Annotated in this window: 45 protein-coding genes (2 of these 45 only partly in view); 16 read left to right on the forward strand and 29 right to left on the reverse strand. The window is 70.7% G+C overall.

Going from position 1 to position 57671, the window contains the following annotated elements; all coding sequences use genetic code 11:
• The 7 genes from ACZ4N5_RS19700 to ACZ4N5_RS19730 all read right to left on the reverse strand — a co-directional run.
• Window positions 1-2286, reverse strand: partial view of a pullulanase X25 domain-containing protein gene (locus tag ACZ4N5_RS19700; protein WP_467758336.1) — the 5' portion only. Its footprint begins 273 nt before the window's first position; only the first 2286 of its 2559 coding nucleotides appear in the window; its start codon is at window positions 2284-2286; its stop codon lies beyond the left edge, outside the window.
• Between the two features lie 172 nt (window positions 2287-2458).
• Window positions 2459-2992 (reverse strand): alpha-amylase family protein, encoded by a 534-nt coding sequence (locus tag ACZ4N5_RS19705; protein WP_467758337.1) that lies wholly within the window; start codon window positions 2990-2992, stop codon window positions 2459-2461.
• 701 nt (window positions 2993-3693) lie between these two features.
• Window positions 3694-4902 (reverse strand): DUF2235 domain-containing protein, encoded by a 1209-nt coding sequence (locus ACZ4N5_RS19710; RefSeq protein WP_467758338.1) that lies wholly within the window; start codon window positions 4900-4902, stop codon window positions 3694-3696.
• A gap of 149 nt (window positions 4903-5051) precedes the next feature.
• Window positions 5052-5576 (reverse strand): peptidoglycan DD-metalloendopeptidase family protein, encoded by a 525-nt coding sequence (locus tag ACZ4N5_RS19715; protein ID WP_467758339.1) that lies wholly within the window; start codon window positions 5574-5576, stop codon window positions 5052-5054.
• Between the two features lie 48 nt (window positions 5577-5624).
• Complete coding sequence (locus tag ACZ4N5_RS19720; RefSeq protein WP_467758340.1) at window positions 5625-6509, reverse strand: peptidoglycan-binding domain-containing protein; 885 nt, start codon at window positions 6507-6509, stop codon at window positions 5625-5627.
• A 305-nt stretch (window positions 6510-6814) separates the two neighbouring features.
• Window positions 6815-11521, reverse strand: coding sequence for a hypothetical protein (locus ACZ4N5_RS19725; protein WP_467758341.1), 4707 nt, complete (start codon window positions 11519-11521; stop codon window positions 6815-6817).
• Between the two features lie 17 nt (window positions 11522-11538).
• Window positions 11539-14445 (reverse strand): hypothetical protein, encoded by a 2907-nt coding sequence (locus ACZ4N5_RS19730; protein WP_467758342.1) that lies wholly within the window; start codon window positions 14443-14445, stop codon window positions 11539-11541.
• A gap of 117 nt (window positions 14446-14562) precedes the next feature.
• Between ACZ4N5_RS19730 and ACZ4N5_RS19735 the strand changes: the two genes are divergently transcribed.
• The 3 genes from ACZ4N5_RS19735 (at window position 14563) to ACZ4N5_RS19745 (ending at window position 16684) form a co-directional block, all read left to right on the forward strand.
• Window positions 14563-14718: a hypothetical protein gene (locus ACZ4N5_RS19735; RefSeq protein WP_467758343.1), complete on the forward strand. Its 156-nt coding sequence runs from the start codon at window positions 14563-14565 to the stop codon at window positions 14716-14718.
• 286 nt (window positions 14719-15004) lie between these two features.
• On the forward strand, window positions 15005-15868 hold the full coding sequence (locus ACZ4N5_RS19740; RefSeq protein ID WP_467758344.1) for a nuclease: 864 nt from the start codon (window positions 15005-15007) through the stop codon (window positions 15866-15868).
• 96 nt (window positions 15869-15964) lie between these two features.
• Entirely contained in the window at window positions 15965-16684 is a 720-nt protein-coding gene (locus tag ACZ4N5_RS19745; RefSeq protein WP_467758345.1) for a peptidoglycan-binding protein, read from the forward strand.
• Between the two features lie 208 nt (window positions 16685-16892).
• Here ACZ4N5_RS19745 and ACZ4N5_RS19750 read toward each other — a convergent pair whose 3' ends face one another.
• The 8 genes from ACZ4N5_RS19750 to ACZ4N5_RS19785 form a co-directional block, all read right to left on the reverse strand.
• Window positions 16893-18581: a hypothetical protein gene (locus ACZ4N5_RS19750; protein WP_467758346.1), complete on the reverse strand. Its 1689-nt coding sequence runs from the start codon at window positions 18579-18581 to the stop codon at window positions 16893-16895.
• Window positions 18578-23119: a hypothetical protein gene (locus tag ACZ4N5_RS19755; protein ID WP_467758347.1), complete on the reverse strand. Its 4542-nt coding sequence runs from the start codon at window positions 23117-23119 to the stop codon at window positions 18578-18580. The genes ACZ4N5_RS19750 and ACZ4N5_RS19755 overlap by 4 nt, the downstream gene beginning before the upstream one ends.
• Entirely contained in the window at window positions 23116-25923 is a 2808-nt protein-coding gene (locus tag ACZ4N5_RS19760; protein ID WP_467758348.1) for a hypothetical protein, read from the reverse strand. Before ACZ4N5_RS19760 ends, ACZ4N5_RS19755 begins: the two co-directional genes overlap by 4 nt.
• Window positions 25923-27875, reverse strand: a complete 1953-nt coding sequence (locus ACZ4N5_RS19765) for a DUF6603 domain-containing protein (protein WP_467758349.1) — start codon at window positions 27873-27875, stop codon at window positions 25923-25925. The genes ACZ4N5_RS19760 and ACZ4N5_RS19765 overlap by 1 nt, the downstream gene beginning before the upstream one ends.
• Before the next feature lie 214 nt (window positions 27876-28089).
• Window positions 28090-28761: a peptidoglycan DD-metalloendopeptidase family protein gene (locus ACZ4N5_RS19770; protein WP_467758350.1), complete on the reverse strand. Its 672-nt coding sequence runs from the start codon at window positions 28759-28761 to the stop codon at window positions 28090-28092.
• Between the two features lie 258 nt (window positions 28762-29019).
• A complete protein-coding gene (locus ACZ4N5_RS19775; protein WP_467758351.1) occupies window positions 29020-29688 on the reverse strand; it encodes an SH3 domain-containing protein in 669 nt (222 codons plus the stop codon).
• Between the two features lie 36 nt (window positions 29689-29724).
• The gene (locus ACZ4N5_RS19780; protein WP_467758352.1) at window positions 29725-30210 is read right to left on the reverse strand and encodes a hypothetical protein; all 486 of its coding nucleotides are present in this window, start codon (window positions 30208-30210) and stop codon (window positions 29725-29727) included.
• Window positions 30211-30296: 86 nt separating this feature from the next.
• Window positions 30297-31034 (reverse strand): AfsR/SARP family transcriptional regulator, encoded by a 738-nt coding sequence (locus tag ACZ4N5_RS19785; RefSeq protein ID WP_467758353.1) that lies wholly within the window; start codon window positions 31032-31034, stop codon window positions 30297-30299.
• A gap of 503 nt (window positions 31035-31537) precedes the next feature.
• Between ACZ4N5_RS19785 and ACZ4N5_RS19790 the strand changes: the two genes are divergently transcribed.
• From ACZ4N5_RS19790 to ACZ4N5_RS19800, 3 genes are all read left to right on the forward strand, one after another.
• A complete protein-coding gene (locus ACZ4N5_RS19790) occupies window positions 31538-32065 on the forward strand; it encodes an LGFP repeat-containing protein (RefSeq protein WP_467758354.1) in 528 nt (175 codons plus the stop codon).
• Window positions 32066-32377: 312 nt separating this feature from the next.
• The gene (locus ACZ4N5_RS19795; protein ID WP_467758355.1) at window positions 32378-33211 is read left to right on the forward strand and encodes a hypothetical protein; all 834 of its coding nucleotides are present in this window, start codon (window positions 32378-32380) and stop codon (window positions 33209-33211) included.
• Window positions 33208-33726 carry a tetratricopeptide repeat protein gene (locus ACZ4N5_RS19800; protein WP_467758356.1) on the forward strand — a complete coding sequence of 173 codons (519 nt, stop codon included), beginning with the start codon at window positions 33208-33210 and terminating at the stop codon, window positions 33724-33726. Before ACZ4N5_RS19795 ends, ACZ4N5_RS19800 begins: the two co-directional genes overlap by 4 nt.
• A 148-nt stretch (window positions 33727-33874) precedes the next feature.
• Here ACZ4N5_RS19800 and ACZ4N5_RS19805 read toward each other — a convergent pair whose 3' ends face one another.
• A complete protein-coding gene (locus ACZ4N5_RS19805; RefSeq protein WP_467758357.1) occupies window positions 33875-34342 on the reverse strand; it encodes a hypothetical protein in 468 nt (155 codons plus the stop codon).
• 424 nt (window positions 34343-34766) lie between these two features.
• Here ACZ4N5_RS19805 and ACZ4N5_RS19810 point away from each other — a divergent pair, with 424 nt between their 5' ends.
• The 3 genes from ACZ4N5_RS19810 to tpg are packed head-to-tail and all read left to right on the forward strand — an operon-like array spanning window position 34767 to window position 37964.
• The gene (locus ACZ4N5_RS19810) at window positions 34767-35153 is read left to right on the forward strand and encodes a hypothetical protein (protein WP_467758358.1); all 387 of its coding nucleotides are present in this window, start codon (window positions 34767-34769) and stop codon (window positions 35151-35153) included.
• An 18-nt stretch (window positions 35154-35171) separates the two neighbouring features.
• Window positions 35172-37400: a telomere-associated protein Tap gene (tap, locus tag ACZ4N5_RS19815; protein WP_467758359.1), complete on the forward strand. Its 2229-nt coding sequence runs from the start codon at window positions 35172-35174 to the stop codon at window positions 37398-37400.
• A 6-nt stretch (window positions 37401-37406) separates the two neighbouring features.
• A complete protein-coding gene (tpg, locus tag ACZ4N5_RS19820; protein ID WP_467758360.1) occupies window positions 37407-37964 on the forward strand; it encodes a telomere-protecting terminal protein Tpg in 558 nt (185 codons plus the stop codon).
• Window positions 37965-38191: 227 nt separating this feature from the next.
• Here the strand turns inward: tpg and ACZ4N5_RS19825 are convergent, their stop codons facing one another.
• Window positions 38192-38959 (reverse strand): ferredoxin reductase, encoded by a 768-nt coding sequence (locus tag ACZ4N5_RS19825; protein WP_467758361.1) that lies wholly within the window; start codon window positions 38957-38959, stop codon window positions 38192-38194.
• Window positions 38952-39557: a sulfite oxidase-like oxidoreductase gene (locus tag ACZ4N5_RS19830; RefSeq protein WP_356785096.1), complete on the reverse strand. Its 606-nt coding sequence runs from the start codon at window positions 39555-39557 to the stop codon at window positions 38952-38954. The genes ACZ4N5_RS19825 and ACZ4N5_RS19830 overlap by 8 nt, the downstream gene beginning before the upstream one ends.
• A 308-nt stretch (window positions 39558-39865) precedes the next feature.
• On the opposite strand from ACZ4N5_RS19830, the gene ACZ4N5_RS19835 reads away from it, so the two are divergent.
• Window positions 39866-40636, forward strand: coding sequence for a GNAT family N-acetyltransferase (locus ACZ4N5_RS19835; protein ID WP_467758362.1), 771 nt, complete (start codon window positions 39866-39868; stop codon window positions 40634-40636).
• Between the two features lie 84 nt (window positions 40637-40720).
• Here ACZ4N5_RS19835 and ACZ4N5_RS19840 read toward each other — a convergent pair whose 3' ends face one another.
• Window positions 40721-41146, reverse strand: coding sequence for a MarR family winged helix-turn-helix transcriptional regulator (locus ACZ4N5_RS19840; protein WP_467758539.1), 426 nt, complete (start codon window positions 41144-41146; stop codon window positions 40721-40723).
• 387 nt (window positions 41147-41533) lie between these two features.
• Here ACZ4N5_RS19840 and ACZ4N5_RS19845 point away from each other — a divergent pair, with 387 nt between their 5' ends.
• The 4 genes from ACZ4N5_RS19845 (at window position 41534) to ACZ4N5_RS19860 (ending at window position 46127) form a co-directional block, all read left to right on the forward strand.
• Complete coding sequence (locus ACZ4N5_RS19845; RefSeq protein WP_467758363.1) at window positions 41534-42328, forward strand: putative protein N(5)-glutamine methyltransferase; 795 nt, start codon at window positions 41534-41536, stop codon at window positions 42326-42328.
• Window positions 42329-42437: 109 nt separating this feature from the next.
• A complete protein-coding gene (locus ACZ4N5_RS19850; protein ID WP_467758364.1) occupies window positions 42438-43241 on the forward strand; it encodes an alpha/beta fold hydrolase in 804 nt (267 codons plus the stop codon).
• Between the two features lie 222 nt (window positions 43242-43463).
• Window positions 43464-45479, forward strand: coding sequence for an FAD-dependent oxidoreductase (locus ACZ4N5_RS19855; protein ID WP_467758365.1), 2016 nt, complete (start codon window positions 43464-43466; stop codon window positions 45477-45479).
• A gap of 102 nt (window positions 45480-45581) precedes the next feature.
• On the forward strand, window positions 45582-46127 hold the full coding sequence (locus ACZ4N5_RS19860; RefSeq protein WP_467758366.1) for a PadR family transcriptional regulator: 546 nt from the start codon (window positions 45582-45584) through the stop codon (window positions 46125-46127).
• 23 nt (window positions 46128-46150) lie between these two features.
• On the opposite strand, the gene ACZ4N5_RS19865 is transcribed toward ACZ4N5_RS19860, so the two are convergent.
• The 3 genes from ACZ4N5_RS19865 to ACZ4N5_RS19875 all read right to left on the reverse strand — a co-directional run bounded on the left by ACZ4N5_RS19865 (window position 46151) and on the right by ACZ4N5_RS19875 (window position 49346).
• Complete coding sequence (locus ACZ4N5_RS19865; RefSeq protein WP_467758367.1) at window positions 46151-47266, reverse strand: MerR family transcriptional regulator; 1116 nt, start codon at window positions 47264-47266, stop codon at window positions 46151-46153.
• A gap of 348 nt (window positions 47267-47614) precedes the next feature.
• Window positions 47615-48169, reverse strand: a complete 555-nt coding sequence (locus ACZ4N5_RS19870) for a hypothetical protein (RefSeq protein ID WP_467758368.1) — start codon at window positions 48167-48169, stop codon at window positions 47615-47617.
• A gap of 190 nt (window positions 48170-48359) precedes the next feature.
• Complete coding sequence (locus tag ACZ4N5_RS19875) at window positions 48360-49346, reverse strand: fibronectin type III domain-containing protein (RefSeq protein ID WP_467758369.1); 987 nt, start codon at window positions 49344-49346, stop codon at window positions 48360-48362.
• A 366-nt stretch (window positions 49347-49712) separates the two neighbouring features.
• On the opposite strand from ACZ4N5_RS19875, the gene ACZ4N5_RS19880 reads away from it, so the two are divergent.
• On the forward strand, window positions 49713-50423 hold the full coding sequence (locus tag ACZ4N5_RS19880) for a glycoside hydrolase family 75 protein (protein WP_467758370.1): 711 nt from the start codon (window positions 49713-49715) through the stop codon (window positions 50421-50423).
• An 89-nt stretch (window positions 50424-50512) separates the two neighbouring features.
• On the opposite strand, the gene ACZ4N5_RS19885 is transcribed toward ACZ4N5_RS19880, so the two are convergent.
• Entirely contained in the window at window positions 50513-51277 is a 765-nt protein-coding gene (locus ACZ4N5_RS19885) for an SDR family NAD(P)-dependent oxidoreductase (RefSeq protein WP_467758371.1), read from the reverse strand.
• 162 nt (window positions 51278-51439) lie between these two features.
• Between ACZ4N5_RS19885 and ACZ4N5_RS19890 the strand changes: the two genes are divergently transcribed.
• Window positions 51440-52105 (forward strand): TetR/AcrR family transcriptional regulator, encoded by a 666-nt coding sequence (locus ACZ4N5_RS19890; RefSeq protein WP_467758372.1) that lies wholly within the window; start codon window positions 51440-51442, stop codon window positions 52103-52105.
• 73 nt (window positions 52106-52178) lie between these two features.
• Here ACZ4N5_RS19890 and ACZ4N5_RS19895 read toward each other — a convergent pair whose 3' ends face one another.
• The 6 genes from ACZ4N5_RS19895 to ACZ4N5_RS19920 form a co-directional block, all read right to left on the reverse strand.
• A complete protein-coding gene (locus tag ACZ4N5_RS19895) occupies window positions 52179-52595 on the reverse strand; it encodes a PTS sugar transporter subunit IIA domain-containing protein (protein WP_467758373.1) in 417 nt (138 codons plus the stop codon).
• Window positions 52588-53187: a dihydroxyacetone kinase subunit DhaL gene (dhaL, locus tag ACZ4N5_RS19900; RefSeq protein WP_467758374.1), complete on the reverse strand. Its 600-nt coding sequence runs from the start codon at window positions 53185-53187 to the stop codon at window positions 52588-52590. Before dhaL ends, ACZ4N5_RS19895 begins: the two co-directional genes overlap by 8 nt.
• Window positions 53188-53349: 162 nt before the next feature.
• Window positions 53350-54342, reverse strand: a complete 993-nt coding sequence (dhaK, locus tag ACZ4N5_RS19905; RefSeq protein ID WP_355854033.1) for a dihydroxyacetone kinase subunit DhaK — start codon at window positions 54340-54342, stop codon at window positions 53350-53352.
• 299 nt (window positions 54343-54641) lie between these two features.
• Window positions 54642-55823, reverse strand: a complete 1182-nt coding sequence (locus ACZ4N5_RS19910; protein ID WP_467758375.1) for an acyl-CoA dehydrogenase family protein — start codon at window positions 55821-55823, stop codon at window positions 54642-54644.
• Window positions 55824-56286: 463 nt separating this feature from the next.
• A complete protein-coding gene (locus tag ACZ4N5_RS19915; RefSeq protein ID WP_355854024.1) occupies window positions 56287-56859 on the reverse strand; it encodes a TetR/AcrR family transcriptional regulator in 573 nt (190 codons plus the stop codon).
• A 360-nt stretch (window positions 56860-57219) separates the two neighbouring features.
• Window positions 57220-57671: the end of a Gfo/Idh/MocA family protein gene (locus tag ACZ4N5_RS19920; protein WP_467758376.1), read on the reverse strand. The gene runs 568 nt beyond the window's last position; the window shows 452 of its 1020 coding nt (coding positions 569-1020); the start codon falls outside the window, past its right edge; its stop codon occupies window positions 57220-57222.

The raw sequence follows: 57671 nt of genomic DNA on the forward strand, positions 1-57671 counted from the left end.
CTTGCGGAGCGCGATGGCGTCCTTGTAGTAGCTGAAGATGTTGGCGTTGGCGGTCTTGTCGCCCCAGTGGATCGCGTTGACGGCGTCGGAGGCGGCGTAGGAGTTCATCGCGGTCGGGTAGTCGCCGCTCACGACCTTGGAGCGGAGGAACTCGTCGCCCTCGGCGATGACCGGGACGCCCTCGGAGGTGAGGATCATGCCGACGGCGAACCGGTCGATGCGGCCGGCTGTTCCGGTGGCTCCGCCGGTCGCGCCGGAGTACGTGATCTTGTCGTAGAGGTTCAGGTTGTCGTGGATCGAGGCGTAGTTCATGGTCTGCTCGGGGTCCTCGGCGAAGGCCGGGGTCCACAGGTTGGAGACCGGGGCGGTGCTGTTGGCGTCCGTGGGTGATCCGCGCATGCCGAAGGCGATGGCAGAGGCGTTGCCGGCGCCGCCCATGTAGCCCATGGTGTTGGTGTCCGTGCCGCCGCGGATCGCGTCGCGGTAGACGCCGTTGAAGACGCCGAAGTGTGCGGGCGCGAGGGTGGGGAGGTTGCCGTAGCGGACCTTCTGCGGTTCCTGCGGGTCGCTCGCGCCGCCGTTCCAGGGCTCCCCGTACATCATCAGCGTGCGACCGGCGTAGGCGGTGTTGAGGTAGTTGGCCCAGGTGTTGACGTTGTTGGTGTAGTGGACGCCGACCAGGTCGAAGCGGAAGCCGTCGACGTTGTAGTCACGGACCCAGTGCTCCAGGGAGTCCTGGATCATGTGGCCGACCATCGGGTTGCCGTCGTCGATCGAGTTGCCTGTGCCGGACAGGTCGGTCGAGGTGTAGTACTTGCCGGTGATGTTGCCGAAGACGCTCTTGCTGAAGGTGTGGTTGTAGACGACGTCCATGACGACGCGGATGCCGTTCTTGTGGAACACGTTGACCATGTCCTTGAACTCGCGGATCCGGTCCTCCGGTGCAGTGAACTGCGAGAACTGCTCCTCGGGAACGTTGTAGTCCACCGGGTCGTAGCCCCAGTTGGGCACGGTGCTGCCGAAGTCGAACGAGGGCATGATCTGGACGGCGGTGACGCCCAGCTCCTTCAGGTGGTCGATGCCCGTCTTCGCGCCGTTGTCCGTCGTCCCGGTCTGCACCAGGCCGAGGAACTTGCCACGCTTGGCCGCGTCGACGCCGGAGCTCGCGTCGATGGTGAAGTCGTGGACGCTCAGCTCGTAGACGACCGCGTCCTCACGGTTCGTCAGGGCCGGGCGCGCCGCCCAGCTGCCGCCGGTGGGCGTCACGGCGGCGGTGTCGACGACCACGCCCTGGGTGGTGCCGGGGGTGGTCATCTGGGCGTAGGGGTCGGGGACGGCCACACCGCCGACGTAGAACTGGTACGTCTGATCCTTCAGGTCCCCGCTGACGACGGTCTGGTAGACGTTCGTGTAGCCGCTGAGGGTCGTCGGGCTGAGCGGGTGGCTGCTGCCGCCGATGCTGACGCTGACGTTGGAGCTGTCCGGCGACCAGAGCCGGAAGGTGGTGCCGGTCGGGGTGTACAGCGCGCCGAGGGTGTTCAACGAGGACGTGCCGCCGCCGTTGCTCACGACGGTGACCCAGTGGGTCGCCGAGTTGTAGGAGAAGGTGGTGGTCGCCCCGGCCGAGGGCACGTCGAAGGCGATGTCGGCGCCGTTGGCCGTGCCGCCCGCGCCGTAGTTCACGGTCCAGGACTGGCCCAGGGTCACCTTGGTGTTCCAGCTGCCGGCCGGGATCGCGGTGGTGCTGTAGGTGTAGACGCCGTCGCCGTCGGGGTCGGTCATCTGTGTCGTGGCGCAGGTGGCGGACCAGTCCGCGCTGCAGCCGAGCTCGGACTGGTAGTCACCGGCCGCCGTGACGGCGGGTCGGGCGGAGTCGTCGGTGACCAGGTGGGTGTTGGGGTCGTAGACGAAGTCGACGACCTCGCCGCCTGCGGGGACGGTCATCGAGATGTTCGAGCCGCCCGCCACGCCGCCCGCGCCGTAGTTCTCGGTCCAGCTGTCGTTGATCGCGATCTTGTAGTTGTAGCTGCCGCCCGGGATGTTGAACGAGGCGGTCCAGGTGCCGTCGGCCCGCGGGGACATCTGGGCCTGCGGGCAGTCCGGCTGCCAGTCGGCGGCGCAGCCGATCTCGCTGTCGAAGGTTCCGGCCAGGGTGACCGCGCTCGGCGCGGCGGCGCTGGCGGGGAAGGAGGAGAGGGAGACGGTGCCGGCGCCCAGCAGGGCGGCGGACACGCCGAGGATGGCGGCTCTGCGCATTCCGGCGCGGGGGTGTGGTCTGCGGCTCATGAAGGGGAGTGCCTCCGGGCATGCCGAGGTCCGACAGGTACACGCAGCGGCCTGCGACTGCCCGTACCTGCCGTTCTCGGGCGGGGTGGGGTGGAGTGGGAGCGCGGGGGTGGGGACGCGAGCGACGGGGGGAGCCGACGGGTCCCCGGGGGCCGGGAGTGGTCGGCCGGTGTCAGCGCCAGGAGGCGTTGAGGATGACGGTTCCGGGAGCGGGGGTGGTGCAGGAGCGGTTGGGGTACTCGTCGAAGCCGACTGATACCTGCCCGGCCTGGCCGCAACTGCTGTGGGTGCAGGGGCTGTTGGCGTCGGCTGGCGGCGAGCCGTCGCTGTTGTTCCAGTCGAAGCCGGAGTGGACCTGCGGGGTGCCGTAGCCCCGGGCGAGTTCGAACTCGGTGGCCAGGGTACTGGTGGAGCCGTACTGGTAGTTGAGGGTGGAGCCGTTGCGCTCGGTGTCGTGGTTGGCGACGACGAGGGCCGGCTTGTTGCTCGGTTTCATCCCCCAGGACCGCCCAAAGGTCTTCAAGTTGGCGGTGTTGCGGGTGAACCGGCTCTTGATGCTGGTCCCGTAGTCGAACTCCAGCAGGTCACCGGTCGGCTCGAAGGCGGAGGGCACGAGCGAGCCGGGGCTCCCGGGCATGACCTCCAAGTCCTCGGGCGGCGCGACCTGGACGGCGCCGTAGCCGTAGGGCCGAGCACGTTGGTGCACTCGGACGCGACGGAGTTCCGGTTCCACCGGAACGGGTTGGCGATGACGTCGTTGCCCGTGCCGGGCGGCGAGGCCGCTGCGGGCGTGCTGCCGCCGACGAGGCCGAGCGGCAGGACGGCCGCGAGGAGGACGGTGAAGGCGAGGGCGGCCTGCAGTCTCCGGGATCTGGGATCCGGGAGCTGTGGGCGCGTGGAGGGTGAGGTGCATGTGCGGCTCCGGGGCATTGCTGTGGGTGGATCGTCCGCGGCGACGGTTGCCGCGACACCGGGACCCGACCCGGGAGCGCCGCACCGCGCGGGCACGACAGTGCCACCGCGCGGAGGAGTCGACAAGACTCATGGAAGAATTTGCTGCAAGTTTCTACCAAGTGTTTCAAGTTGCTGTCGTTGCACCGGACTCCGAGCTGGTGGCGGAGAAGACCGCCTCCTCAGATTCGCCGGCGGTCGGCGTGCCGCCGCGCCGGCCACCAGGGTGTGAATCTCGCCGGTGCCTTCGTGGGGGAGCACCGATTCCAGGTGGTCGGCGTGGCACAGGCCCCCTGTCGGCCACGACGAGACCCTCTTCGGCACGGTGGGCCCGGAACGGAACCCCCAACCGGAGCTCAGCGAGGCCGCGCCCGGTCAGGCACGGTCGAGCCCCGCGCGTTCGACGTGCGCGACGAGACGCCGCTCCTTCACCGGCGGCAACCCGTGAGCGTGTTGTCACTTGGTACGGCGAGACCCACGCAGCGCGTCGGTCGCCGCTCCCGTTTCGGATGCCGCGGCGGACATGGGCGGCAGACCCGCGGCAAGTCCCGGCAGCAGCACGGGCTCCAGCCGGATCCGGTCCTGGCGGGCGAGACACCGCTCCAGCTCCGGCGGCCGGTAGTGCGGGTCCGTGTCGTAGCGCTCCTTGGCCGGTACCGCCAGGAATTCGTTCCCGTCGAGCACACCCTCGCCGTTCGCGGCCCTGCCCAGAGGCCGGTGCAGAGGCCTGGCCAGTCGGTACAGCCCTGTCCGTGAGGCGTGCAGGTCCCCCGAACTGTCGGGCCGTACGCGGAAGTCGATGCTCTCTCGTGTCGTCGTCCCGCTCTGTCCGGCCTCGGTGAGCACGTCGGAGTCGAACCGCAGACCGAACCTACGGGCCTGATCCACGATCCACAGCAGCGGGATGTCGGACAGCCCGGCTTCTTTGTAGCCGCCACCGACATCGCAGTGCACCCCGGCGAACCAGACCTGCTTCAGTTCCTGGCCCTGCTCTGCGGCGTAGGGCTGTTGGTGCCAGAGCGTCGGCTGGAAGGACGAGCGCTGCTCGTCGATGGCCAGCGCGTGGAAGGCACCCTTGACGGAGCGGCTCAGGTCGGTGTCGTGGAACGCCCAGCGGTGGTTGAACCAGTTCACCGCCGGCCGGAGCCACGCGGCGTCCGGGACCGGGATGCCCAGGGCGCCGACCGTGTCCCACACCCCGATGAAGCGGATCTCCGTCTCGCGCGCGTAGGTGCGACGGAACAACGTGGAGGCCGCGCCGCTCGGCCGCTCGATCCGGTCGCGGTACAGGGCCCAGGCCTGCCGGATCCGGTCGGCCTTGTCGCGGCGCAGGATGCCGCAGTTGTGTACCAGCCCCGCCAGACTGCGTGCGGTGAACGCGCCACGGCTGAAACCGAAGAAGAACAGTTCGTCATCGGGCTCGTACGTGTCGACGAGGAACCGGTAGGCGTCGAGGACGTTCCGGGACAGGCCGACGCCGAACGCGCCGCCGCTGAGGCGCTCCCATCTGTGGGTGCCGACACCGCTGTGGTAGTAGACGCGCTGTTCCTTCCCGGCCACGGATCCGGGGAGCACGGACAGGGCTACCTTGGTGAGATTGGTTCTGCTCGGCTGATCGGCGAAGTTCCATGTGCCGTCGCAGCAGATGACCAGGCGCTTGGCCATACGATCCCTCCTCGCGAGAGCTCGGAGCGGAAGCGGTGCGTATCACCGCATCCAGACTGTGCAGTGCGGGCGCCGTGCGCGTGTGAGTGCTTCGGGAACCGGCCGCAGCCGTGCGTCGTCGTCCTGCTCCGGCCCCGCCCGCTCGCTCCTCAGTTGACGGTCGGCGGAGAGCCGTCCTGCATGAAGGTCACGGTGTTGACGGCGTCCGTGTTGGCCGAGTCCAGGAAGAGCTTGTACAGGTCGACACCCTGGTAGGTACCGTCAGGGGCGCCGCCGATGATCTCGACCAACGCCAGATGGAGATGGGTCGCCGTCGGGTCGAACCGGAGCACCGTGCCCAGCAGGTCGCCCCTGCTGACGAACGAGTCGACGCCCAGTTCGTCCGGAACATCGGTGAGATGGGTGTAGAAGCCGCCCATCATGTCGTTCGGGGCCCGCATGAACAGTTGGGCGCCGTAGACCTTCTGGGTGTCCGCGGCAGGGTCGTGCGGCGCGTATTTGGTGACGTGGGCATCGAAGGCGGCGAGGATCTCTGTGCCTTCGTCAGCGCCCAGATCCATTCCGAACTGGATGTACCACTGGGGCGGTTGATGGCCGCCTTGGTTGGGCCCGCCGAGACCGCCGGTGAACCCTGACGGGAACGGATTGGAAAGATCGATGTCGAAGGAAGCCATGACGTGCGTCCTCTCGTGTTCACATGGTCGCTGAACGTCTCGCGGCGCCTACGCTGAAAGCACGTTGAAACCCGCGTCGGTGAGCTGAGAGCTCAGGGCGCTCAAGGTGGCGGCGTCGTCGAACTGCCCGTTCGGCGGGTCGATGTCGTTGGCGTTCTGGAACGCGCGGACGCCGGCCTGCGTGCTGGGGCCGTCCGCGCCGTCCTGGCGGCCGGGTTTGAAGCCGAGAGCCAGGAGCGCGCCCTGTACGTCGAACACGCTGGAGAGCGTCATCGCGATCTGTTCCACGGGCTGGCCCTGATCCGCCACGATCTGGGCCAGCAGGAAGTGCTCCCGGTCGAGATTGTTCCGGATCCGGATGGTGCCTTCGTCCGGTGTGAAGTGACACTGATCGGCGGCCGTGTTCCAGTCGTGGTCGGCGACGGCTCCGCGGAACTTGGGGAAATCGTTGAGTGTCGGTCCCAGCGCCCAGCACATGCTCAGGGTCGCCAGTTGCGCGTTGGCCGGCCAGTCCGCGAAGTCGCTGAACTCCGCGCGGGAAAGCAGGACCGACTCCATCTGGTCGAGTTTGGCGAAGACGCCGCGATCGATCTCGTCGTTGTCCAGATGCAGCGAGGTCAGCGGCGGCTTGAAGGCGTTGTGCCCTTGGGGTGCCAGTTCGAGGTGCCCTTTGACGGTGTCCCAGTCGGTGGCGACCTGGTCGGCAGTCGCTTCCGAGCCGTCGTCGTTGACCAGCCAGCGGAGCTCCCCGGCCTCGGCCAGCGAGCGTTCTCGTTCCGCATCCGTCGGCGCCGAGTTGGCCTGCACCGTCTCGTCCAGTTTGTTGCCGATGCCCGTGCTCACCCAGCCCTTCTGGTCCAAGTACATGAAGGGCACGCGGCCTTCGAGCGGATCGTTGAAGTCGATCCAGTAATTGCGGACGCTGTCGAACATGGTGAGGTCTCCGTCCACCACGACACATTGCCTACGGACTCGTCCGGCCCGTTTCCGTGTCCCGGGACTCCGGGTCCCGCGACCTCTCTGCCTCCTCTCCTGCCTCCGGGCTCACGTCCGTCCGGTTGACGCGCCAGGATCGGACATATGCCCCTGGTATTGAGCTTGGCTCCTGCGTGATTCTCGTGCAACTCGGGTTCGTCATCCGGTGAGTTGTGTGGTCGTGGGGCTGGTGAGGGCGGACCGGGTCGAGCGCGGACGTTGGACTTCGCCGTGCCCGTAGACCCCGCGGCGTCTGCGTGAGGTCAGTGATGAGGGAATCCGCCATGTCCGCCTCGGCCTTCGTGTCCGCCGTCGCCCTCGCCGTCGCCGTGCCGCCTGTCATGCCGTTCGTGCCCGTCGTTGTTGTCGTCGTCCTGGCCGCCGGGCGCCGGGGGAAGATCGACGGTGTCGCAGTACAGCACCGGCCCGGGAGGCGTGGGGGGCGTGGGGGCATCGGCGGGGATGCCTTCGGTCTCGATGACCGTCAGGCGCAGCGGCACCCCTGGCCTGACGGGCGGTACGGGGACCTGGCCCGTGTAGAAGGGCCGGTGCGAGGAGTCCGCGTCGATCGAGGTGAGGAGGGTTGATGTGTCCTCGAGGGTCACCCAGCCGAGGTCGTCGTCGGTGACGGTGTCATGTCGGCGTTGCACCATGGCGGTGAGCTGCGGCGGCGGGGAGTCTGTGGGGTCCCAGGACGGGCCCGTGACGCTGACCGAGAGCACCGGGCCGGGCCTGACCGTCAACTCGCGGTCGGGCAGGGTGCGCACCAGGTCGGCGAGGACGACCGAGGAGATCTCCTGACCCGGGACCGACTCCGGCTGGAACCGGACCAGAGCGAGCCGGACGAACGGCAGACAGGCGTCCCCGGTGTCCACCTCCAGGTCGAAGAACCAGCGGCCGTCCTTCTCGTCGGCGTCGAACTGCGGGCTGAAGCCCACCACCGTGACGGGAAGCGGGCCGGAGGGCGTGGGCACCGACAACGGCCCGGACCGCTGGACCGCGTTGGTGAACATGTCCGCGGTCGGGGCGACGACCCGGGCGGAACGGTGAATGGGGTCGCGGCCCATCAGAGTGACCCAGGAGTCCCGTACCGAAGCGGGGTCGCCTCCCGGTGGCTCGCCGAGGACCACACCGAGCAGTTCGCCGTCCCCGGAGGAGTACCAGGGACGATCCACGTACACCCGGATACCGCCACCGAGCCGACGCTGGACGAGGGCACCGGACGGGCCGGCGTCCCGCTCCAGCGCGAGGGTGGGCATGCAGTACAGCAGGCGTGGGGCCGTGGGCGCCGCGCTGCTGGGTACCGAGTGCTCCTGCGGCGCTCCCGTCACGGTCAGCGCGCTCTCGCCGGGATCGGCGAACTCTGCGGGGAAACAATCGGCGAACTTGCTTCCGGCCACGGGGCGGTAGCGCACCGTGCGGTGTCGGGTGTCGCCGAACTCGTGTTTCTGGAGGACGGGCGGAGCGATGGCGGCCTTGGCCGCCTCCTCGACGCCGAGAGCTCTCGACCGCGCCGCGTCTTTACTGTGCCTGTCCGCCTCCTCCGGATCGCCCGCGGCCTTCGCCGCGTCGGCGGCACCGGCGGCGCTCGCGGCCGCTGCCCGGGCAGCCTTCGCACTGTCGTCGGCCGCCTTGGCCACATCCGCGGCCGCCTTGGCCCGGTCCTCGGACGCCTGTGTGCTGAAGGTCAGGACGCCGTCGTGGAGGACGGCGACCTGGGGACCGGGGGTGCCGGGCGGGTCCGCCTGCTCGGTCAGGATTCCGAACACCGGGGCGGTCATCGGCCGGGTGTCGCGGCCTGCGGGTCCGCCGTCCGTCACCTCGGTCCATTCGGCGACGAGTTCGATCCGGCCCGTACTGGCCTCGTCCAGCGCGATGGTGCCCGCGAGGTGTTCGGCCGTCGCGCCGGCGGCTCGCGGGGGCGCCGAGTGTGAGAGGTTCAGCACCGGTGTCCTCAGCGGCTGTTGCACCGCGTGCACGAGAATCAGTTCGTGCCAGGGGGTGAACATCCAGTGCCGGCCGGCCGCGGCCAGTTCCAGGACCCCGTCGGTCTGCGGCACCTCAGCTGTCGCGCCTGCCGCGTGGTCCGTCTCTGTCCCGGTCGCAGGTCCGGGTGTCCGGTCCGGGTCCTCCTGACACCACGTGGCCAGGCCCATGAGGCCCGCGTCGAAGTCGATGCCGGAACACACCCGGACGGTCGCCACGGCGCCCTTGGGCAGTGACACGGTCAGCACCCGGGAGGCGTCGTCGAAGCGGGGCGGCGCCGTCCCCTCGGCCAGCCGCACCCGGAAGGACCTGGGGCGGTGCCAGACGCTGCCTCCCCAGGGGACGACGAAAGGCTGACCGGCGGGCAGTCCCGGAAGGTCCAGCAGGACGGCTCCTGTGGACAACGGGTCGGGAAGATAGGGCAGTTCGATCTGCTCGCCCGCGTGCACGGCGATCGTCGCCGGGTGGTCGGGGTCCGCCGCGGGGGAGTCGACGGGCTTCAGCTGCACACCCGGATGCGGGTCGCTCAGGGAGCCGTTCTCCCTGCTCGCCAGGGCGTAGACCGTGTCCTGGGCGTTGTGGTCGGTGGAGCCGATCGCCGTGTCCAGCAGCCCGTGCCATTCCACGCACTGAAGTGACGCTTTCGGTGCCACCAGATGACGTTCGTCGACCCCTTGGTACGCGGCGTGCCCTTGGGAGGAGACCAGTGCCGACTGGTTGAAGTCCGCGGCGAACTGCTCCGCGGTGCTGCCGTTCGCGGGCGCGGGGCCGGTGCCGCAGTCGACAGTGAAGCCGCACTTGCGGCCCAGCTCGGTCAGGGACTGGCAGCCGGGGTTCCCGTCGGCGTCCGCCCCCGAGAATCCCTGCACTTGCTGCTCTGCGGCATAGGCGTTCCTCGTCTGATCGCCGAAGACGCCGTCCGCGCCGCCCAGCAGGGGGTGGCCGGCGGCGATGAGAGCGTTCTGGACGGTGCGGACTTCGTCATTGGTCCGGCCGAACTGGACGTCGGCCAGGGCCACCGACGTCGTATGCCCCTCGGGACCGGGAGGACCGGCCGGGGGTGGCTCGGCACCCGGGCTGCTCCGGATCACCATCCGCACGGCGGAGGCGCCTTCGCCGAACGGGAGCCTGGGCACCACGGCCGGCGCCGGGACTGCCTCGAACCGCTGGAAAGGCTGTGGCCCGACATCGGGGAGCGTCGTACCGGGCGGGGCCTTCAGCGCGGTGGCCTCCGTGACATCGAGGCCGTTGCCCGCCAGGTCGACGGTGCGCAGCCGTACACGGTACCGATGGCCGAAGCGCAGTCTGGGCAGTGAACCGGGCCGAGCCTTGACCGTGATCTCCAGCGGCACCCCCGGCGGCGCGTCGTTCTTGGGCGGCACCGGCTTGTTGGGAGGCAGGTGATCGACGGGCGAGCCCAGGTCGGTGTCCAGCACCAGGCCCGGACGGGGTGCCGACAGCGACCAGCCGTGCCAGGAGACCAACTGCTCGGGTACGTAGAGGGGCGGATCCGTCGTCGGTGGGACGACATCGTGCGGCGGTGAGGCGAGGTGCGCCTGGAAGAAGCCTTCGTCGGATGCGGTGAGCAGGAGTGGCCCGGCACCGGGCTTCCGGTATTCCACGTCGCGCTCGTGCAGCGAGAACCATGCCTTCCGTGTCTCGTCCCAGACGTCCAGCCGGTGGCCACGGACCAGGTCCTGAGCCAGGAGCTCGGGGGCGTTCGCGCTGTCCTGAGCGTGCGGTGGGGAGGCATCCGCGTTCTGCGGAGTGCCTGGGCCGGCTCCCGGCGTCTCCCCGGCGGACGCGCCGTCCGTGGCTCGTTGCACCGAGACCACCTCGGAGAAGGCACTTTCGTGATCGGCCGCCCGTTGGAACTCCGTCTGCAAGCTGACCGCGCGCTCATGCCTGATCAGGGAGAACCCGTGGGTTCGCACGGGAGACAGCCCCTTGGCGTCCTCGGGGACCGACAGCAACTTGAACGCGGCGCCGTCGATGTCGGCCTGTTCGAGACGGAAATCCTTCGCCAGCACCACCAGGCCGCGGGACGGTGATGCCAACGGGTCGCCGTCGGCAGAGGCCTGCGCCGCGGGAACGAAGACACGGCGGGCGGGGTCGAGGGGGTCGGTGGAAAAGACGTAACGCGTCCGGCAGGACACGTCGAACGCGCCCTGCTTCAGTGTGGACGTCCAGTGGGGGATGACCGTCAGCAACCGTTCGCCCGAGGAGGCGGGGAGCCGGTCGGCCGGCAGGAGGAAGTCCAGGACCAGTCCGAGGCGGCGCAGCAGGACCGGGTGGTCGCCGAGCGAGGTGAGCATCGTATGAAAGTCGGCAGGGGGCAGCGAAGGCGGAGGCGGTGGCGGCGGGTCCGGCTGGTTGTCGGCGGCCAGTCGTTCGCCGACGGTAGTACTCCGCTGAGGGACGCTGTGGAACGCGTTCAGGTCGGCCAGGTCCTGGGGCACCCCACCGTCCTGCGTGACAGGGGCGCTGAGCTCCTCCCTACCGGTGTGCGGGTCGGCGCTTCGAGGGTTCAGCGCAGCCCTCGTCGAGGGCGGTGCCTCGGGGGAGCCCATGGCCGCTCCGACGTAGACTCGCTTGGTATAGGCGCTGACCTGGGCGGTCGAGTAGGTGGGCAGCTCCCGCCCGTTCGACGGCGCGAAGGAGTAGGGCTCCAGCGGAGTGTCCTCGTGGAAGAGGCTCTTCCACAAGTCCGCGTCGGGGGCCGGGCCCTGCGGCCTGAGGGGGCCGGTGAAGGGTTCGCGCTCCACGGGCTGCGTCCCGGTGCCGTCCTCCTCGGTGGCGAACTCGAAGGTGGCGTCCTTGAGCTTGTCGGGCCAGCTGACGAAATCGCCGAAGCCGGACAGCGTGCTGCCCTCGTGCTCGGGCTGCAACCGGGGGGCGAAGAACACCGATACCCGGGCCTGGGTGCCGTCGTCCGACAGCCCGGCGGGGAGAACGGTCAAGTTGATGTGCTGTTCGAGCGGCATGGTCGTCTCCCACGCGATCAAGGAGCGTACGCCTCGCAGTACTCCCGCCAGTGCGGTTCCAGCACGCAGTCGGCGAAGGACGGGTCACCCGGCGCGCCCGAGAAGCTGCGTTCGAGGCTGAGCTTGACGGACTTGCTGAAGAACGCGATCCGTACGCTGACCGTGAGGGTGCCCCTGCCGGTGATCACCGACTGGTGGATGTCCTTCCTTTTGTCGTAGCTGAGTTGCAGATAGAACTCGACGGACACCGTGACGATGCCCAGCACGGACAGAAAGCCGTTGCACCGCAGGTAGCCGGCCAGCGAGGCGCCGGTGTCCGAGAGTGAGAAGCGGATGCCCGCCATCACCGAGACCCCGCCGCTCGCGACACCGAGATCGAGCGCCGCGGCGCCGCCGAACTCCAGGGCTCCCTCGAGTTGCTGCACCCCTCTGGCGGCGTCGACCAGCAGGGAGAAGTAGCCACCGCCGCCGAACAGGGACACGGTGACGATGAAGGGGTGCTCTCGCTCGGAGACCGAGAAGCGGAACGTGACGCCGGTCCCGTCGTCGAACGGGATCTTCAGCTCGGCCGCGAGCGCGAGGTTCGACAGGGTGAAGACGCCGATTCCGATGGCCGGGAGTGTGAACTTGTAGCCCGCGGTGACGGCGCTTGGCTGGACGTCGACATACGCGCCCGCCCCGAAGACATCGGCGGGCAGGGCACTGCGGAGGGTGTTGATGAACTCCAGAGCACCTTCGAACTTCAGCTCCACACCGCTTGCCGTCACCTCGGGCTTTCTTCCCGAGCCGGTCCTGAACCTCAGCTCGGCGATCTCCACGCGGGCGCAATCGGCGAATTCCAGCGCGAAGTTGCTCAGCCTGCCGTCCACGGTGACCTGGTCGGCGGCGTCCTTCGAGCGGACGGTGTGGGCGTCCAGGGTCAGCGTGGCACCCTTTGCGTCGATGACATCCGGCAGTTCGCCCTTCTCCGGCGGGGCATCCGGGTTCGCCAGCCGGGTCTTCCACACATAACGCAGTTCCTTGCCCTGTCCGTCCGCCAGGTCGCGGATACGCATCACGGGCACCGGCAGTATGCCGTCCGCGGCGTTCAGGACCGCCCGGATCTGGTCGTCGGTGTAGTTCGTGACAGCGGTGACGTCGTCCTTGACCAGTGTTTTGAGGATCCGGCCGAGGTCGATGAGGCCGAGCAGCTTGGCTCCGTCGAACGCCTTCACCATGTCGACCGACGGAAGTGCGTCGACGATGGCACCTGTGGCGTCGGCCTTGAAGACGTCGGGGACGACGCCGGCCTGGGCCGTGATCAGTTTGAGGGCGGTCTTGGGACTCGCGACCCCGCCGGCCTTCTCCGCCCCGAGCGCGAGGCCGATCGGCGATTGAAGGTCCAGGTAGGCGCCCGCCGGATGCTTCTCCATGGTCTGCTTGAGATAGGTGGCGTTGAACTTGACCTCGAGATCCCCGGTGTCGGGGGTGAACTGCTCGACGGCGGGGACACGAACGGTAGCGGCGGTCATGTGGGGGAGGCCGACCACGAGCCGGTCCTCTTCCGGCTTGCTGCCGATGGTCCCGAGCCCGAAGGTCAGGGTGCCGACCGCATGGCAGGTACTGCCGGGTGCATCGGCGGGTGGCTGTGCCAGGGCCATCAACTGACCGCCCATCGACCGTTTCACGCGATCCTTGGCCGGGTCCGAGCTCTGCGGCTTCTCCGCGTACCGGGCTTCCAGCATCGGATCCACTCCGTCGGGCACGAACACCAACGGCATGGTGAAGCTGACTTTCCGGCCTTCGCAGTCCGTGCCGATGACGGTGAATTCGTGGTCGTCGCCGGAGCTTTCGAGCTTCACCCAGAAGGAGGAGGAATCGGCGGGCGGTTGAATCAACGGGGTGGCACGGTCGGTGATGCGCAGCGTGCGGAAGGGCATTTCGCGCCCCCCGAAGGTGAACCCGGCCGCGCCGTACTGCATCTCCGGCTGCTTGGGGATGACGTGATCCTCCCGCTGGAGATAGGCGACGATGCCGTCGTTCGGGCGCGCCACAAAGACGCGCTTGAACTCCGTCATGTGCAAGGCTTCATGGCCCGTGCTGAGATGGCCGTGATGGACGACACGGACGTACTGATCACGTCCCAGACCCGTGATGTGGTCGTACACCCTCAGGGTCGGAAATGGCCGGCCTGCCAGTTCGTACGCGGACTTGTCGGAATCCGGGGCCACTTCCCAGGCGCCGTGCAGGTGGGCCGAGGTGCCCAACGGGGTGACGATGAACTGTTCCGAGCGCAACGGCGCGCTCGGGACGTCGATGGGAACGCCACTGCCGGGGACGATGAGTTCGGCCCGGCTGGTGAGGGTGACGAGGTCCTGAAGACTCCCGGCGTCGAGCGGACTGTCCGCAGGTGGCGTGCCCCCGTCGCCGGCCGTCGCGAAGGCCCGGAGCAGCACCTCGCCGTCCTGCCCGCCGTGCAGCCGCGCATGCCACAACGCAAGGCGTCCGTCCGCCTGTTGGGGTTCGGGCGTCGCCAGCCAGTTCACTGGTTCGTCGTACGTGATCAGCAGCCGGGCCGGGAATTCGATGACGCTCCTGGGGACGCCCTGAAAGACCGCCGACCCTGGCGTGTCCGGACTGTGCATGCCCACCGGCACCGTCAGCGGCACGAGCCGCGACCAGTCGAGCAGCGCGGACAGGGAAAGGTCCAGGCCGTCCACATCGCCCGGGACCGAGAAGGCCAGTTGGGTCGAGCCGGCGGTGACCGCCTTCACCGATCCGGATACGGTGCTCAGCGACGCCGGAGCCGCTTCCAGCACATGTTGCGGCGGCAGCCCGGCGAGAACGAACGCCGGAGCGCCCGGATCCCGCCGCACCAGACGGTGGCCGTCGAATCGCAGATTGACCAGGCCGATGTCGACGACGAGCATGTCTGCCGGCCGCACGACCCGGAACGGACCCTCGGAGACATCCTCGCTCTGCGGACCGTCGTGCGGTGGTCTGTCGGGGCAGTCATGCCGGTCGGGGTCCGGGCCGTTCCGGTGCCATCCGCCGAACTGGGGATGTCCACCGAAGCCGCCACCGTGTCCACCCAAGTCGCCACCGTGACCACCGAAGCCGCCACCGTCGTCGTCGCCGTGACCACCGTGGTCGCCGCCGGGATGATTCCGCAGCTCTTCCCAGAGGTTCAGGGCTTCAGGACGACCGGTGTGGAATGACATGAGAACGCCTCATCCGAGGTCGTGGGGGTCGTGACGTGCGGCGAAGCCGCTCACACCTCTTTCATGTTCACTCCGCCGGCGGAATCCCGCCACCTGAGTCGGCCGGCGGCGGGTGACACCAGAGCGCCATCCGCGAGTTGTCGGACGCACCATCAGTTCGGAGACGCTTCAACCATATTGACGGGATATCTCCCGCAATTGCATGCCACCCGGCCAGGGAATAGCGTGGAGATATCCGATATTCCGCCTCTCCTGTCATCCGTTCACGTCGTCGGGAGCTGTCATGACGATGCTGCTCGTCAACGGGTCATTCCAGATCAAGGGAACCCAGCCGGATGGGGACACCATCCACTTCACGCCCGCCGACCCGAACGACTGGGGTCTCGTGGGCAGCGGGGGCCGCACGGTCAAGCACGATGCGCTGGGACGCGCGACGCTGCGACTGGACGCGATCGACGCGCTGGAGACCCATTACGGTGCGAATCGCGTTCACCAGCCTCTGCAGTTCGCCCATGCCGCACGAGACGAACTGCTGAGTTGGCTGGGGTTCACGAACGTGCAGCAAGGGTCGGACGAGGCCGTGACCGCCGCGACACCCGACACCGTCCCTGGCTTCATTTTGACCAGCGGCGCCGACATCCATGGCAGGTGTGTCGCCCTCGCGGGGCGTGGTGCCTCCGGCGGTACCAGCGGTACGGACGTCGACGTCGACGTCACCATGCTCAGGACGACGGCGAACCATCACCTGCTCACCGCAGGCCTGGTCTATCCCACCTTCTACCGCGGCCTGTTCCCCAGCCTGCGTGCGGAGTTGACTGCCGTCACCCAGCAGGCGCGGACGGCGCCGGGCCAAGGTCTGTGGCCGAGCGACACGACGACAACCGGGGCAAAGATCATGGCGCTGTCCTCGATCACCGACGATGTCGTCATCCTTCCCAAGCTGTTCCGGCGTCTCGTCGACTACTTCCAGCTCGACAACCCCTCCATGGCGTGCTTCCCCGCCTATCTGGCCGGGGTGCAGGACCACTTCACCGTCTTGTCCACCGGCAAGCGCTACGCGGGCCTGCACCACGTCGTCGAGATCACCAACGGCCAGACCGTACGGATGACGCAGCCGCCCGAGGACCTCGTCTTCGACGAGTCGTGAAGCACGGCGAACCGCGCGCCCCCGGTCCCCCGGGGGCGCGCGGATCCGGCTCACCGTGACCCTTGGGCCTGACGCCTCGAAAGGAAGTGAGTCGTCATGGTCGCTCTGTCCGACATTCGCTTCGGCGCGAGCAACGAAGCCGTACGCACCGTGCAGAAGGCTCTCATCGCCCAGGGGCACGACATCCCGGGTGGCCCCACGGGATTCTTCGGGGAACAGACCAAGGCCGCCTACCGTGCCGAACAACTGGCCCAGGGGTTCACGGGCACGGACGCGGACGGCATCCCGGGCTGTACCTCTCTCACCGCGCTCGGCCGGCACGCCGGGTTCACTGTCGACTGCACCGGCGCCGCGCCCGCCACGGACGGCGGACGGCTCGGCCTCGGTCAGGTCACCTACCGCGACCCCGACGACCGGTCCGGAGAGGCCGCCATGCGGGGCTACGCGCATGAGGCGTGCGAACTGACCGGAATGGACGAGCAGTTCGGTGTTCCGGCACTGGTCACCATTGCCCAGCGCGAGTCCGCCTGCAACCACCCGAAGTTCCGGGTCAATCTGACGGACGTCAACGCGCGAGGCCCGAAGGCGGCCGACGGCCACCCGCAGGGCTGCTCCCGCGGCGCCACCCAGTGCGTTCCCTCGACTTTCGCCGCGTACCACCAGTCGGGCACCGCGACCACGCCGTACGACGTGGTCGCGGACATGTGCGCCACGATCAACTACGTCCGCGACCGGTATCACGTGAATCGTTCCGGTTCCAGCTTCGCGGCGCGGGTCCAACAGGCCGATCCGCACCGGGCACCTCACGGGTATTAGTACCGGGCATCTCACGGGTATCAGTCCGGCGGGTATCAGTCCGGCCACGGGGCTCGCTGCGACCCGTGAGGCCCGGCCGGGAACACCACCGTGACGCACGATATGACGCACGATCAGGTCAGCCTTCCTCCGGTACATCTCGGTCCGGTACATCTCGAGGTACATCTCGGCCGGTACATCTCGGCCCTCCTCCCATACGCCATACGTCTCAGCCCTCCTCCAGCACGTCGAAGCGCAGCCCGCTCGATCCGCCGCCCGTGCCACTGCCCCTCCTGCGGGCGGTCCAGGCGTGCGGCATGCCGTCCTGCCACCGGGTGTACTGGCGGGCGCGCTCGACCCGGATGCCGGAACGGGGCACTTCCTCCTCGTACAGCCAGTCCGTCTCGCCGAGCAGCCGCCCCAGGGCGGGCTGCGCGCCGCCCTCGCCGCGGGCCAGGCCGACCAGGCGGAAGCGGATCGACTCCTGGTCGGCGAGGACCTGCGGCACCAGCGGATACCAGTGGGAGGGGACCTCGGTGACCACCCGGTACCGGGGGTTGCCGTCGGCCGGGGGCGGCGTCGGGGGAGGTGCGGCGGCCACCCAACGGTCATAGCGGTCGACCCGTTCGTCGGCACGGTCGGCCACGGACTCCTCCACGGCCCAGGCCAGGTTCGCCTGTTCGTCACGGAGGAGCAGCACCGATTCGACCGGGGGGCTCTCCATTCCGCCGGGCAATGCGGCCGGCCGGTAGAACCACGGCGAGGGCGGCTGGCTCATTCCGGCGGCGGGCGGGATGCCGGCACTGCCGCCGGGGCCGCCCAGACCGTAGAGGCTCCAGACGATGAAGTCGTCGGCCGTGGCGTGGCGCAGGGTGGTCTCGCCGCCGAAGACGTCGGCGACGGTGCAGTCGACGATCCGGCTCAGGGAACCGACGGGCAGGGGCAGCGGTACGCAGAACCAGTCGCTGTTGTAGACCGTGGCGAAGGCGACGAGCATCAACCGGCCCAGGTCGGCCGGAGTGGCGTCGACCGCCCCGAAGTCGATGCGGGCGTCCTCCATCTCCCAGAACCGGGAGACGGGCATACCGCCGTACACCGCGGGCGTCGGGACGATCCTGCGCTGGTCCCGGGTCACCGCGGCTTCCGAGACCGGCAGTGCCGCGACCGGGGCGTCGAGGGCCCACCAGTCGAGGCGGCCGCCGCGGTATTCCTCGGCGTGCAGCTCCAGCCCCGGGAGGCTGGACGCGCGGACCTCGAAGGCGTACTCCATGCGGCGGGTGTTCCACGCCTGCGGTGGCCCCGGTGGCCCGGCCGGTGCGTCGGCCGGTACGCGGGCGTGCCACCAGGCGAGCCAGGTCGCCGCGGCGCCGGCCAGGGCCTCACGGGCGGTGTCCGGGGCGTCGAACTCCTTCGCGGCCGTTTCGTCCCGCTCGGCGAGCCGGATCAGCCAGGGGGCGAGGGCGACCGGGTCGGGCAGCCGGTCGCGCACCGCGGCGGACAGACCGGCCGGAGCCAGCGGCCCGTCGGCGGCGAACGGGCAGACCCGGGCGAACGCCGGCAGCAGGACGGTGAGCCCGGCGGCCGTCAGCGCGCGCTGCCACTGCACGGCCCCGGACAGCGTCAGCCGGGCGTCCGGCCCGTTTCCCGGCTCACCCTCGACCAATTCCTCGAGCACCATCGTCGCCGGGTCGTACGGCAGCCATGCGGCGCCGTCGGCGTCCGTGCCGCTACGCCAGCCGTCCAGCCGGTGGGTCTCCCGGGCGAGCGAGACCGAGACCGGTGATGCGGCGTCGTCGCCCCGGAACTCCCCGAGCGCGTACTGTCTGGCCAGGAACCACAGGGCATCGGCGGTACGGGCCGCGAGCGCCTCCTCCATGCCGGTGTCACGCGGCACGGGCTCGTAACGGAACATGGTCATAGCAACCCCGATCCGTGTGGTGGCATCGTCCACTGCACCGGCAGCAGCCCGCGCAGTTCGGTGAAGTCGGTCAGGTCCATGCCTCTGATCCGGGTCAGGGCGAAGGTCTCCTCGACCACGGCATGGATGTCCTCCATACGCCAGCCGCGTCCGCGATCCGGCGGCAGCGCCAGCAACAGCGCCTGCGGGGCCCTGGCGTCCGGCTGGTCGTAATGGAAGGCGAGCCCGCCCAGTTCCTCCCGCGCCTCCTGGCCGCGCTGCGCGCCGTCGCCTCCCACCCTGGGGGGCTCGGGCACGTTCTCGGCCCAGGCGTCCACCACCAGGCCGACGGCCCGCTCCGGATCGACGGCGCCGTCGGTGCGCAGCACCGCGCAGTGGTGCGGTGCGGGGCGCGTGCGGGACGGTACGGGGGCAGGACCGCGGGCGATCCACGGCTGCCCGGTGGGCAGTTGCGCCACAGTCGTGCCACAGGGCGCGGTGCCCGCCAGCACTTCGGCGGCCGTCAGCGCGTCACCGAAGGTCCGGGTATCGGGTCGGACCCGTTCCATCTCCAGCAGCCAGTCGGCCACCGTCTCCTCGTCGGCTCCCTGCGGCGGTGGTCCGCCGAGGGCCGCGGCGGCGGAGGTGCCGGCCAGCCGTAGCGTCGGCAGCACGGGCAGGGATCGGCCCAGCACCGAGGAGACCACCGTACGGAGCGCGGTCACCCACTCCAGCACGGCGGACGGATCCGTCGGCGGGGGTCCAGGCGGATCGGGCAACGGTTTGCCCTCGAAGCGGTCGAGAAGCGCGCCGGAGTGGGCGCGCAGCACCTCGGTGAGCTCGTCGTCGGACGCCGAGGCCGAAGGCAACGCGTTGGGCAGCCCGTGGTCGGCAAGTGTCTCCAGGACCCTCACGACCTCGTTCACCGTGGCCGGCAGGGACGTGACGTCCTCGCGCAGTTCGGCGAGGGCGGACGCGACTGCCCCATGCCAGGCGGTGACCCTCGTTGCCAGCTCGGGCAGGTCGGCGGTGGCCCAGTCGTCACCCGCCTCGGCATCCAGATCGGTGACGAGCAGCGGACGTCCGGTGCTCAGCGCGCCGGCCACTCCCCGGCACAGCAGCCGCAGTTCGGTGAGGCGGGCCGCGCCCGAGTCGGAGAGGGACGCGCCGGCCGGAGCCTTCCGCAGCAGCCGTCGCGTCAGAGGTCCGTCGGTCCCGGCATGAGTGGCGCCGGCACCGCCGGTGCGGTCGTCGACGGGTCCGGCGCCGAGGATCACGTCCAAGGCACACAGCCCCAGGTCGGAGAGGCCGACCACGGTCGGGGCGGCCGGGCCGTCGAAGCCGAAGCTCCAGCCGGAGGCGTCGCCCAGGCGGTGTTCACACCAGCGTTCAAGAGCCGGTTCGAGCGCGGCCAGCGGCCGGTCCGTGTGCCAGCCGCCCGTCCCGGTGGCGGGCGCGAGCAGCCCCAGCCGGACGGTGAGGGCCACGACGGACTGCGGGGTGCGGACGACCTCGAAGTCCTGCGGAAGGTTGTCGCCGCGCGCGATGCCGTCGGCGGCAGCACCGGCCCGCGTGGGGTTGCCCGCGACGAGATGGTGGACGCTCTCGGCGAGGAGCAGGTCGCCGACCGCGTCCACGGCGTTCTCCAGATCGGCCACCAGTGGATTCGCCTGCTCCAGCAAGGAACTCTGTCCGCCGGCCAGTTGGGCGGTGAGGGAGTCCAGGTCCTGCAGTTGTCCGCCGTGGGCGGTCCAGTCCGCGAGCAGTGCCTGGCCGTCGACGACGTCGCGGGCGGCCATCGCGGTACGGGCCTCCTCGCTGTGCGGCGCCCCGGGATCCACGACGTGCGCGTTGGGGTAGCCGGTACGGAAGACGGAGATCAGCTGGTCCAGCCGGGCGTCGTGGAGGCCGCGTTCGAGGCGGTAGCCGAGCAGCGCGCCGAGGGACTGACCGGACCGGATTCCCTCCACCAGGGAGAGGGCGCGGCGCACCCGGCTCGCGCGCAGGTCGACGTCGAAGGCCTGCTGGTCGGTGTGGCTGAGCCAGCCGGAGCGCAGGACGGCGGCGGTCGTGGCGTGGTGCATGGAGGGCGCCAGCAGATAGCCGTCGTTGTGCTTTCCGGGCTGCCCGTCACGCTGCGGCCGACCGTCCTCCGGGGACGCGTTGTCGTCGTGTGCTTCCTCGCCGCCCGGGGGCTGGTCGCCCGGCGGCTGTTCATCGCCCGGCGGATCCGCGTTCTGTCCGGCTTCCGCGTCCTGAACGGCGTCCTCGGGATCGGTCGGTACGGACTCCTGCCCCCAGTTCCGCGGTTGCAGGTCGGTGACCCAGCCATAGGCGCCCAGGTGGGTGCCGTCGGGACGGTCGGCGCGCAGCCGGGCCAGCCGGGCGGTGGCCACGGACGTCATCCACGCGTCAAGGCGATGTGCCTGGGTGTCCAGCACCTCGCACAGCAGCCGCTCCAGGCGCGGCAGGTCCGGTCCGGCCAGGTCTTCCGCCGCGGCGAGCTGCCTGAAGGCCAGGGTCGCCCAGTCGAGGAACTGCGGGACCGTGTCCGGCTGGGCCGTGACCTTGCCGTCCGTCAGGGCGACTACGGCGTCCACCGCGCCGCCGTCCTGGAGGCGCACGCGCAGCCGCTCGATGTAGTTGCGGATGACGATCACGGCGAGGTGGTACCAGAGGCCGACCCGGCCGGTGCCCACGCCTTCGAAGGCGGGCGCCAGGTCCTGTATCCGCTGGATGACGTCCGCGGGGACCTCTTGCTGCAGCGATGAGGCGTGGGCATAGTCCTGGAACGCGTCGCAGAGCGTGCGCAGCGGTCGGGCGTCCAGCACCTTCTGGAGTTCCGGCGTGGTCTCTGTGGTGACGGCGAACTCCAGGGGCAGCGGAAGCGCCTCCGGGTCGGGCGGCTGCTGCCAGGCGAAGCCGCTCTTGTAGGGAATGCTGCCGGTCGGGGTGTCGGGGGCCGGCTGGAACGGCGGGTCGACCGGCTCCTGCTGGACGAACCGCAGTCGGCGCGACGCGGGAAGCCGGTGCAGTATGTCGTTGATGACCTCGTCGGCGTCGCCGCCGTTGCCGACGCTCGGGCAGCGCCATCCCTGGGACTCGGCGAAGGTGCGGAAGCCCTGGATGTGGTCGAGGATCCGCAGGTCGACCTCAGTGCCGTGCCACAGGTCGAGCGAGGTGACGGGCAGGATGCCGTACGGCTGCCGGCCGACGCGCAGCGTGGGCAGCGGACCCCGGGCGCGCACGTGCGCGGCGAAGTGCGAGATGAGGAAGGTCAGATCGGCCTGGGAGTCGGCGTCGTAGTTGCTCCAGTTGGTGGACGAGGCGGCCATGGCGCCGATGGCCGCGTGGAGTTGGAGCAGCAGGTCGTGGTCGTCGTCGGCGAGGCCTTCGGTGGTCTCGGCGAGCACCCGTCCGGCGGCAGGGCCGAGGGCCACGGCGGCGCGGGCGGCGGCCTGCGCGCTGCCCGCGACGAAGGCGGCGCGCTGCGCGTCGGCCTCCTCCGGGCTCGGAGGCGGCATGCGGGTGCGCCAGGCCGACCTGGTCGCCTCGGTGTTGTTGGTCGGCGTGCCGTTGGGCAGCACGGCCAGGCCGCTGGTGCAGCGGTGCACGTTCAGCAGGGAACCGATCAGCCCCGCGGTCTCCTCAGAGGTCCCGCCGCGCACCCCGGTGACGGTGACCAGGCAGAAGTCGCGGCGCATGCCGCCTTCGACGGGGACCTTGACGCCCATCCCCACCCGAACCGCCTCCTCGAAGTCGGAGAGCCAGGACGGCGGAACCGGGTTGTCCGGGCCGGGGCCCACGTCCAGTACCTCGGGGATCGGCGCGCCCTCCTGACGCCAGACCAGGCCGATCTGCCCGTCGCCGACGGTCTCGTAGCCGGAGAACACCAGTCTGTCGGGGAGGACCGTGCTGTGTGACGGCCGGGTCCAGGCGCTGTCACGTTGCGACGGCTGCACCGACCAGGGCTCCGGAGACGGCGCGGCGGCGCCGGGCGGGGTCTCCGTGGCCGGCGGTTGCTGCGCTCCGGGCCGGAGCACCTGCACTGCCCACGCCGCGCGTCCGGGTCCGATCGTGGTGACGAGCTGGGTCCAGGCGGCCTTGCGGCGTTGCTGGTGGGGGCCCGCGGCCCAGACCTCGCGCCAGTAGGCCTCGGCCGCGACGCGTTCCGCGGGGGTGAGAGCCGGTTCGTGGGAGTCGACGTGGATCTCGTCGGGGTAGGCGCGGATCCACAGTTCCAGTGCGTCCTCCCCGGCGTTGCGGTAGACCGTCTCCAGGCGCAGGGGAAGGAGGAGCAGCGGGTCGGAGGCGCTCTCGTGCGGCCAGAGTTCCGGCTCCTCCTGGGCCTGTTCGCTGTACGCCTCGCGGGCCGACTGGTAGGCGGTCTCGTCGGCGGTCGTCTGCTGGCCTTGGGAGAGGTGTTCGGCGTCCAGTCCGGTCTCGCCGGACTGGATCCGCTTGTCGTAGGCGGCGAGTCCGGCGCGCGACCAGTCCAGAGCGACCCGGGCGTCGCTGACCGCTCGGTGGGCCTTGGCCAGTTCCCTGTTGACGCTCACTGCGGGTCTCCGATCAGTTTGCGGGCGGACGTGACGACCCGGAAAGGCCGTTGCAGCGACACCATGGCGATCGTCGCCGCGTTCCACACCTGCGGCGGATGGTCGCGTTCCTCGTCCGGCACGGCCGGCATCGATCCGAGGTCGGCGAAGTCCCCCTCACCGACCCGCCAGGTGAGGTCCGACCAGTGCTCGTACTGCCGGGCGGTGGTGTCGAAACCGAAGCGCATCCGATAGCTGTTCTCGGCGAGGACGAACCACCAGTCGTGGATGTCGCCGGGCAGGACGAAGGCGTACGCGCAGGTCCGTTCGTCGAGAGAGAGGACCATCTTCGGGTGCACCCAGGTGTTCTCCGCGAGATCACCGTTCTCTGTCACGGACCGGGCGGGCACGGCCGCGACGATCATGTTGGGGTATCGGCGTACCAGCAGGCCCCGGATGAGCAGGACATCGACCGCAGCCGCATCCGAGGTGAGCTGTGCCTTCAGGCCCAGTTCCGGCAGCCAGTCGTGGACCGGAGGGATGTCCGCCTCGCCGTCCGGGCGCGGCCAGAAGTGCGTGAAGGGGCTGCCGCGCAGGTCGGTCGGGTATTCGCGCCAGCGCAGCTCCCGGTTCATCTCGTCGTTGACGCCCACCATGAAGGAGGCGACGAAGGGCGCGTTGGCCCGCAGCAGAACGGCGCGGTCGTCGGGTATCCGGGCGGAACCCGGCAGGAACCACTCGGGCGCCGTGTCCTTCAGGGCCATGGCCATGGGCGCGGGGAAGTCGGGACAGGCCATCACCGGATCGGAGGGCGACGAGGGCACGGCGAGCGGGGACTCCGGCTCCATCGTGACGATGCTGTCCAGGCGGGCTGTCAGCAGCGGTCCGGGGTCGAGGGCCTGGGTGAGTCGTCCCCCGAGTCCGTCCGCGTCCACGGGCACGCCGAACTCCAGGATGTGTGCGGCCGGATCGTCGCTCATCGTCGCCTGGGACGACAGGGCGACATCCTGCTCGGGGATCGCCATGACCTGGTCCGCGCAGTGCTCGGCGAACGAAGAGGCCAGCCGGCCCATGGCCGGTGCCCCCTGCGGAACGGACAGCGTCCGGAACCTGCTGATCTCGTCGGCGCCGAGCCCGCCGTCGGGCCGGGCGGCCAGGGCCGGACCGGACAGCATCGCGCCGATCGTGTCGGCCTGGTCGCCGAAGTCGTTGGTCCGGGCCGAGAGCGCCATCGCCGACAGGACCTTGAGCGCCCGGGTCTCCTGCGCGTTCCCGGCGGCGCGCAGCGCGCTGCCCACCTTGGTGGTCAGGTCGGGCGTGTCCCCGGTCTCCGCCGCGGGCACCTCGGGCCGCGTCACCATCGCGGCCGGCAGTGGAGGCAGCAACTCGCCGTTGAGGGTGCGCCGTACGAAGGAATCGCCGTCGAGTGCCGACCGGCGGGCAACCCGGCCGCGGCGCCGCAACAGCCGTTGCAGGGCGGGGGTGACCAAGGCCTCCGGCGCGGGACTGACCGCCACTTCGGTCTGCAGGGGCAGTCCGCTGTCCGTGCGCAGGCGCTCGCTCACAGGGCCCGCGAACCCGACGGTCTCGGCCGGGGACAGATTCTGCACGGTCCGCCGGTGCAGGGAGGCGGACACCTCGGCACAGAAGGCGGCCAGGCGCCGCAGCCGGTTGGCCTCGCGGACGGTGCCCACCTGGTCCCAGGCCCTGGCCATGAGCCATTCCTGGTTGTCGCGTACCCAGCCGGTCCCGAGCGAGGCCGCGATCCGCGTCTCGGGGTCGAGGTTCAGCTCGGCCAGCCAGCCCCGCTCACCCTCCTCGATCCTGTCGCGTACGACGGGGTGGCCGCCGTACAGGGGCGGGGCGACGGTGTCTCCCGTGCCCTGCTCGATATGCCCGCTGACGCGCTTCGCGAAGTCGGCGAGTGCGGTGCCCGCCTGTTCCGGGGGGCTGTCCACCAGGCTCAGTACGCCCTGCACGGTGATGGTCTGCGGGGTACCGGGCGGGCCGTCGCAGGCGAGCGGGGCGCCGTGTGGCCACGGCTCGGTGATGTCGACGGCCCGCCCCGCCAGCGCGGCGCGTTCGCTGTCGGACAACGGCACGACGGCGGTGGCCAGTTGCTCGAAGTCACCGGGGTCACCGGTGCGGAACTGCCAGCTGTGGTAGACGGGCAGCCGCACGAGGCCCTGGTCGCGCCGCCACGCGTCACCGTGCTGCTCGATGTCGGTGAAACCGCCCTCGAGTCCGGCGGCCACACCACCCTGGAACGCGGGCACGACACACGCCGTGTACGCGGTGTCCGCCCTCAGATGCAGGGGGCACAGCAGCCGTGAGGTCAGCGGTCCCGGCAGGCCGGCGGGCCGCTGGACGTGGGCCCACTGCCACGACTGGTCCAGCGGCGGCAGCGTGGCCGCGTCCACGTCGACGAAGGGCAGTGGTCCGCCGCTCTGCAGCGGATGACCGGCCGTCTCGATCGCGGTCAGCACGAGCCAGGGCCGCAGCCGGTCACCTGCCGGACGGGCGGGCGTGAACAACCACGGCAGTTCGGGCACATCGAACTCGATGCAGGGCATGTAATTGGGCTCGGTGTCCATGAGGCCAGGCGGCGGATCGACCCGCAGGATGTGCCGGGCGTCGATGCCGATGAGGCCCTCGGGACCGAGCATCCGCAGGGCACCGCCCGGCGTCGGCATGTCCACCCGGCGGCCCGGACCGGCCAGGGACACGCGCGGTGTGAGAACCGCCGGCCCGTTCGGTACGTCGCTGTCGATCGCCGCGCCGACGGAACTCTGCATGAACGGGGCGAACTCCAATTCCTCGGCCATCAGCCCGACACCTCCCACACCTCGACGGCGCGCACTCCGGCCGCGCCGGCCAGGTGTCTGCGGAGCTCCGCGGGGGTGGCGTTCACCGCGACGGGCTCGTCGGCCGGGGCCATCGCCCAGGTGCTCGCGGCCACCAGCGGTGTTTCGGCGGCCACACCCACGGGCGCGGTGACGGCCGGCCACCAGTGCGGGTGGCGGACGGAGCCGGCCGCCATCGCGACCTGCTCGGCGTCCATGATCGCCGCGATGCGGAGGGACCGGAGGAGTCCCCCGGGCCGCAGGGCGGGGACCGGGTCGTCGACGATGCTGGTCTCCCAGTCGAGACTGGCCCTGACGAACGCACCCTCGGCCGGTCCCGAGGTGTCGGCCACGAGGCGCACGCCCGACCGGTAGGTCTCGAACGCGGGAGAGCCGAGCAGCTCGTCGTCGCTGCGCTTGAAGAACTGACCGGGGGCGAACTGGTCAACGGTCGTCCCCGCGTTCGCGTCCGCCCCGCCGAGGACGGCCGAGGCCACCTCCCAGCGCTCGGCGGGCTCGACGGCCGAGCGGCCGAAACACTGGATGTCCACGCCGAACGGCAGCACTCGCTGCCGGGCGGCAAGGCTGCCGTGCGGGTGCACCCGGCTGCCGTCGCCGATCAGCCGGTTGGCGGACGGGGAGAGCAGCACCGGGGATCGCCCCGGGTCGGGCGGCGGGGCCGCGCTCCATGTGTCCGGGCGGGAGAAGGCGTCCCGCAGCCGCGCCTCCAGGTCCGCGGGCGGGGACGGCAGGGCGGGTGGCGGGTTGCCCCAGCGCTGGTCGAAGTCGAACGACGCACTGAACAGGAAGAGATCGATGCTCCCCCGTCCCACCGCGTGCCAGGGTGCGGGCCCTTCCAGCGTGAGGTCGAAGGCCACGCCCAGCAGCGACTCCCCGAACACCTCGACGGCCAGCGAGCCGCGCATGTTGGCCGTGAACGACAGACTCGGCTCCAGGTGGATCAGCACATCGAGCCCGAACTGCCCACGCAGCCCGCAATCGGCGATTTCCGCGACCAACGAGAGCTGCGCCCCGAACTGCACGGTGTTGCTGGTGACCGCGAAGTACGCCTGGCAGCGCAGCTGGATCCAGGGAACCGGCGCCAGGTTCATGGACAGCCGTCGCAGCGCCGGCACACCGCGCGGGATCGGATACGCGGGGTGGAAACCGCCCGCACTGAGGACGAAGGCCGCGTCAGGACCGCCGCGGGAGAGGACCAGCACGTCGCCGTCCAGCGGCACTCCGGCCATGTGCGAGCCGGTGAGGCTCGCCATCAGGAAGGCGCTGGGCTCGGCACTGTCGTACTGCCCGGCGAAGGTGGCCCTCAGATCGATCAGGGGCGCCGCCGGGTCCGGCACGGCCACATGCAGGACACCGAGCAGCGACACCCGTACGGGATCGGGGAGTTCGGCCATGACCGCGGTCGACAGGGAGACCATCCGGCCGCCCCAGGAGACCTGGAACATGGGCCCGACGACGATCCGCCCCGGCGCGGTGGGGAACAGTGCCGGCAGCCGGGGGACGACCCGCTGCGCGGCCTGTACCGGGTCGGGTGGAAAGAGCAGCTCGCCGGCCGAGCCGTCCGCGATGGCGGCGATCAGTGCGTCCCGGTCGACCGCCTTGTTGATGCCCACGATCCCGCCCACTCCGCTGAGCGAGAAGCCCAGGCCGAGTTGCAGACCGGGCTCGGGGAAGGTGGCGCCCATCAGCGCGATGAACGCCGGTCCTCCCGGCGCCGCCAGGTCCAGCTGCCCGAAGGCGGTCACGGTCGTGGCGGGCACGGCCGCGCTGAGTACGCCGGAGAAGGAGTGGAACTGCTGCCGCTGGAGTCTGCCCCGCAGCAGCACCGGGGGGAGAGGGGCGTCGATGTCCACCGTGGTGGGGAGCTGGTCGTCGGCCAGCCGTTCCAGGTCGAGTCCGAAAATGCCGCCCATGGCGTACCTCGCAGTCAGTGGCCGGAGGGCAGTGGTCTGCCCTCCGCGAGAAGGCCGAAGAAGGGGTGCGCGGCCGTGGGCCCTGGCTCGTCGTCGCCGGGTGCGCATCGAGCCGGCGTCACCCGGAGGTGCGGTTCGCCGACGCGGGGCCGGGCCTTCGGGTGCCACGCACTTCGCGGCTGGTGCTGCTGCATGACGTGTCTCCTGCGCGGGTTCACCAGTTGGGCTCGGCGACATCGCCGTAGGACCAGCTGGAGCCCTTCGACATCTCGAAGTGCAGATGTGGTCCCGTGACGTTGCCCGTGCCGCCGACCTTGCCGAGCTGCTGCCCGGCGGTGATCTTCTGACCGCCCTTCACCTGGCGCTGGGACAGGTGGCAGTAGGTGTAGACATGGCCGTTGTCGGCGTGCAGCCCGATCCACTGGCCGTACGCCCCGCCCTCGCCGTTCGACCAGGCGACGGTGCCGTTGCGCACGGCGACGACGGGGACTCCCGTCTGGGCGGCGAAGTCCTCGCCCGTGTGGCGGCCCACGCCGTCCGGCTTCCAGGCGTACGGGCCGGGCGCGAAGAACTCGAAGGTGACCTTGTGACCGGGCACGGGCGACGGCACCCGCCCCTTGACGGCCGTGTCCGCTGCGGAGCAGTCGACGCTGAAGCCGGCGAGTTGGCCCAGGGCGGTCAGGGAGGTGCATCCGGGGATGCCGTCGGCGTCCGTGCCCGTGAACCCCTGGGCGAGTTGTTCGGCACGATAGGCGGCCTTGGTCTGTTCGCCGAAGAAGCCGGTGGGGCCGCCGGGGATCTCACGGCCCCGGGAGATCAGGGCCTTCTGCACGGCACGGATGTCCTCGTTGGTCTGACCGAAGCGGACATGGGACAGAACAACCATGACGGCTCGCTTCCTTTCGTCCGGTCAGTCCCAGGGGGTGACCGTGAGCCGGAATCGGACAGCGGCACACCAGACCGCCCATGGAGTGGGCCACCAGGTGGGCCCTCGGCGCCCCGGACTTCTCCCTGATCGTCTCGATCGGCTTCGGCGGATCCTGTGCGGCCGTCTCCGGCCGGAACGCGTGGGGAGCCGTTCCCCGGGTGTCCGCGGACCATGGACGGCGGGACGTTTCGGGGGCGGTCCCATGCGTCCTCCAGGTCAGCATTCACCGACGCCCGGAAGCCAGGCGGCCGGGTGGTCGATGAAGATGTTGGACACGTATCCGTCGAGTGCGGGGACGAAGGACCAGGCGTCGTTGACGTGGCCCGCGGTGCTGACCGTCTCGCCCCTCGTCTGGCACCGCACCCCCACGGACGTCGGTCCGGGCAGTACGGCGACGACCACGGCGTCGAGGCGGGGAGCCGCCCGGACATTGACGCCTGTGCCCCAGGTGACGAAACTCGTGTCCCCGCCACCGCCCCCGTCGTCCGGGGCCTCACCCAGCACGGGCAGTGTCCAGTCCTGGGGGTCGTCGCACAGGGGATCGGCCACCACCGACAGGTGGAAGTGCTTCTCGTGCGGGTTGGGCCCGTCGTAGGGCCCCCACTGCCAGTCGGTGTGGGTGGCGATCCGGCGGTTGGCTATGACGTACTTGATGCGTGGATCGCGGCTGTCCAGCAGTTGGTCCGCGACCTGTTGGATGTCCAGGCCGTGCGCCGGATCGTGGGTGAAGTCGCGCGCAGTGACGATTCCCGGCCCGTACCAGGGGTTGTGATCACTGTCGCGTGTCTGGTGGGCCGCGTCGCCGATGGCGCCGTCCGAGAGGGCGCTGCGTTCCGGGAAGCGGGCATTGATCTGACGCAGAAGGGTTTCCAGGCTGTTTGCCACCCGCCACGACATGGTGACCTCCGGTTGCGTCGCCGTTCAGTCGACGTGATATTGAACGTAGAAGTACGAGTGCTCTTCTTCGGAGTGGGCGAGTTTCGAGAGACTGCCGCCTCCCTGCTCGTCCTCACTGATCGTGACGGAGCCCAGCAGGTCGTCGGCCGAGACGTCGTCGAAGTCCCACAGGAAGACGTCCTGCGAACCTTCCACGCTGAGCTGGATCCCCAGGGGGATCTGCGCCCCGGCGCCGGCCGGGAACGTCGAGTCGCCGGAGTCGGGCCACACCCGGTGATCCGTCCCGGCGTTGGGCTCGATCGTCACGTACAGGTCGTCAGGAGACTCGTCGAGGGCGCTCTGGATCATCTGGCCCACGTCCTGATTACCGGTCAGCTGCTGGACGAGCGGGCCTCCCGGCAGGTTGTAGACCGGCTGCAGAATGCTGTCGATCACTCCGGCGATGGGCAGGTCCGTCGAGGTCGACGGACGCAGACACACGATCTCGTCGATGGTCGCGGTGGCAGTCATGGGAGTGCTCCGTTCGCTTCGAAGTTCCGCTGTCAAAACTACGGACGCGCTGTCACCCCGGCGTCACCCCGGCGTCGTCACCCGCGTCATCCGCCCCGGACCGCGACCCCGTGGCGGGTCAGCATTCCCGTGAACTGGGGGGAGGGTTCGACCCCCAATTCCTTGTGCAGCAACTGCCGGAACGAACGGTAGTGACGAACCGCCTCGTGCAGATTGCCTTCCGCGAGATGTGCCGACACGGCGGCGCGGTGCGCGCTCTCGCGCAGCGGCTCCGAGCGCACGCTCGCCCACGCCGCCTCCAGGGCCAGGGCCGGCTCGCCTTCTCGTACGAGGGCTTCGGCCAGCGCGTCGAGGGCGTGCAGGCGCAATTGGCGCAGACGCTCGCGCTCGATCCGCACCCACTCCTCGTCCCAGCCGGGAAGCAGTTCCTCATCTCTGAGCAGACCCGGCGGGAGGCGTGCGTCGAGGGCCGGACAGCAGCCCTGTACGACGCCGAGCGCCGTTTCGGCGAAGGTGTGCACATCGACACGTAGGGCGGTGGCGCACGCCAGCGAGTCGCCGGTGCACCGGATCAGCGGCTGATCACCACGCGGCAGCTTCCACAAGGTGGTGCGCAGGCTGCCCCTGGCGTGATCTTCGGTGACCTCGGGCCACAACGTCCCGGCGAGGATCGTTCGGCACACACATCTGCGCAGTCCGACGAACGCCAGTAGGCGCTGGCCGTTGCGGCACAGTTCGACGGGCTCGGCATCGCATTCCAGGCGGAATTGACCGAGCAATCGCAATTGAGGAGGGGAGGACACCACCTTGATCGCCTCGCTCACCTGGGCCCCGTTGAGCGCGTTCCGTGAAGGTCGCGTACAAAGGCCGACGGAGCATCGCGGTCAGACGGTGCAGGCCGAGAGTGTCACAGGCTCCGAGTAAGCCTCTCTCACCAATTCCAGCGGGTCCGACCGATCGCTGCAAGTCCTGGACGGTTCGGCGGACCATTGCAGCCTGAGCTGTTGAACGGTCACCACAATGATTTCCATCGGGGGACTATTACGGCCCGAAGCTGCCGGAGGGCCCCATTTGCAGGCCCATGGGCTCGGGACGAGACTTTAAGCGCGGGCAAATGAGAAGCGAGCCCTTTGCCGACAAGTGGTTCGTCGGAATTGTGGGGCGCAGGCGACTCGATCGCCGGTCATCGGAGTTGGCGACGCCGTGCTGAAATCACGGTACAAGGCGGGTCGCCGGTACGACCGTTCACGTCTCCGCCGACATGGCGGAGAACTGCCGGTCCACAGAACGCACCCGAGAACCATGGCGGAAAGCCAGGGAAGAAATCATGACAGCTGTAGATGACAAGTGGACGCAGGTTCAGTGGATCGGCGCCCCTGTCGACGCCGGTGCCGGCTCGGCCGAGGGGCCCGAACCCGACGGCCGCGGGCGGTCGCGTGACTACCAGAACGGGTCGATCTTCTGGTCGCCCCAGACCGGGGCGCACGAGGTCCACGGCGACATCCGGCTCAGCTACGCCCGACTCGGCGGGACAGGAGGGTTCCTGGGCTACCCGGTCACGGACGAGACCGGCTGCCCTGACGGCGTCGGCCGCTACAACCACTTCCAGGGTGGTTCCATCTACTGGACGCCGGCAACGGGCGCCCACGAGGTGCACGGTGCCATCGGCGGCCTGTGGGCGGGAATGGGGTGGGAACGCAGCTACCTCGGCTACCCGGTCACCGACGAGAGCGGTTCACCGCAAAGCCGTTACAACGGTTTTCAGCACGGCCGGATCAATTGGACCCCCACGGGAGGAGCCGTGGCCGACCACAGCCAGTCGTACGGCGACGACAATGTGGGAGAAGCCGTGTGAGACGGCACCACGTCCCTCGCACGGCAACGTGGTGTCCGCGTGCCGAACTGACGCGAACTCAGCCCCCTGAGCGGGCCGAACCACGATGAATCCGAACCGGCGCTCACAGCGGACGCGCAACCGCGTCGCCTCTTCCGCGGCCGGTCGTCGCGGGACGGACCTCGGTCCGACGACCTGTCACAACGGTCCTGCTACGAGGGTGAGTCCAACATGACCTGCGGACTTCGTGGCCACCGGCCGGAATTGCTCCCCCGCGGTTCCGGGCGCACTCTGGAACGAGGAGGGGCGTAGGCGGAGAGTAGGCGCGTAGCCATGCCCTCACTCAAGCATCTCGTCAGGGAGACCTTCCGCATCGCGTATTCGGGGCTGGCGCCGCGTTCGCGACGGCCCCGGCGCATCGCACTGCTCTGGTGGAGGACGTTCCGCAGTCTGAACGCGTTCCTGCTCGCTGCCGCCGCCGCGCTGGCGGCGCTCGTCGTGCTAACGGTGACACGAGGCGGCCATCCGCTGCCCGACATGTCCCTTGCCGTCTGGCTCGTTGTCGCCCTGGCGGGAATCCTGCTGGCGGCTGCGCGACGCGGCTCCCGCCCGGTCCGGATCCTTCCCTTCAAGAGCCTGGTCGGCGGGGACGGCGCCGGGCGGGCGGACGGTGTCGCGGCGGGCTTCGCCGAACTCCTGGACGGCGAGATCGAACGCATCGTGGACCTGGTCCGGCAAGAACCGTTCATGACGCCGGCCGACGTGCTCAACCCGGCCGGTAGCCGGGGCGACGTGGTCCGGCGGTCGTCGGCCCGGGTGCCCGGGGTGGCGGCCTCCGGCCTGCCGGGGGACATCAAGGTGACCGAGGTCGGAACGGTCACGCTCGGCCCGCTGAAACTGGAGGTCGGCACCCTGCTCACGTGGCTGGAGCGCGCCTTCGGCAGGACGCTCCAGGGATCACTGGTGCAGACGGGCGGGACACTGCGGGTCGTGGCCTCCCAGTCCGGGCTGCGAGGCCGTACCTGGTCGGCACAGGTGACGGTCGACAGCGACGACCGCCGGGCCGATGGGCGCCTTGCCCGGGAGTTGGCCCACCGCATCGAGATCGAGCGGCCGGGAGCCTCGGAGTCGGGTGCCGACTTCGACAGCTTCCAACGACGGAGTTGATCGAGGCTCAGGCGGCGTGTTCGGCAGGGCTGGACAGGTGTCGCGGCGCGGAAGAGGAACGGGCGCTGCGCGCCGCGCTGGTCACGGTGACGGCCCGCCTCGCGATGTTCTACGCGGAGCAGGGCATCAAGCTCGACGAGGCGCGTCTGATGGCGGACGGCGCACTGGGAAGCGCGCCGAGCATCCTGGACGCCGGCGGGCTGGCCCTGTGTGAGGACGCCCGCGGATGGGTTGCCTACCGGGAGGGCCGGGTTCGTGAAGCTGTCCGCTTCCTGGAGAACGCCGTGGAGCATTCCGGCGGCGGCGCGCGGGAATGGGCCCACCTCGCGTGTGCCCTGGAGGCACGGTCGATGTCCCGGCGTGGACACCAGGACCTCGACCGCGCGCGGGACATCTGGCAGCAGATCGTCGAGCAGTTCTCCCGCAGTTCCACCGCCGAGCAGGCCAGGCACCACCTCGACCTCTTGCCCGAGCGGCCGCACCGGCCCACGCCGCTGGCGGCCCGCGGCCTGTAGCCGCATCCGGCGGTCGCCGCGATGCACTTGAGCCGCATCAGGCGGTCGGGGGCGTCGCGATGTCAGGTGGTCGGATGTCAGGTGGTTCGGGGCGTCGGGATGCGCCTGCCCCGAACGCCGAGCCGCGGCCTGTTCGGACGCGATGTGTTCAGACGGCGTGCAGGAAGAGCTGCGGCGACCATGCCGTGCAGGAGCCGGGTCCCGGTCCGTCGAATGTGCTGGCGCAGGCCCTCACCTTGAAGTTCCAGTCCCCGTGAGAGGGCGCGCGGAATGTCGCGACCCTGTTCTGCCCCATCCGTCCCTGCCAGCTGACCCAGCCGAGCTGTGACGGATGGGTGTACAGCACCTCGTAGTAGGCGTAGCGGGGGCTGGTGTAGCCGCCGTAGTACACCTTGAGTGTGTTGGCGCATCCGTCGAAGCGGGCGCCGGCGTACGGGCTGTTCGGGTACTGGTAGCGCGCCGGACTCCCGCCGATATTGGTGCCGCCGGCGGGCGGGAACGCATCGCGTTGTGTGCACGGGGTCGTCGGGGCGGAGGCCGGGGCCTGTGTCTCCGCCGCGTTCGCCGCGCCTCCTGCGGAGACGAGCGTGATCAGTAGGACTGCGGCAGTGGCCACTGAAGTGAGTGGATGCCTCATTGCTATCACCCCTAGCAAAAGATGCTTCCAGTACCAGTGTGCGCTGCCATCACAACGGTTGCATCCAGGCGGACATTGAGGACCGGGTCATGCCCGCTGTAGCGGCACATGTCCGAACTCAACTCATTGAGCGTCAGGCGCACAGCGAGCGGCGGGTGGTGTCTCCCGGTGTGCTGCGGAGGGGCTTGCTGTTGTCGGAAAACGGGGCATGCCCGCCGTCGTCCGATCCCTCCGTGGCTACTGCGCCCTTGCGGGCGCTCGGCGCGTCGCCTCGCCCACGTCCGAAGCAATCCCGCAGTGCGCGACCGGCAACTGCAGGTACGGGCCGAGTCCTCGGCATGGCAGCGCTTCCAATGAAACAACAAAGCGTTGTTTCATTGACGACATGGGTTACGGTGGTCGGATGGCACGCGATGTTCGTCAGCAAGCCCGGGATCGCCTGGCCGCGCTCGGGGAGCCGTCCGGGGACGGTGCGTCGGCGGCGCACGCACTGCAGCACGATGTCCTGCTCGTGGCGCGGCTGTTGGCGGCCGCGGTGGACGAACGTCACGGCGGAGCACAGGAGTTCGCAGTCACCGCAGACGAGGTCGGCGCCGCTCTCAGCCTGTTCGAGGATCTGCGTCGGCAGCTCGACCGGCTGGAGACCCAGGTGGTCATCGAGGCCCGGCGCCGCGGCATGGACTGGCGGCAGATCGCCTGCCACCAGGGTCTGAACTCTTCCCAGGCAGCCTCCCAGCGCTACCAGCGGCTGATGACGCGGCTCGAAGAGATCCGCCAGGGCGTCCGGTAACAGCAGGAAGAAACGCAGATGACGCATCAGCCCGACGAGTTGTTCTCGGCCGTCGACTCACTCCTTGCCGCGGTCGACGGCGGCACCGTGCTGCCCGCTCCCACCGAGCGGGTGCGGTTGCGGGAGGCGGCCGGCCTGACCCAGGCCGCCATCGCCCAGGCGCTGGGCGTGCGCGTACCGAGCATCATCGCGTGGGAGGCGGGCCGGGCCGAACCGAAGGGGGAGCGCCTGGAGGCATACCGCAGGCTGCTCGACGGTCTCGCCCACCGCTACCCGCCGCCCGCCTCGCCTCCCGAAAGCGAGCCCGGCTTCCCGCGAAGCGCCGCCTCCCCGCAGGCCACGCCCGCACCCTCGCGCTCCGGGCCGGCGGGCACAAGTCCGCAAACCGTGCCGGTCACCGCGAAGCCCGGCGGTCCGCTGCGCTCCGGCCAGGCTGCCCGCCCAGCGAGCACCGGGACGCCGTCCCGGCGGCCGACGGCGAAGGCGGCCGGGCCCGCCCCTGCCGAGGCCGCCGACGACCTGCGGTTCGAGAACGGGCCGCTGGCGGTCATCGACGTCGAGGATGGCCAGGCGTCGGCGTACTGCGTGGGCGGTGTGGTTCTGGACGTGCCCGCGAAGTCCCTTGCGGCCCTGGTCGACTGGACCCTCGCCCAGGCACAGCTCGGGCAGCCGAAGCTGTCCGGGCCGGGCAGGGCCGCCGATCCGCTGCTCGTCCTCACCGAGGCCGCGCTGGAACGCTACGGCCTGCCCGCCGTCCTCACCGAGCAGGAGCGGCTCGCGGGGCGGCTGCCGGAGGGCCACAAGGTCATCAAGCAGCTGTCGCGTGCGGAGTGGAAGTTGACCAGGCGCGGGTTCGGGCCATGGGCGCGCATCTACCGGCCCGCGCAGGGCTCGGAGCGCTCGTGCGTGCAACTGTGCATCCCGTCCTGGCAGGCCCTCGACACCCGCCATTGGGACCAGGCGGGGCAGCTTCCGCCGGCGGAACTCGCTCACCTGCTGGGCGCATACGCGTCCCGGGTGATGACGCCCCGCGGCTCCACCGCCGTGACCGGCCTGGAGCTGATGACGGCCCTGCACCCACCGACCCGCGCCTCCGAGCCCGACGCCGACGGCAAACGGCACTCCGAACACAATCCCGGCAGTCTGGGCAAGGACCCCGTGGACTGCGCACCCTGCGAGGCTCCTGACGGACACCCGCTCCTCAAGGATCTGCCGCGCTTCCACATCCGCGGCCCCGCCGAGAAACTGTTCGAGGAGGCGTACGACTGGGCGCGGCCGCTCACCGACGCCGAATGCATGAAGCGGCATCTGGTCGGCATCGACGTGAACATGGCCTTCGCTGCCGGCGCCAACGGCCTGATCGTCGGTCTCGGAGCGCCGGCCCACGTCACGCGGCCGGTGTTCGACCCGAAGCTGCCCGGCTCGTGGCTGGTCGACCTCTCCCACGTCGACCTGTCCCGGGTGAAGGTGGGCAAGGACAAGTGGGTGGATCTGGACGGAGCGATGCTGCCCAGCCCGTTCACGCCGAAGGGCGAGCGCCCGGAGGGGCCGGCCTGGTACGCGACGCCCACCGTGGCGTACGCGGTGGAGCTCGGCTACGACGTCACGCCGGTCGAGGCATACGTGCGCTACGACAACGGCCGCTACCTGGACGGCTGGTACAACCGGCTGCGTGACGCCTACCTCGCCACCATGGCCGACCTCGGTGTGCATGCGGACCTGTCGCCGGCCGACTTCCTGGCAGCGATGGATGGCTACCGCGAGCGGGACCCGGAGCTGGCGATCGTCGTCTCGGCGATCAAGGCGACGGTCAAGGGCGGCCTGGGCAAGCTGCGCGAGCGGCCCCGGGGCGAGGGCTGGCGGCCGGGCGAGCCGTGGCGGGCCCTGTCCCGGCCCACCTGGCGGCCGGACATCCGCGCGGCGGTGATCTCCCGCACCCGGATCAACCTCCACCGGAAGATCGTCAAGCACGCGGCCTTCACCGGCGACTATCCGGTCGCGATCCTGTCCGACTGCGTCGTGTACGCGGCCGACGGCGAGAGCCCGCTGGACTTCCTGCCGTACCGGGACGGCAAGCCGCTGCCCGGCGGCTTCAAGCTCGGCATCAACCCGGGCCTGGTCAAGTGGGAGGGTACCCAGAGCGTGCTGTGGGGCGAAGGAGTCCGCGAGCAGTTCAACGCCCCGGAACTCAACCTCGCCCGGTACATCAAGGACGGCACCGTCACCGACGCCGACAACGGGGAGTAGACAGGCATGAGCGTGTTCGGGGACGGCCTGGACGCCGCGGTCCATAAGGCGTTCACCCGCCCGGTGCCCAAGAGCGCGGGCCCGCAGATGCGCTACCTGGTCAAGCAACTGGGGGGCACCAAGGCGGTCGCCCAGATGCTGCGGGTCTCCCAGCGCACCGTCGAGCGGTACGTGAAGGACCAGATCAAGAAGCCCCGTGCCGGCCTCGCCGCACGCCTGGAACGCGAGGTGAAGGCCCGGTGGCAGCCGCAGATCCGGGCGAAGGCCCGTGCGAAGGCGGCGACGACCGGAGGCATCGTCATCGACACCCGCGCCCGCCTCGGCTACACCGCCCCGATCGGATCGACGGACCAGGACCGCGTCCGGCACCTGACCGTCGCCCTCCCGCCCCGCTACGCCGCCCGCCTCTTCGACGCCCAGCAGGCCGGCGCGGGCGACCAGGAGCTGCGGGAGATCGCCGCCGAAGCGCTCAAGGAGGTGTACTTCCAGGACGGCGGCCGCCGCGCCGGGAGCCTGGAGGAGGTCCGTTTCACGGACATCGAGCACCTGGAGTTCGACCTGTAGAGGCCGTTTCCCGAACAGCCCGTGAACCCGGACCAGTTGGTCCGGGTTCGCTCGCGTATCCGCAGAGGCCTGTGCGAACGCCGACGCCCGCAGCCGTGTCGTCGGGCAGCCGGATCACGAACCGGTGCGTTCACGCACGCGACGTCGTGCCCGAGCCCGCATGCCCGGCCGGCACGGTCGTGCGCCGTTGGACCCCGTGGAACCCGGCGGGAAGCGGCAGACAGGTCCTAGCCGAACCGCTCGATCCGAATCCGGTCCACCGGCTGCCCCGCGTCCACGAGCAACCGCGAGGCGTGCTCGGCGAATCCGTTGGACCCGCAGATGTAGGCCTCCCATCCACCGGGTGGCTGCTCGCCCAGGAGGGGCGCCACATGTGCGGCGGCCATACGTCCGACGCGTACACCGTCCGGGGCCGTGCGTGTGAACACGGCCGTGGTCTCGGCGCCGTACTCCCGTGCGTAGATGAGCTCTTCGGGGCTCCGCGCGGAGACAAGAAGGCGCAGCGGTACGTCCAGGGTCCGTGCGCGGTGGTGCCGCAGCATCGACATCAGCGGTACGACACCGGAGCCGGCGCCGACGAGCAGCGCGGGCCGGTCCCCGGGCCAGGCGAAGAAGCCGCTGAGCGGACCGCGCACCTCGACCGAGTCGCCGGGGCGGGCCACGGTGTGGAACCAGCCGGAGACTTCACCGCCGTCGACATGGTCCAGGGTCAGTTCGATGTGGCCGGTGTCGTCGGGCGAGGACGCGATGGAGTAGTGGCGCTGGGCCACATACCCGTCCCCGGCGGTGAGCCGCAGCATCAGATGCTGGCCGGGCAGATGTCCCTCCCACGCGGGCACGGCGAATCGGAAGGTCGCCGCGTGGGGAGTCTCGTGGCGGATCTCGGTGAGCGTCGCGGTCTGCCAGGTGGTGGCCGTCCGGGTGCTCACGGCGATGCGGCCGGGCACGGCGAACCGTGTCGGCGGTACGAAGGTCTCGGTCGTGGTCTCAGTCACCGGAGTAGCGCTGCTCTTCCCAGGGGTTGCCGCGGGCGTGGTAGCCGTTCTGCTCCCAGAAGCCCGGCTCGTCGTGGTCGAGGATCCGGATGCCCGCGATCCACTTGGCGCTCTTCCAGAAGTACAGATGGGGCACGATCAGCCGTGCCGGGCCACCGTGTTCGGCCGGCAGCGGTGCGCCGTCGTAGTCCCACACGATCCAGGCGCGACCGCCGGTGAGGTCGGCCAGCGGGAGGTTCGCGCTGTACCCGGTGTGCGCGTACGCGACCGCGTGGGTGGCCGCCGGGTCCGGTCGTACGGCCTCCAGGAACGCGTCCAGCGACACACCCCCGAACCGCACCCCGAACTTCGACCAGCTCGTCACGCAGTGGATGTCGCCCTCGTAGGCCGAGGCGGGCAGCGCGTGCGCCTGCTCCCAGTCCCATGTGCGCGGCTCGGCCACCAGGCCGTCGATCCGCAGGGTCCAGTCGGCGGGCGCCAGGTCCGGGGTGACCTCGGCGGACAGGACGGGCCAGTCGTCGCCTGCGTCGTACTGGCCGGGCGGCAGTCCGGAGTTGTGGGCGCGCGGGCGCCCGGTGAAGCCTCGCGTGACGTTCATACGGGTGGTGCCTCCAGGACCGCCGGGGGCGGCGGCCCGCGGATCGAACGTGATCGGCGCGAACCCGCGGGTCGGTGACCCGGGCACGCACCGGTGCTTAACCATTCAACGGTACGCGCAAGGGGACCGTGCTCCGAGCCGGTGAGGGGCGCTGATCATTGCGGACGTATGAACTCTCCCGGCGCCCGGGAATAGCCGTGCCCCGATCTTCCTTGCTGCTGGAGTCGAGTCGGATGGCCCGTACATGTACAACCGGTGAGCGGGGCCGCGACGACCGGTGACGACAGCGAAGCAGAGTGAGGGAGCAGATGGCCGAGGCGTATGGCTTCACAGGGTCCGGGGGTCCGGAGGAAGAGGGGAACCCTCCCGGCCGCCACCCCCTCGACAACCCGGCCCTCGGCTCCCTCACCGGGCCCCACGCCCACTTCGCCGAACGGCGCGGGAGCGTGCTGCGCTACCCCGTGGACGTGTCTCCGTGGCTGGCGCTGCCCGACGACCCCGACGCCGGTGACTGGGCGGATCTCGCCGCCCTGGTGGGCCCGGGGGGCGAAGCACCGCTGGCCGGATTCGGCGGGCGGACCCCGGACGGCTGGGAGGTGATCTTCAGCCTCGACGGCGTCCAGCTCGTGGACGACGGACTCGCCGCGGCACCGGACGCCGAGGCCGTGGTGCTCGGCCCCGCGGACGTGCCGGACATGCTCGACCTGGTGGAACGGACCCGGCCCGGCCCCTTCCTGTCGCGCACCGTCGAGCTCGGCACGTATCTGGGGATCCGCCGGAACGGCGCCCTGATCGCCATGGCGGGCGAGCGGCTCCATCCGCCGGGCTGGACCGAGATCAGCGCGGTCTGCACCGACCCCGACCACCGGGGCGAGGGCCTGGCCACGCGCCTGATCCTGGCCGTCGCGCACGGCATCCGTGAACGTGGTGAGACCCCGTTCCTGCACACCGCGGCGAGCAACACGAGCGCCGTCCGCCTCTATGAGTCGCTGGGCTTCCGGCTGCGTCGCAGGACCCGCTTCATGGCCGCGCGCGTGCCCGAGCACCTGGGCGACGGCCGGACCGTGAGCGTGGGATGACATCGCGCGCCGCGATGGGACGCCATCGGGCCGCCGCGGGATGACACCTCGCCGCTGAGCCGTAGAGGGCCGCGGGGATGTCGTTCAGTCCTTCGGTGGCTTCGCTTCCGGCTTCTCCGAGGTGGTGGCGGTGGCCGTGGCGTTGTAGCGCAGCAGATACGAGGCGAAGCGGGCGAGGTCTTCGTCCGACCAGCCCGTGAGCCGCTCGCGGAACGCCACCCGGCGGCTGCGGGTCACCTGGGCCAGGATCTCCGTGCCCGCCGCTGTCAGATGCAGCACCTGGACGCGGTGGTCCTCGGGATCCATCCGCCGTTCGATCAGCCCGGCGCGCTCCAGCGCCGTCACCTGGCGGCTCACCGTGGACTTGTCCAGCGCGTAGTGCGCGGCGAGATCCGTGGCCCGGCAGCCGTCGACCTCCTCCAGATGACCGAGGAGGGTGTACGAGACCAGGGACAGCTCGGGATGCATGCGCCCCGCCGAGGCGCGGGCCCGCCGGGCGAACACGGTCATCTCCCGCTGGATGATCTCCACGGCCGCGTCGGCCGTCACCCCGTCGGGCGGTGTCCCGGTGGTGACGGCGCACTCTCCGGACCCCTCGGATGTCATCACGGGACCTCTCTTTCCTCCCTGGTTGCATAGTACAACTCGGCCGGGGCGGGGAGAGGGTTGCGCAGGTCAACCAAAGGGGATTCGATGGTCGCAGGCCCACGCCCGTCGACTGATCGTTCCTGTAAAGTGGCCGTTCCGGCCCTGGACCGTCTCGGCCGATGAGTTGCCGAGGAGGTGAGACCCATTACCGCTGTGTCAGTTCGGGTGCTCTCCTCTGCGAACAACGTGGTCGCCGTCTCCAGGTGACCGTGGGAGCGCCCTTCGGCTCGTCGAAAGGCTCTCGGCTTCATGCCTCCTCTCTCTCCTGATGTTCCTGACGCGGCAGACCCCTTGGTCGCCGCGCTCCGCTCCGCCGGCTGTGTCTTCGCCGAGGAAGAGGCGGAGTTGATCCTCTCCGCCGCCCGCACCCCGGACGAGGCCGCCGCGATGGTGGACCGTCGCGTCGCGGGACTGCCCCTCGAACACGTCCTCGGCTGGGCGGAGTTCCACGGTCTGCGCATCACCCTCGACCCCGGCGTCTTCGTGCCGCGCCGCCGCACCGAGTTCCTCGTCGAGCAGGCCGTTGCGCTCGCCCGCGAAGCGTCCGTCGTGGTGGACCTGTGCTGCGGCTCGGGCGCGGTCGGCGCCGCGCTGGCCGCGTCCCTCGGCGGGCCCGAACTGCACGCCGCCGACATCGACCCGGCCGCGGTTCGCTGCGCCCGCCGCAATGTCGCGCCGTTCGCCGGCCAGGTCCACGAGGGGGACCTCTTCGCCGCGCTGCCCGTCACCCTGCGCGGCCGCGTCGACGTCCTGGCCGCCAACGTGCCCTACGTGCCGACCGACGAGGTCGGCCTGCTGCCCTCGGAGGCCCGGGACCACGAACCCCTGGTCGCCCTCGACGGCGGCGCGGACGGACTCGACCTCGTGCGCCGGGTCGCCGCCGAGGCGCCGCGCTGGCTGGCCCGCGGAGGCGTCCTGCTCGTCGAGACGAGCGAGCGCCAGGCGTCCACGGCCGTCGAGGCCTTCGCCCGCGGCGGACTGATCGCGCGGCTGGCCGTCTCGGAGGAGAGGTACGCCAACGTGGTGATCGGCGTGAAGCCCTGACCGGGCGGGCCGACGCGGGCGACATGCCGCGTTCGGGCCCTGATCGGCCGATTGTCCCGCCCGGCGCGCCACACTCTGGCTGACCGCAGTTGCCAGAGGGAGGCCGACCGTGAGCAGTGCCCCCGAGAAGTTCGACGCATGGGACATCAAGGAGTCGGGGCCCGCCGACGCGAGCACCAGGGTGCTGCTGCTGCCCGGCGGGATGTGCAGTACCGCGTTCTACGACGACCTGATGGCCGCACCGCCGCTCGCCACCGCGCCGGTGCGGCTGGTGGCGGCGACCCTTCCGGGGCACGCGGGCACCACGCCTCCGCACGATCTCTCCATGGAGAACTACGCGGCGCTGGCGGGATCCCTGGCCGCCGAGCGGGGCTGTGACGTCGTCGTCGGGCACAGCATCGGTGCCAATGTCGCCCTGGAGATGGCGGCCGGCGGGCACTTCGCCGGCCCCGTCGTGCTGCTCTCCCCGGCCTTCTCGGCATCCGACGAGGACAAGGCCCTGGCGATCGCCAACAGCCTCGGGCGGGTGCCGGGCGTCGGGATGCTGGCTTGGGCGGGCCTGCTCAAGCTGACGCCCCGGGTCATGGTGAGCAATCTGCCACCGGCCCGCCGCGAAGCGCTGACCGCCGAGTTCGAGAAGAACGATCCGGCGTTCTGCCGCCAGGTGATCCGGCACTACTTCGACTATCTGGACCGGTACCAGGCACTGGTCTCCCGGCTCCGTGACTCGGGTGTGCCCGCCTGGGTGGTACGGGGGGACCACGACGACGTCGGTCTGTCGGCGGAGGAGAGGGCCGGGCTCGAGGCCAGCGCCAACGTGACGATGGTCTCGGTCCCCGACGCGGGCCATCTGGTGATGGTCGACCAGCCCGCGGTTGTGGCCGAACTCGTGGCCCAGGTGGCTCTCGACTGAACCTTGCTCCGGCCCTGCGCCGAGCCCTGCTCCGGCCCCGTGTGGACCTTGTTCCGGCGTTGCGCGGAGCCGTGCCTCCGGCCCTGCGCCGAGGCTTCCTCCGGCCCGCGCCGAGTGATCCTCAGTCTCCGTGCCGAGTGATCCTCCTCATTGTGCAACTAGTTGCACAATGCCTGGCCCGTCGTCTAAAACAGACGTACGACACCGCGCACGGAGGGCCCGATGAGCCGTTACCCGCATCTGCTGAACCCGCTCGACCTGGGCTTCACAACCCTGCCCAACCGCGTGCTCATGGGCTCCATGCACGTGGGCCTGGAGGAGGCCGAGCGCGGCTTCGAGCGCATGGCGGAGTTCTACGCCGCCCGCGCACGAGGCGGCGTCGGCCTGATCGTCACCGGTGGCATCGCGCCCAACGACGCCGGACGGCCGTACGAGGGCGGCGCGAAGCTGACCACCGAGGCCGAGGCCGAGCAGCACGCCGGCATCACCGCCGCGGTGCACCGCGAGGGCGGCAGGATCGCGATGCAGATCCTGCACTTCGGCCGCTACGCCTACCACCAGGACCTGGTCGCCCCCAGCGCGCTGCAGGCCCCGATCAGCCCCTTCCCGCCGCACGCGCTCAGCGACGCCGAGGTCGAGCAGACCATCGACGACTACGCGCGCGCCGCCCGGCTCGCCCGGCAGGCGGGCTACGACGGTGTCGAGATCATGGGCTCCGAGGGCTACCTCATCAACGAGTTCATCGCCCTGCAGACCAACCAGCGCGACGACCGCTGGGGCGGCTCGTACGAGAACCGGATGCGCTTCCCCGTCGAGATCGTCCGGCGTGTACGCGAGGCCGTCGGCGACGACTTCATCATCATCTACCGCCTGTCGATGCTCGACCTGGTCCCCGGCGGCTCCTCGCTCGACGAGGTCATCACGCTCGCACGGGCCGTCGAGGCCGCCGGAGCGACGATCATCAACACCGGCATCGGCTGGCACGAGGCCCGTATCCCCACGATCGCGACCTCGGTGCCGCGCGGCGCGTACGCCTGGGTGACGAAGAAGGTCATGGGCTCCGTCTCGATCCCGCTGGTGACCACCAACCGCATCAACACCCCGGAGATCGCCGAGCAGTTGCTCGCCGACGGCCACGCGGACATGGTCTCGCTCGCCCGGCCGATGCTCGCCGACCCCGACTTCGTCGCCAAGGCCGAGGCCGGACGCCCGGAGGCCATCAACACCTGCATCGGGTGCAACCAGGCCTGCCTCGACCACACCTTCAGCGGCAAGATCACCTCCTGTCTGGTCAATCCGCGCGCCTGCCACGAGACGGAGCTGGTCCTCGCGCCGACCCGGCTGCGCAAGACCGTCGCCGTCGTGGGCGCCGGGCCCGCCGGACTCGCCTGCGCCGTCAGCGCCGCCGAACGCGGCCACGACGTCACCCTCTTCGACGCCGCGGGCGACATAGGCGGCCAGCTCAACGTGGCCCGCAAGGTCCCCGGCAAGCAGGAGTTCGACGAGACGATCCGCTACTTCCGTACGCAGCTCGAACTGCACGGCGTGGACGTCCGGTTGAACACCCGGGCCACCGTGGACACCCTGGAGGCGTACGACGAGGTCGTCGTCGCCACCGGCGTCAGCCCGCGCACCCCGGAGATCCCGGGCGTCGACCACCCGAGCGTCGTCGGCTACCTGGACGTGCTGCGCGACGGAGCGCCGGTCGGCGACCGCGTCGCCGTCCTCGGCGCCGGCGGCATCGGCTTCGACGTCGCCGAATTCCTCACCGACAGCGGTGACAAGGCGAGCGAGGACCCGGAGACGTACTTCCGCAACTGGGGCGTCGACATGGACTACCGGACGCCCGGCGGTCTCGGCGCACCCGAACGGCCCGCCCCGCCGCGCACCGTGCACCTCCTCCAGCGCAAGGCGTCCAAGGTCGGAGCCGGACTCGGCAAGACCACCGGCTGGATCCACCGCACCGAGCTCAAGCACCGTGGCGTCACCATGGTTCCGGGCGTCCAGTACGACCGGATCGACGACGCCGGACTGCACGTCACCGTCGACGGGCACAGCCAGGTCCTGGAGGTCGACACGATCGTGCTGTGCACCGGCCAGGAACCGCGCCGCGACCTGTACGACGCGCTGCGCGCCACCGGCCGGGGCGTCCACCTGATCGGCGGCGCCGACGTGGCCGCCGAGCTGGACGCCAAGCGGGCCATCAAGCAGGGCACCGAACTGGCGGCGGCGCTCTAGCTAGGACACCGAAAGAAACGAACCGCGGCAGCGCTGTCACGGTGTCCGGCCGACCACGGCCGGGCACCGGGCAGCGCCCGCGGCCCTCCCTAGGATGACCCCATGTCACTCCCGCACGCGATCCTCACCGCCCTGCTCGAGAAGCCCTCGTCGGGCCTCGAACTGACCCGGCGGTTCGACAAGTCGATCGGCTACTTCTGGTCGGCGACGCATCAGCAGATCTATCGCGAGCTGGGAAAACTGGAGGCCGAGGGGTACATCCGGGCACTTCCTCCGGAGCAGCATTCCCGGGGTCAGAAGAAGAGTTACGAAGTCCTGTCCGCGGGCCGCGCCGAACTCGCGCGCTGGACCGCCGCCTCGCAGGACCCGAAGCCGCTGCGCGACACCATGCTGTTGCGCCTGCGCGCCGCGGCCGTCGTCGGCACGGACGGCGTCGAGGCGGACCTTCGCCGTCATCTCGACCTGCACCGGCGCCAGTTGGCCGAGTACGAGGAGATCCAGGACCGGGACTTCCCGCCGGAGAAGAGCACTCCCGAAGACCGTCTGCGGCACCTCGTACTGCGGGCCGGCATCGATCTGGAGACCTTCTGGACCCAGTGGCTGACGCACGCCCTGGCGGAGTTCGAAAGCATGCCGGGGCGCGACTAGGGTCCGTACTCGCGCACGATGGTTCAGGCCACGAGCAGGCGGAGGCCGAGCTCTGCCGCGTCGAGGGCGACGAGGTCGCGGTTGCGCTCGGCCCACCGGCCTGAGGAAAGGTCGTCGCGCAGTCTGCCCACCGCCCTCTGCTCGGCCTTCGGCCCGACTCTGGTCCATACCGACACCGCGCGGCGCACATGTTCGTCCAGGTACGCCTCGGGCCGGCGCCAGTAGGCCTCGAAGAAGCCGTCGGCGCAGTCCCACGGGATGAGCACCGGCTCCGCACGGCCCCCGATCGCGCGGGTCAGGTCGGCCAGTGAAGGCCAGTCGACGAGAAGGTCGGCGAATTCAGGCAGGTAATCGCGAGTGAGCCAGAACCGCTCACGCCGGCCGGCATCACTGGCGTCGTACGTGAACACCACCACGCGGCGGGCCACGCGCCGCATCTCGCGCAGACCCGCGATCGGGTCCTGCCAGTGATGAACGGTGCTGAAGGCCATCGCGGCGTCGAAGGACTGGTCCTCGAACGGGAGGCTCTCCGCAGTGGCGGCCACGCACGGCGCCGCGCCCGCGGGACGCTGCGCCCGCATGACCGCCGATGGTTCCACCGCGGTGACGTCGCGGTCCGGGGGCTCGTAGGAGCCGGTGCCGGCCCCGACGTTCAGTACCGTCCGTGCGTCCCCGAGCGCGTCCCAGACCCTCGCGGCGATCCGCGGCTCGGTCCGCCGCGTCGCCGGGTACGCGGACCCGATGGCGTCGTACAACTGGGCGCCGAACGCTTTCAGTTGTTCCTCCGGCGTCGTCCTGATCCCCATGGCCCGCGCCTCCAGTTCCCTGTCTATGGCCGTCACCGTGGCAGCAGCGCGGTCGCGCTGTTCCAGCAGCAGGCCGCGTAGCCGGCGCAGGTGCGCGACCGCGTCGGTGGCCGGGTCGTCGACCAGATCCGCGATCTCGCGCAGTCCGAAGCCCAGCCGCCGGTAGGCGAGCACCTCCCGCAGTCGCTCCACGTCGCCCGCCGAGTAGGCGCGGTACCCGGCCGAGGTTCGGGCGGACGGCCGCACGAGGCCGATCCCGTCATAGTGATGCAGCGTGCGGACGCTCACGCCGGCCAGTTCGGCCACACGTCCCACGGTCAGGTGCTCCTCCATGCCACCGACTGTGCGGCATGACGCCACGTGAGGGTCAAGCACCTCGCTCCTGGCAGCGCGCGTGACTGCCCATGACCAGGCGCCGCATCGCCCGCAGAAGTCGGCGGCTCGGCCGACCTGCCTGCTGGGACCCGTCAGGCCGATCACCTGGCCGGTAGTGCTCCGGTACGGCGAGGACCAGCGTGAGCAACGAAACGGGCCAGCACCGACAGCGGCCCTTCATACGGGCATACGGGTCACCCAACATGCTCCTGATCGGCGCTGACGGGGATGCCTGACGAAGCACGACTGGGCGGCCGTCGCCGACCGGAGTCGACGGAACGGCCGCCCGTTGTGACGGACTCCGGATCAGAGCCGGTGGGGCTTGGACCGGCGGCGCAGGAACCACGCCGCCGCCACCGTGCCGGTCACGACCAGGGCCGCGCCGCCCACGACCGTGGCCGTGCCGTAGTCCTTCACGGCTCCGCCGAGCCCGCCCATGACGCCGCGCGACGGCGAGGGTGAGACCGTCGTCGAGATCGTGGGGGTCGCGGGGGCCGCGCTGGGAGCCACGATGATCGACTGGGTGCCCGCCGTCGTGCCGTCCTGGCAGACGACGATGACCGTGAAGGTGCCGGGGCCCACGCCTGTCCAGGACGCCGACTGGTTGTTGCTCGTCCCGGTGAGCGGCATCTGCCGCCCCTGGGCGAAGTTCGCCTGCCCGCTGGAGAGCAGCGAGGCATCACCGAAGCTGCTTCCGTTGCTCGGGCAGGCGCTGGTGGTGACCGAGACCGAGGTGCCACTGGTGCTCACGGAGATCCCGGAACCCCATGCGACGGCCGCCGGGGCGGCCAGGGCGAGCGGAAGCGCAGCGGTGGCGGCCACGGTCAGGCCGGAGCGGAGAAGTGTCTGAGTGGTACGCATAGGAACTGCCCTCCAGCGGCACGGTTGGCGGTGCATCCCATGCGCCGCCGAGGATCGGAGGGCCCGTGCTGCCTTCAGTGCGAGCCAATGCGCCCCGGGCCGGGCCCGCATGCGGACGGGGACCGGGCAGGTGACGAATTCCATCGTCCGGCGGACGCCGACGCAGCCGACAGCCGCTTTCCCGGCCGGTTCACCGCCGGCCCGTCGTCACGGAACGCTCCGCGGAGAATCCGCCCCAGGTGCCGTCGGGCAGCTTCGCCCGGATCCGTACCCGGTGTGCTTCGTCCGCCTCCCGGCCGACGAAGAAGCTGTAGGTGCAGGTGCCGCGAGGTGGGCTGCCACCCCACACGAGTGAGGTCACGGCATGTCCGTCGAGATCTATCCGGTACTCCGTGATCACTCCGTCGACCTCGGGCGCGGTCCATGCCAGGTCGATGTAGTACGCCCCCTCGCTCTGGTGGGTCGTCGCCCGGAAGCCGGTCGGCGCCGTGCCCCGGCCGTCGTCCGAGCCCGGGGCGGTGGTGATCCGGACCGTGCCGCTCGGCGGCGAGACGTTGTCCGCGGCGTCACGGGCCCGCACGGTGAAGGCGTAGGCCGTACCGGGCCGCAGCCCGGTGACGACGGTGGCCGTCTGCGCTCCGCCGACGCTGTGGATCTTCGAGGTGCCCTGGTAGATGTCGTACGAGGCCACGCCCCGCGCGTCGGACGACCTCGCCCAGGACAGCTGGACCGCCCGGCCGCCGACCGCCCTGCCGTGCGGGCGGCCGGGGCGGGTGGGTGGAGTGCCGTCGGCCGCGACCGCCGCCGGCGTGGTGGCCCGCACCGGTTTGCTGGGCGGCCCCGGCACACCGGCGGCGCTCCGGGCCCTGACCGTGAAGACGTACGGGGTGGACGGTTCGAGCCTGGTGATGTCCACCATGTGCTCCGAGCCGGGAACTTCCTTGACCTTGGTGGTGCCGCGATATACCTCGTAACGGGTGATCCTCGGGCTCTCGGCGACCAGGTTCCACATGACGTGCACGCTGGTGGCGCTCCCCGCGGCGGCGGTCACGCCCATCGGCGCGGCGGGCAGCCGTTCGCCCTGGCCGGGGGTTCCGGCGTCCCAACCGCAGGAGGCGAGCGCGAGCAGGGCGCCGCACACCAGCGCGCGCAGGACGGTGGGGGGAACGCGTCGCACGGGGTCTGCCCTCCCTCGACGGGATTGGTCTGTACCTATAAGACACGGGTGACGCAGCCACATCAAGAGGGTGGACGCCGTTGGCCGGACTGTTCCCGCGGTACGTATGCTGATCCCTGACGCGGTGTGAACTCGCCCCATTTTCAGGGGAGTTCCTGCCCACGGCGCGGAACGCTGTCGTCGCTCCTCCCGCGCCGACGCGTGCGGTCGAGTGGCCGGAGCCGGCTGAGGCTCGGGCCCTCGGCCGTGCGGCGCCCGCGGAAGTGGCCGTGCACCGTCCGGCCCCCTCCCGGTGGACGCACTGTCGGACGCCCACCAGATTTGGGCAAATGAGCGTCCATGTCCCCCAGGAGAAGGCCTCCCATCGTGCGTGTCCAGTCGCTGACGCTGGCCGCGGCCGCGGCAGCAGCCCTGCTCGCATCGGCCCCGGCGATGCTGTCCACCACCCCCACCACGGGCCGCCCCGGAAGCCCCGTCGTGCCCGTGCGGGAGGGCTCGGTCCGGGCCGCCGACCTGCTGGCGAAGCTCGGTGGCTGCGCCGCCGTCTCGAACGGGCGCTACCGCAGCGACGACGGCACCCGTGCCGAGATCCCGGTCTGCGGAACGCGGGGTGCCGTCTTCTGGACGGCGGACATGGACATCGACTGCGACGGCAGACCGGGCCCCCTGTGCAACAGCCGTACCGACCCGATCTTCTCCGAGTCCACGGCCTTCCAGCAGTCCGACGGCCGTTATCTGAGCGCCGAGACCCTGCCCTACATCGTCGTCCCGGCCGCCGGCGACGTCTGGGACTACCGGAAACACGGCATCGAGCCCGGCTCGGTGGCGGCCGTGATCTACCGGGACCGCGTCCAGTACGCCGTCGTCGGTGACACCGGCCCGCAGGACATCATCGGCGAGGCCTCGTACGCGACGGCCGCGGCGCTCGGTATCCGCCCCGATCCGCGCGGCGGCGGTACACCCTCCGGGGTCACCTACATCGTGTTCAAGAACTCGCGGGTGTCACCCATCGAGGACCACGCCGCCGCGCTGGCGGCGGGGGAGCGGCTGGCACAGAAGCTCCTGGACGAGGGCTAGCCGCCGAAGACCGGCGCCGGGCCGCCGCGACGGCGGACCCGCCGGTCCCCTGGCCACCCCGGATCGGCCATCCGTTCCCGGTCCGGCCGTCAGACCGCCGCCCAGCCGTTGTCGACGGGCAGGATCACGCCGTTGATGTTGCTCGCCGCGTCCGAGGCGAGGAACACGATCGCGGCGGCCTGTTCCGCGGCCTCGGCGAGCCGGCCGGCATTGCCCATGTACGCGCCGAGAACGGCGGGGCCCTGGGAGCCCGCCTCTATGTCCACGGCTATACCGGTCATCGTGCCGCCGGGTGCGATGGCGTTGGTGCGGATGCCCTTTTCCCGGTACATCACGGCGAGGGACTTGGTGAGTCCCACGATGCCGTGCTTCGAGGCGGTGTACGCGGCACCGGCGGCGCTGCCGCGCAGGCCCGCCTCCGAGGCGGTGTTCACGACGGTGCCCCTGCCGACGGCGAGCATGTGCGGCAGCACCGCCCGGGTGAGCAGGAACGGGGCCGTGAGGTTGACCCGGATGACCCGCTCCCACTCCGCGTCGCTGACCTCGGCCACCGCCGACATGCGGTCCATGATCCCGGCGTTGTTCACCAGCACGTCCACTCCGCCGAACCGCTCCACCGCCGTCGCGGTCACCCGGTCGACGACCGCCTGCTCGCTCAGGTCGCCCGTGACAGCCACGGCGCTGGCGCCGGCCGCCTCGATCTCCTCGACGACCTCCGCCGCGCCATCGGCGTCGAGATCGGCCACGACCACCCGCGCGCCCTCGGCCGCGAAGGCGAGCGCGGTGGCACGGCCGATGCCCGAGCCCGCGCCGGTGACGATGACGCTGCGGCCGTCCAGTCCAGTGGCGCTCATGACGTTCTCCCAGAGATGCGTACGGGTGCAGCCGAGGCGCCGCGCCGCCACAGTACGACTTAATGTCGCTGAATGACAGAAAGCCTCCGGAGGTGGTGACGGAGATCGCTAGAATCACCGCAGTCCCGGGCAGCATTCGCAGACGGAACCAAGGAGTCACCAGTGCCGGACGGCGCGATCGGCGAACACCCCGGCCGGGGCCGCGGCCGTACCGGGCGGCCACCGCTGACCGACGAGCGCAGGGCCGAGATCCGGCTGGAGATCGCCCGCGCCGCGGTCGAACTCTTCGTGGACCAGGGCGTGGCCGCCACCACCGGGGACCAGATCGCCCAGGCCGTCGGCGTGTCCGGGCGGACCCTGTGGCGCTACTTCCCGAGCAAGGAGAGCTGCGTCAGCCCGCTGTTCGCGGCCGGGATCGACGCGATCGCCGCGGCGCTGCGCGCGTGGCCCGCGAACGGTCCCCTGGAGGACGCCCTGGAGCGGGCGTCCACGAGCGCCGAGGGCCCGATGGCGAAACCGCAGCCGCCGAGGGTCCGCACACTGCTGAGGCTCACCCGCACCGAGCCGGGTCTGCGCGCCGTCTGGCTCCAGGCCCATGACGAGGCCGAGCCGGTGTTCGCCCGCGCCCTCGCCGATCGCGCCGGGCTGGGAGCCGTCGATCTGCGCTCGGAGATCCAGGCCGCCATGCTCAACGCGGCGCTGCGCGCGGCGGTCGAGCACTACGCGTGGCGCACCGATGAAGAGGAGCCCGACCCCGCGACGGCCCAGTCGGAGCTGGCGGCGACCATCCGCTCGGCTCTGACCGTCGCGGCGAAAGGCATCTCCTGATCCCGGTTCTCAGGCTTCCGGGTTCTCAGGCTTCCCCGTCCTCGCACTTCGCGCTTCTCAGACCTTTCGGTCCTCATACCTTCCGATAGCTGTACGCCTCCGCTGCCGCCGCCTCCACCGCCGCGAGGTCGGCGCCCGCCGACGCCGTGACGACCGCGGCCACCGCCCCCTCGACGAAGGGGGCGTCCACCAGCCGCGTGTTGTCCGGGAGTTCGTCGCCCTCGGCGAGCAGCGCCTTGACGGTGAGCACGGCACTGCCCAGGTCGGTGAGCACGGCGACCCCGGCCCCGTGGTCCACGGAGGCCGCGGCGGCGGCGATCAGCTCGGCGCTGGTACCGAGGCCCCCGTCCAGGGTGCCGCCCGCCGGGGCGACGGGAGCGATTGCGCCGCCACCGGCCAGGCCCGTCGCCAGCTCGGCGACGGACGCGGCGACGGCGGCGCTGTGCGAGACCAGAACTATGCCGACGAGTCGTTCCTCGGTGTCATTCACCGGCCGCCTCCACGAGTGCCGCGATCAGCAGAGCCGAGGACGTGGCGCCCGGGTCCTGGTGCCCGATGCTGCGCTCGCCCAGATAACTAGCCCGGCCCTTGCGGGCCTGCAGGGGCGTCGTCGCGACGGCGCCCTCCTCGGCGGCGGACTTCGCCGCGGCGAACGACTCGGCCAGCGCGTCGACAGCGGGCACCAGGGCGTCGATCATCGTCTTGTCGCCGGGCGCGGCTCCGCCTAGGGCCATGACCGCGTCGACGCCTGTGCGCAGCGCGTCCGTGAACTGTTCATCGGTGACCTCGGCGGCGTCCCCGAGCGCCTTGCCGGTCCGGCGCAGCAGGGTGCCGTACAGCGGCCCGGACGCGCCGCCGACCGTCGAGATCAGCTGCCTCCCGGCGAGCGTGAGGACGGCGCCGGGGGTGTCCGGAGCCTCCTTCTCCAGGGTGGCGGTCACGGCGGTGAATCCGCGCTGCATATTGGTGCCGTGGTCGGCGTCACCGATGGGCGAGTCCAGGTCGGTGAGCCGCTCCGCCTCGCGGTCCACGGACGCGGCGGTCACCGTCATCCAACGGCGGAAGAAATCGGCGTCGAGCACGTAATCTCCTTGCGTGGTACGAAAGTTGACCTGGTGCCGTTCGGCGGACGCCGGGCGGCAGCCGACCTCCCGTCGACCGGGCTCACCTCCACCGGTCCACGGGCCGGGATCACGTACCCCGGCCCGTCGACCCGTTCACGTACCCGGGCCTCTCGACCGGGTTCACACGCCCCAGCGCAGCCCCGGCGTCTTCACCGGCGCGTCCCACAGGCGCAGCAGCTCCTCGTCCACCTGGCACAGGGTCACCGACGCCCCGGCCATGTCGAGGGAGGTGACGTAGTTGCCGACCAGGGTGCGCGCGACGGGGATGCCCCGCTCGGTCAGCACCCGCTGCACCTCCGCGTTGAAGCCGTACAGCTCCAGCAGGGGAGTGGCGCCCATGCCGTTGACGAGGACCAGCACCGGATTGCGTGGTGCGAGGTCCTCCAGGACGGCGTGCACGGAGAAGTCGGCGATCTCGCGCGAGGTCATCATCGCGCGCCGCTCCCGGCCCGGCTCGCCGTGGATGCCGACGCCGAGCTCCAGCTCCCCGGGCGGCAGATCGAACGTCGGGCTGCCCTTGGCCGGAGTCGTGCAGGCGCTGAGCGCCACGCCGAAACTGCGGGAGTTCTCGTTGACCTGGCGGGCCAGTGCCTCGACCGCCTCCAGGGGTGCGCCCTCCTCGGCGGCGGCGCCCGCGATCTTCTCCACGAACAGCGTCGCGCCCGTTCCGCGCCGTCCGGCGGTGTACAGACTGTCGGTGACGGCGACGTCGTCGTTGACGAGGACCTTGGCGATCCGGATGCCCTCGTCCTCGGCCAGCTCCGCCGCCATGTCGAAGTTGAGGACGTCGCCGGTGTAGTTCTTCACGATGAACAGGACGCCCGCGCCGCTGTTCACGGCAGCCGCCGCCCGCAGCATCTGGTCCGGCACCGGTGAGGTGAAGACCTCGCCGGGGCAGGCCGCCGACAGCATTCCGGGGCCCACGAATCCGCCGTGCAGCGGCTCGTGTCCGGATCCGCCGCCGGAGACGAGGCCCACCCTTCCGGCGACCGGGGCGTCCCTGCGTACGATCACGCGGTTCTCGACGTCCACCGTCAGCTCCGGATGGGCTGCCGCCATGCCCCGCAGCGCGTCCGCCACCACCGTTTCCGCCACGTTGATGAGCATCTTCATGGGAACCTCCTGGTGAGAAGAGCCGCCGGGCCGGTGTCCGGTAGTGCCCACGTTAGGAGTGGGTCCGGCCGGACGTCGACCGCGACGCGGCGCCGCTTCACGGAGCGGCGGCCGACAGGGTCCGTGACCGTCCGTCGCGAACGTGACCGAACGGCCGGCCTGACCGGCCGGCGAGCGGAGCGGCGGTGCGAGAAGCTCACACTGGGAAGTATCGGCGTTCGGACGGCGATGGTCACGTGCGCGGACCTTCTTCGGTGAGTGCGCGTGCCGCACTCACCGGTTCCCACGACCCGGGCGTACTACTTTCCTGCGTTCTGCACCCGGAGGCTGCCGCGCTCGTTCTCCTTGAGCGAGCGGCCGATGATCAGGCGCTGGATCTGGTTGGTGCCCTCGAAGATCTGCATGACCTTGGCCTCGCGCATATAGCGCTCGACCGGGAAGTCGCGGGTGTAGCCGGCGCCGCCCAGCACCTGGACCGCGTCGGTGGTGACCTTCATGGCGTTGTCGGTGGATATCAGCTTCGCGATCGACGCCTCGGACTGGAAGGGGAGTCCCTCGTCCTTGAGGCGGGCGGCGGCGAGTGTGGTGGCCCGGGAGACCTGCACCGCCGCGGCCATGTCGGCGAGGACGAAGGCCAGTCCCTGGTGCTCGATGATGGGCCGGCCGAACGTCTCCCGCTCCCGCGAGTAGCGCAGCGCGTGGTCCAGCGCCCCCTGGGACAGGCCCGTGGCCACCGCCGCGATGCCGAGGCGTCCGCAGTCCAGCCCGGCGAAGGCGATCCTGAGGCCGTCGCCCTCCTCGCCGAGCCGGCGGTGGGCGGGGACGCGTACGTTCTCCAGGCGCACGGTGGCGGTGGCGGACCCGGTCAGGCCCATCTTCTGCTCCGGGGGATCGGCCACCACGCCCGGGGTGTCGGCCGGGACGAGGAAGCAGGAGATGGCGCGCGAGCCGGCGTCGGACGTACGTGCCATGACCGTGTAGAAGTCGGCGTGCCCACCGTGTGTCGTCCAGGCCTTCGCGCCGTTGAGCACATAGTCGTCGCCGTCCCGGACCGCCCGGGTGCGCATCGCGCCCGGGTCGGAACCGGCATGGGCCTCGGACAGGCAGTAGGCGCCGAGCAGCTCGCCGCCGAGCATGTCAGGGAGCCATTCCTTCTTCTGCTCCTCGGTGCCGAACGAGGCGAGGGCGAAGCAGGACAGCGCGTGCACCGAGACGCCGACGGCCACGCTCGCCCACACGGCGGCGATCTCCTCGAGAGCCTGGAGGTAGACCTCGTAGGGCTGGTCACCGCCGCCGAACTCCTCGGGGTAGGGAAGGCTCAGCAGCCCGGCCCGGCCGAGCGTGCGGAAGACCTCGCGGGGGAAGCGTTCCGCGGCCTCCGCCTCGGCGACGCGCGGGGCGAGCTCCTTCTCGGCGAGCTCGCGGGTCAGAGCGATCAGGTCGACGGCTTCCGGCGTGGGGAGCGTGCGGGTCGCGGGCATGGCATGTCCTCGGTGGTGGCAGTTTGCTGGACGATTTTGATACGCCAGGCGATACAACAGTATCGTTTTTGGTACCGCCAGGCCATGCCGTCCCCCGACGGATCCACCGGTCCACTGGTCCACTGGTCCGCTCACGCGTCCTGGACCTCGGGGGCTCGGGCCGGCTCCGCGCGCGGCTGCCATGGTCGGCCGACCTCGGTGCCGACTCGGTGCGCGTCCGGGGCCCGTGCGGTCGTGGGCTGCGGCTCGGCTTCGTGGGTGCGACGTACATCGTCCGCCGCTGCCGCCGGTCGGTCCTCGCCGATCTCAAGGAGCTCGCGGGGGATCGACGGCGTCCTCCGGGGCGCGCCCGTCCCGCGGTTCTCCCGTACTCCTGCCCTCGGCCGGCCGTCCCGGGTGGCCCGGGAGCCGACCTGGCGGCGGTCCTACGGGACTGGGCGTGGACGCGCGGGCCGTGCCGGGGTCAGGGTGAGACGGCGTGGACGATGAGAGACGCCAGCTCGGCGTAGGCCTCGGCGTCGTTCAGTCCGGTGCGTGCGGCGACCTCGCCGCGCTGGATCTCCTGCATGGTGGCGGCCACGACCTCGCCCACGAACGCGGCATGGACGTCACGGAACGCTCCGGCGGCCACGCCGTCCGCGATCAACTGCCTGATCCTGCCCGCGGCCAGGCGCGTGTTGGCCTCGTACACCTCGCGGGCCGGCTCGAACTGCGCCATGTCGTCGAGGAACTGCCGGGACAGCGGTCGCAGCTGCTGGGCGACCGCGTTCAGGTAGACCACCACGCGCTCGGAGGGCGCGGAGGTGTCGGCCACCCGCTTCTCGACGGCCTGGGCGGCCTCCCGGAAGTAGTGCTTCACCGCTTCCCGCACCAACTCCTGCTTGCTGCCCGCCAGTTGGTACAGCGTCGTCTTCGAGCAGTGCAGCCGCTCGGTCAGCTCGTCGAGGGTGAACGCCGCGAAGCCCTCCGCCACCAGCAACGCGACCAGCCGTTCGAGCAGGTCGGTCTGGCGCGCGGTACGACGTGTGGACGGCATGATCTCAGCGTAACCGTTCCTCCTTCAGCGTAACCGTCCCCCCTCCGGACGTGTGATCTCGGACGGGAGGAGCGTCGCCCGGGCCCGCAGGGAGGCGCCGCCGGGCGTCGGCGGGAGGTGCCGCCCGGGGCGGCGGGCGGTCCGGCCGCCGTCGACGACCGGATGACCGGTGACGTGGCTTCCGGCGTCGCCGAGGAGCCACAGCACGGCGCCGACGACGGCCCCGGGGCTGCCCTCCCGCGGCAGCGGGGTGTTGCCGCGCGGCTACGCGGCGGCGCGCCCGCCTCGGGCAGCGGACCGATGATCTCGCTGCGGAAGAAGCCGGGGACCACCGTGGTCACCCCGACGGGACGGCCCGGCTCAGCGGTAGAGGGCGGGGCGCTCGATCAGGCCGACCTCCGTGCGGCGGCCCTCGGCCTGGGCACGGACGCCCGCCTCGCAGACGGCCGCCGCCGCGTACCCGTCCCAGCAGCTCGGCCCGGTGACCTCGCCGCGCAGCGTGGCGTCGACCCAGGACTGCACCTCGCGGTCGTACGCCTCCACGAACCGCTCCACGAAGTCGCGGGCGATCGAACCTCCGCATCGTCCGGCCGAGTTGACCAGCATCCCGTGATTCTCGCCGATCCGTGCCGTGCCGTTCTCGCAGACGGCCTCGGCCTGCACCTGGTACCCGAAGCGGCAGTTGGCGTAGATCTCCACGTCCACGAGCACACCCCCGTCCGTCTCCATGACGACGAACTGCGGGTCCGAGAGCCCTGCGGGCGCGTTGCCGGAGGGCCGCGGCTTCAGCACCGTCACCGCGCTGATCTCCT

Source organism: Streptomyces sp. NPDC026500 (assembly GCF_055567635.1).

Bases quoted from the DNA above. Each gene is read 5' to 3' on its own strand.
- ACZ4N5_RS19840 (WP_467758539.1), bottom strand. From the start codon at position 41,146: ATGACCGTGTTCGCCCGGCGGGCCCGCGCCTCGGCGGGGCGCATGCAT.
- ACZ4N5_RS19780 (WP_467758352.1), bottom strand. From the start codon at position 30,210: ATGACTGCCACCGCGACCATCGACGAGATCGTGTGTCTGCGTCCGTCG.
- ACZ4N5_RS19765 (WP_467758349.1), bottom strand. From the start codon at position 27,875: ATGGGCGGCATTTTCGGACTCGACCTGGAACGGCTGGCCGACGACCAG.
- ACZ4N5_RS19760 (WP_467758348.1), bottom strand. From the start codon at position 25,923: ATGGCCGAGGAATTGGAGTTCGCCCCGTTCATGCAGAGTTCCGTCGGC.
- tpg (WP_467758360.1), top strand. From the start codon at position 37,407: ATGAGCGTGTTCGGGGACGGCCTGGACGCCGCGGTCCATAAGGCGTTC.
- ACZ4N5_RS19750 (WP_467758346.1), bottom strand. From the start codon at position 18,581: ATGACCATGTTCCGTTACGAGCCCGTGCCGCGTGACACCGGCATGGAG.
- dhaK (WP_355854033.1), bottom strand. From the start codon at position 54,342: ATGAAGATGCTCATCAACGTGGCGGAAACGGTGGTGGCGGACGCGCTG.
- ACZ4N5_RS19910 (WP_467758375.1), bottom strand. From the start codon at position 55,823: ATGCCCGCGACCCGCACGCTCCCCACGCCGGAAGCCGTCGACCTGATC.
- ACZ4N5_RS19915 (WP_355854024.1), bottom strand. From the start codon at position 56,859: ATGCCGTCCACACGTCGTACCGCGCGCCAGACCGACCTGCTCGAACGG.
- ACZ4N5_RS19745 (WP_467758345.1), top strand. From the start codon at position 15,965: ATGGTCGCTCTGTCCGACATTCGCTTCGGCGCGAGCAACGAAGCCGTA.
- ACZ4N5_RS19835 (WP_467758362.1), top strand. From the start codon at position 39,866: ATGGCCGAGGCGTATGGCTTCACAGGGTCCGGGGGTCCGGAGGAAGAG.
- ACZ4N5_RS19830 (WP_356785096.1), bottom strand. From the start codon at position 39,557: ATGAACGTCACGCGAGGCTTCACCGGGCGCCCGCGCGCCCACAACTCC.
- ACZ4N5_RS19740 (WP_467758344.1), top strand. From the start codon at position 15,005: ATGACGATGCTGCTCGTCAACGGGTCATTCCAGATCAAGGGAACCCAG.
- ACZ4N5_RS19710 (WP_467758338.1), bottom strand. From the start codon at position 4,902: ATGGCCAAGCGCCTGGTCATCTGCTGCGACGGCACATGGAACTTCGCC.
- ACZ4N5_RS19790 (WP_467758354.1), top strand. From the start codon at position 31,538: ATGACAGCTGTAGATGACAAGTGGACGCAGGTTCAGTGGATCGGCGCC.
- ACZ4N5_RS19735 (WP_467758343.1), top strand. From the start codon at position 14,563: ATGTCCACCGAAGCCGCCACCGTGTCCACCCAAGTCGCCACCGTGACC.
- ACZ4N5_RS19715 (WP_467758339.1), bottom strand. From the start codon at position 5,576: ATGGCTTCCTTCGACATCGATCTTTCCAATCCGTTCCCGTCAGGGTTC.
- ACZ4N5_RS19845 (WP_467758363.1), top strand. From the start codon at position 41,534: ATGCCTCCTCTCTCTCCTGATGTTCCTGACGCGGCAGACCCCTTGGTC.
- ACZ4N5_RS19860 (WP_467758366.1), top strand. From the start codon at position 45,582: ATGTCACTCCCGCACGCGATCCTCACCGCCCTGCTCGAGAAGCCCTCG.
- ACZ4N5_RS19810 (WP_467758358.1), top strand. From the start codon at position 34,767: ATGGCACGCGATGTTCGTCAGCAAGCCCGGGATCGCCTGGCCGCGCTC.
- ACZ4N5_RS19795 (WP_467758355.1), top strand. From the start codon at position 32,378: ATGCCCTCACTCAAGCATCTCGTCAGGGAGACCTTCCGCATCGCGTAT.
- ACZ4N5_RS19885 (WP_467758371.1), bottom strand. From the start codon at position 51,277: ATGAGCGCCACTGGACTGGACGGCCGCAGCGTCATCGTCACCGGCGCG.
- ACZ4N5_RS19725 (WP_467758341.1), bottom strand. From the start codon at position 11,521: ATGCCGCTCGAACAGCACATCAACTTGACCGTTCTCCCCGCCGGGCTG.
- ACZ4N5_RS19870 (WP_467758368.1), bottom strand. From the start codon at position 48,169: ATGCGTACCACTCAGACACTTCTCCGCTCCGGCCTGACCGTGGCCGCC.
- ACZ4N5_RS19720 (WP_467758340.1), bottom strand. From the start codon at position 6,509: ATGTTCGACAGCGTCCGCAATTACTGGATCGACTTCAACGATCCGCTC.
- tap (WP_467758359.1), top strand. From the start codon at position 35,172: ATGACGCATCAGCCCGACGAGTTGTTCTCGGCCGTCGACTCACTCCTT.
- ACZ4N5_RS19855 (WP_467758365.1), top strand. From the start codon at position 43,464: ATGAGCCGTTACCCGCATCTGCTGAACCCGCTCGACCTGGGCTTCACA.
- ACZ4N5_RS19770 (WP_467758350.1), bottom strand. From the start codon at position 28,761: ATGGTTGTTCTGTCCCATGTCCGCTTCGGTCAGACCAACGAGGACATC.
- ACZ4N5_RS19865 (WP_467758367.1), bottom strand. From the start codon at position 47,266: ATGGAGGAGCACCTGACCGTGGGACGTGTGGCCGAACTGGCCGGCGTG.